This is a genomic window from Vagococcus sp. WN89Y (assembly GCF_052220145.1).
Lineage (GTDB): Bacteria > Pseudomonadota > Gammaproteobacteria > Enterobacterales > Enterobacteriaceae > Kosakonia.
Genome location: NZ_JBQPOM010000011.1, coordinates 172775 through 219009 on the forward strand (window position 1 = coordinate 172775; position 46235 = coordinate 219009).

Here is a 46235-nt window from a genome sequence, read left to right on the forward strand (position 1 = left end):
AGAACGCAGTGGCTTATATCCTCAAAAACAACGGTGGTCTGACATAGAGAGGGCCACCTTCTCTTTCGGCTACGGGCTAATGGTAACACCGTTACAGTTAGCGCGAGTCTACGCAACAATTGGCAGCTACGGCATCTACCGACCGCTGTCGATAACCAAGGTCGACCCTCCGGTACCGGGTGAGCGCATCTTCAGCGAGTCCATCGTACGTACCGTTGTACATATGATGGAGAGCGTGGCGCTGCCGGGCGGCGGCGGCGTGAAAGCCGCCATCAAGGGGTATCGTATTGCGATCAAAACCGGTACCGCGAAAAAGGTCGGGCCGGACGGTCGCTATATCAACAAATACATTGCTTATACCGCTGGCGTCGCGCCTGCCAGCCGCCCGCGCTTTGCGCTGGTGGTGGTGATAAACGACCCGCAAGCGGGTAAATACTACGGTGGCGCCGTGTCCGCGCCGGTCTTCGGTGCCATCATGGGCGGCGTACTGCGCACCATGAACATTGAGCCGGATGCGCTGACCACGAGCGAGAAAAGTGAGTTTGTAATTAATCAAGGCGAGGGAACAGGTGGCAGATCGTAATTTGCGCGACCTACTCGCTCCGTGGGTGCCGACGGCCCCTGCGCGAGCACTACGAGAGATGACACTCGACAGCCGTGTGGCTGCGTCGGGCGATCTCTTTGTGGCGGTGGTCGGTCATCAGGCGGACGGGCGTCGTTATATCCCGCAGGCGATTGCGCAAGGTGTTGCTGCCATTATTGCTGAAGCGAAAGACGAAGCAAATGACGGTGAAATTCGTGAAATGCACGGTGTCCCGGTTATCTATCTCAGCCAGTTAACCGAGCGTCTCTCCGCGCTGGCGGGGCGTTTTTATGGCGAGCCTTCAGAACAGCTACGCCTGATAGGCGTAACAGGTACCAACGGTAAAACGACTACCACTCAGCTTCTGGCGCAGTGGAGCCAGCTGCTTGGCGAAACTAGCGCAGTGATGGGCACCGTCGGCAACGGTTTATTGGGGAAAGTTATCCCAACGGAAAATACCACCGGTTCAGCCGTCGATGTGCAGCATGTGATTGCTAACCTGGCCCGGCAGGGCGCGAGCGTCGCGGCGATGGAAGTCTCCTCCCACGGTCTGGTGCAACATCGCGTGGCGGCACTGAAATTTGCCGCGTCGGTGTTTACCAATCTAAGCCGCGATCACCTTGATTATCACGGCGATATGGAGCATTACGAAGCGGCAAAATGGCTGCTGTTCTCTTCTCATCATTATGGTCAGGCGATTGTCAACGCCGATGACGAAGTAGGGCGTCGCTGGCTGGCTAAGCTGCCGGACGGCGTGGCTGTCTCGATGGAAGGGCATATCAACCCTGACTGCCACGGGCGCTGGCTGAAAGCTGTTGACGTGAATTATCACGACAGCGGAGCAACGATTCGTTTTGACTCATCCTGGGGCGAAGGCGAAATTGAAAGCCGCCTGATGGGGGCATTTAACGTCAGCAACCTGCTGCTGGCGCTGGCGACGCTGCTGGCGCTGGGCTATCCGCTGAGCGCGCTATTGCAAACCGCGTCTCGCCTGCAACCGGTATGCGGTCGTATGGAAGTGTTCAAAGCGCCGGGCAAACCGACAGTGGTCGTGGATTATGCGCACACGCCGGATGCGCTGGAAAAAGCGTTACAGGCGGCGCGCCTGCACTGTACCGGCACGCTGTGGTGTGTGTTCGGCTGCGGCGGCGATCGCGACAAAGGAAAACGTCCGTTAATGGGCGCAATTGCCGAGCAGTTTGCCGACATTCCAGTGGTGACGGACGATAACCCGCGCACCGAAGAGCCACGCGCCATTATCAACGATATTCTTGCCGGTATGCTGGACGCGGGCCGCGCGCGCGTCGTGGAAGGGCGTGCCGAAGCGGTGACCAATACGATTATGCAGGCGAAAGAGAACGACGTGGTGCTGGTGGCCGGTAAAGGCCATGAAGATTATCAAATCGTCGGCACGCGCCGTCTGGACTACTCAGATCGCGTCACCGTCGCGCGCTTGTTGGGGGCTATCGCATGATTAGTGTAACCCTCAGCCAGCTCGCCGGGATTTTGCACGGTGAACTCCATGGTCAGGATGCCACTATTGAAGACGTCACGACCGATACCCGCAAGCTGACGGCGGGCTGTCTGTTTGTTGCGCTGAAAGGCGAGCGCTTCGATGCGCACGACTTTGCCGAGCAAGCGCAAGCGGGCGGGGCTGGCGCGCTGCTGGTTAGCCGTAAGCTGGCGTGCGATTTGCCACAGCTGGTGGTAAAAGACACGCGCCTGGCCTTTGGCGAACTGGGCGCATGGGTGCGCCAGCAGGTGCCGACGCGCGTCGTGGCGCTCACGGGTTCTTCAGGTAAAACATCGGTCAAAGAGATGACCGCCGCCATTTTGAGCGAGTGCGGCAACACGCTTTATACCGCGGGCAATCTAAACAATGACATTGGCGTGCCGATGACATTGCTGCGTTTAACCAAAGCCCATGAGTACGCAGTGATTGAACTGGGTGCAAACCATCAGGGCGAGATAGCCTGGACCGTGGGGCTGACGCGCCCGGAAGCGGCGCTGGTCAACAACCTGGCGGCGGCGCATCTGGAAGGGTTCGGTTCGCTGGCGGGAGTGGCAAAAGCGAAAGGCGAAATCTATACCGGCCTGCCGCAAAATGGTGTGGCCATTATGAACGCGGATAATAACGACTGGCTGAACTGGCAGAGCATTATCGGCGAGCGCAAAGTGTGGCGTTTTTCACCGAATGCGGCAAACAGTGATTTTACCGCGACCGATGTGCATGTGACCTCACATGGCACGGAGTTCACTTTGCAGACGCCGACCGGCGACATCGCGGTCACGCTGCCACTGCCTGGGCGGCATAATATCGCCAATGCGCTGGCGGCGACGGCGCTGGCAATGGCAGTCGGTGCCGGGCTGGACGCGGTGAAAAAAGGCCTCGCGCGCCTGAAAGCGGTGCCGGGGCGTTTGTTCCCGGTGCAGCTTAGCGAAAATCAGCTGTTGCTGGATGACACCTATAACGCCAACGTCGGCTCGATGACCGCCGCCGCGCAGGTGTTATCTGAAATGCCGGGCTTTCGCGTGATGGTCGTTGGCGATATGGCCGAGCTTGGCGATGAAAGCGAGGCCTGCCACATTCAGGTGGGCGAAGCGGCGAAAGCGGCAGGTATCGACAAAGTATTGAGCGTTGGAAAACTGAGCAAAGCGCTGAGCGATGCCAGCGGCGTGGGCGAGCATTTTAGCGATAAAAAAGCCGCGGTCGCGAGACTTAACGCGCTGCTTGCTGAACATAAAATAATGACCATTTTAGTGAAAGGTTCACGTAGTTCCGCCATGGAAGAGGTGGTTCGCGAATTACAGGAGAAAGGAACATGTTAGTGTGGCTGGCCGAACATCTGGTCAAATATTATTCCGGCTTTAACGTCTTCTCTTATTTGACGTTTCGCGCCATCGTCAGCCTGCTGACCGCGCTGTTTATCTCATTGTGGATGGGGCCGCGCATGATTGCGCGTCTGCAAAAACTCTCTTTTGGCCAGGTTGTGCGTAACGATGGCCCGGAGTCGCACTTTAGCAAGCGCGGCACGCCGACGATGGGCGGGATCATGATCCTTACCGCTATCGTGGTTTCCGTACTGCTGTGGGCTTACCCCTCTAACCCGTACGTCTGGTGCGTGCTGACGGTGCTGGTGGGCTATGGCGTGATTGGTTTTGTGGATGATTACCGCAAGGTGGTGCGTAAAGACACCAAAGGCCTGATCGCGCGCTGGAAGTATTTCTGGATGTCGGTGATTGCGCTGGGCGTAGCGTTTGCGCTCTACCTGGCGGGCAAAGACACGCCGGCGACCGAGCTGGTGGTACCGTTCTTTAAAGATGTGATGCCGCAGCTGGGCATTTTCTACATTCTGCTGGCGTATTTTGTGATTGTTGGTACCGGCAACGCGGTCAACCTGACCGATGGCCTTGATGGCCTGGCAATTATGCCAACGGTATTTGTTGCGGGCGGTTTTGCGCTGGTGGCCTGGGCGACCGGGAATATGAATTTCGCCAACTACCTGCATATTCCCTACCTGCGCCATGCCGGGGAGCTGGTGATTGTCTGTACGGCGATTGTTGGCGCGGGGCTGGGTTTTTTATGGTTTAACACCTATCCGGCTCAGGTATTTATGGGCGATGTTGGTTCTCTGGCGCTTGGCGGCGCGCTGGGCATTATTGCCGTGCTGCTGCGCCAGGAGTTTTTGCTGGTGATTATGGGCGGGGTGTTTGTGGTGGAAACCCTGTCGGTGATTTTGCAGGTCGGGTCGTTTAAGTTACGCGGCCAGCGGATTTTCCGCATGGCGCCGATTCATCACCACTATGAACTGAAAGGCTGGCCGGAGCCGCGCGTGATTGTGCGCTTCTGGATTATTTCGCTGATGCTGGTGCTGATTGGCCTGGCAACGCTGAAGGTACGTTAATCATGGTTGATTACCAGGACAAAAAAGTCGTCATTATTGGATTAGGCCTGACCGGCCTTTCCTGCGTGGACTTTTTCCTTGCGCGCGGCGTAACGCCGCGCGTGATGGATACGCGCATTTCACCGCCGGGGCTGGATAAGCTGCCGGAAGAAGTGGAGCGTCATCTTGGTAGTCTTAACGATGACTGGCTGCTGGCGGCCGATCTTATCGTGGCAAGCCCCGGCGTCGCGCTCGCGCATCCTTCACTGAGCGCTGCCGCTGACGCAGGGGTCGAAATCGTTGGCGATATCGAACTCTTTTGCCGCGAAGCCAAAGCGCCGATCGTCGCGATTACCGGCTCGAACGGTAAAAGCACCGTCACCAAACTGGTCGGCGAAATGGCTCAGGCTGCCGGGATGAATGTTGGCGTTGGCGGCAATATTGGCCTGCCTGCGCTGATGTTGCTTGATGATGAGCGCGAGCTGTATGTGCTGGAGCTTTCCAGCTTCCAACTGGAAACCACCTCCAGTCTGCGGGCGGTGGCGGCCACTATCCTGAACGTAACGGAAGATCATATGGATCGCTATCCGTTCGGGTTACAGCAGTATCGCGCGGCGAAATTACGCATTTACGAAAACGCCAAAACCTGCGTGGTCAACGCCGATGATGCGCTGACTATGCCGGTACGCGGTGCCGATGAGCGCTGCGTCAGTTTTGGCGTCGATGTTGGCGACTATCACCTGAACCGCCAGCTGGGTGAAATCTGGCTGCGTGTTAAAGGCGAAAAAGTGCTGAACGTCAAAGAGATGAAGCTGACCGGCCAGCACAACTACACCAATGCTCTCGCGGCGCTGGCGCTGGCCGATGCCGCTGGCATACCGCGCTCCAGCAGCCTGACGGCGCTGACCACGTTTACCGGTTTGCCGCACCGTTTCCAGTTAGCGCTGGAAAACAACGGCGTGCGCTGGATAAACGATTCAAAAGCGACCAACGTTGGCAGCACCGAAGCGGCGCTGAACGGGTTGCAGCTTGATGGCACCCTGCACCTTTTGCTCGGCGGCGATGGCAAGTCTGCCGACTTCACCCCGTTAAAACGCTATCTTGCAGGCGATCGTATACGTTTGTACTGCTTTGGTCGCGACGGTGCTGAACTGGCGGCGCTGCGCCCGGAGATCGCCACGCAAACAGAGACGATGGAGCAGGCGATGCAGCTTATTGCAACGCGCGTGCAGCCGGGAGATATGGTGCTGCTTTCGCCTGCGTGCGCCAGCCTCGATCAGTTTAAGAATTTTGAACAACGGGGCGATGTCTTCACCCGTCTGGCGCAGGAGTTAGGCTGATGCGTTTGACTCTTCCCCGCCTTCACATGCCGCGCCTGCCAGGATTTAGCATCCTGGCGTGGCTGTTTTCGGCGCTCAAAGGGTGGGTGATGGGCTCCAGGCAGAAAGATACCGACAGCCTGGTCATGTATGACCGTATGCTGCTGTGGTTAACGCTGGGGCTGGCGGCAATTGGTTTTATTATGGTCACCTCGGCTTCGATGCCGGTCGGCCAGCGCCTGACCGAAGATCCGTTCTTCTTCGCTAAACGCCATGCGCTGTATCTGTTTCTTGCCTTTTGCCTGGCGATAATCACGCTGCGCCTGCCGATGGATTTCTGGCAGAAATACAGCTCAGCGATGCTTATCGCGGCGATTATTATGCTGCTGCTGGTTTTAGTCGTGGGCAGCTCCATCAACGGGGCATCGCGCTGGATAGACCTGGGCGTGATGCGCTTTCAGCCTGCGGAGTTCACCAAGCTGTCGCTGTTCTGTTATCTGGCGAACTATCTGGTGCGCAAGGTGGACGAAGTGCGTAACAACCTGCGCGGCTTCCTTAAACCGATGGGCGTGATTCTGGTACTGGCCGTGCTGCTGCTGGCGCAGCCTGACCTCGGTACGGTTGTGGTGCTATTTATCACAACGCTTGCGATGCTGTTTCTTGCGGGTGCCAAGCTCTGGCAGTTCATTGCCATCATCGGCATGGGCATCTCGGCGGTGGTGTTGCTGATCCTTGCCGAGCCGTACCGTATCCGCCGCGTGACGTCTTTCTGGAACCCCTGGGAAGATCCGTTCGGCAGCGGTTACCAGTTAACCCAGTCGCTGATGGCCTTTGGGCGCGGTGAATTGTGGGGGCAGGGTCTGGGCAATTCGATACAGAAACTGGAGTATCTGCCGGAGGCGCACACTGACTTCATTTTCTCCATTATCGGGGAAGAACTCGGTTATATCGGTGTGGTACTGGCACTTTTAATGGTATTCTTCGTCGCTTTTCGCGCCATGTCTATCGGGCGAAAAGCGCTGCAAATCGACCACCGTTTCTCCGGTTTTCTGGCCTGCTCAATTGGTATCTGGTTCAGTTTCCAGGCGCTGGTAAACGTCGGCGCGGCGGCAGGTATGTTGCCGACCAAGGGGCTGACGCTGCCGCTTATCAGCTACGGTGGGTCGAGTTTATTGATTATGTCGACGGCGATTACGCTGTTGCTACGAATAGATTATGAGACGCGTCTGAAAACAGCGCAGGCGTTCACACGAGGTGTGCGATGAGTGAGGCAAAGCGGTTGATGGTGATGGCAGGCGGCACCGGCGGGCATGTGTTCCCCGGTTTGGCCGTTGCGCACCATTTGATGGATCAGGGCTGGCAAGTGCGCTGGCTCGGAACCGCCGATCGCATGGAAGCCGATTTGGTGCCAAAGCACGGTATTGAGATTGATTTTATCCGTATCTCCGGCCTGCGCGGTAAAGGTCTTAAAGCATTGCTGTTAGCGCCGCTGCATATTTTTAACGCCTGGCGTCAGGCGCGCGCCATTATGCAGCGCTTTAAGCCTGACGTTGTGCTGGGGATGGGCGGCTATGTTTCCGGTCCTGGCGGCCTGGCGGCCTGGTCGCTTGGTATCCCGGTAGTGCTGCACGAGCAGAATGGTATCGCCGGGCTGACGAACAAATGGCTGGCGAAAATCGCCACCAAAGTGATGCAGGCTTTTCCCGGCGCGTTCCCGAAGGCGGACGTCGTAGGGAACCCGGTGCGTGTCGATGTGCTGGAGCTGGCGCTGCCGCAAACCCGCTTGTCGGGGCGTAGCGGGCCGGTAAGAGTGCTGGTGGTCGGCGGGTCGCAGGGCGCGCGCATCCTCAACCAGACGATGCCGCACGTCGCCGCAAAACTGGGCGATGCCATCACCATCTGGCATCAGAGCGGTAAAGGCGCGCAGCAGACGGTGGAGCAAGATTATCTCGCTGCGGGCGCGCCGGGGCATAAAGTTACGGAATTTATTGACGATATGGCTCAGGCCTATGCGTGGGCCGATGTGGTGGTTTGCCGCTCGGGCGCGCTGACGGTCAGTGAAATTGCTGCGGCAGGTTTACCGGCGCTGTTTGTGCCGTTTCAGCATAAAGACCGCCAGCAGTACTGGAACGCGTTGCCGCTGGAAAAGGCGGGGGCTGCGAAGATCCTTGAGCAGCCGCAGTTTACGGTGGATGCCGTGGCCGCAACGCTTGCGGGCTGGGATCGCGAAACTCTGCTGGAGATGGCGCAACGCGCGCGCGCGACGTCCATCCCGGATGCTACCGAACGGGTAGCCCATGAAGTCAGCCTTGCAGCACAGGCATAAATACTGGCGGCGCCTTTTGCGTCGCATGAATTTTTGAAGTAGTTGATGGTGTTGAGAGAATGAATACACAAGAACTGGCGAAACTGCGTTTAATTGTGCCCGAGATGCGACGCGTCCGGCACATCCACTTCGTTGGCATTGGCGGTGCTGGCATGGGCGGTATTGCCGAAGTGCTGGCCAACGAAGGCTACCAGATAAGCGGTTCCGATCTGGCACCGAACGCGGTTACGCAACAGCTGGCTTCACTTGGCGCCACCATCTATTTCAACCATCGCCCGGAGAACGTCAGCGATGCAAGCGTCGTGGTGGTTTCAAGCGCCATCACCGCCGACAACCCGGAAATCGTCGCCGCGCATGAAGCACGCATTCCGGTGATCCGCCGCGCAGAGATGCTGGCAGAGCTGATGCGTTTTCGCCACGGTATCGCTATCGCCGGTACGCACGGCAAAACGACCACCACCGCGATGGTGGCCAGCATCTACGCCGAGGCCGGTCTGGACCCGACGTTTGTCAACGGCGGGCTGGTGAAAGCCGCGGGCGTGCATGCGCGCCTGGGCCACAGCCGCTATTTGATTGCTGAAGCGGATGAGAGCGATGCCTCTTTCCTGCATCTGCAACCGATGGTGGCGATTGTGACCAATATCGAAGCCGATCATATGGATACGTACCAGGGCGACTTCGAAAATTTAAAGACCACCTTTATCAATTTCCTGCACAACCTGCCGTTTTATGGCCGTGCGGTGATGTGTGTTGACGACCCGGTTATTCGCGAGCTGCTGCCGCGCGTTGGGCGTCAGACCACGACTTATGGTTTTAGCGCAGACGCTGATGTGCGCGTTGAGGATTACCAGCAGATAGGCCCGCAGGGGCATTTTACGCTGGTGCGCCAGGATAAACCGGCGCTGCGCGTCACGCTCAATGCGCCGGGTCGTCATAATGCGTTAAACGCGGCGGCGGCGGTGTCCGTGGCGACCGAAGAGGGCATTGAAGACGAGGCTATTTTGCGTGCGCTGGCAAGCTTCCAGGGCACCGGTCGACGTTTTGATTTTCTCGGCGAGTTCCCGCTGGCTGAGGTCAACGGGAAGTCCGGCACCGCGATGCTGGTGGATGACTATGGCCACCACCCGACAGAAGTCGATGCCACCATTAAAGCTGCGCGTGCAGGCTGGCCGGATAAAAACCTGGTGATGGTCTTTCAGCCGCACCGTTATACCCGCACGCGAGATTTATATGATGATTTCGCCAACGTGCTGACGCAGGTGGACGCCTTACTGATGCTGGAAGTTTATCCGGCAGGTGAAGCGCCGATCCCGGGCGCGGACAGCCGCTCGCTGTGCCGTACTATTCGCGGGCGCGGCAAAATCGATCCGATCCTTGTGCCTGATGCCGCACAGGTTGCGGAAATGCTGGCACCGGTGCTGACCGGCAACGATCTGGTGCTTATCCAGGGCGCCGGTAATGTGGGCAAGGTTGCGCGCAATCTGGCAGAGATAAAACTGAAGCCGCAGACGCCGGAGGAGAACCATGGCTGAGAAAGTTGCCGTTCTGCTCGGCGGCACGTCCGCCGAGCGCGAAGTGTCGCTCAACTCTGGCGCCGCCGTGCTGGCTGGTCTGCGCGAGGGCGGCGTCGATGCCCACGGTATTGACCCGCGCGATACTGATATTACGCGTCTCAAAGAGATGGGTTTCAGTAAGGTTTTTATTGCATTACATGGTCGCGGCGGTGAAGACGGAACCTTGCAAGGATTGCTGGAAACCATTGATCTGCCTTATACCGGCAGCGGCGTGATGGCCTCGGCTATTTCAATGGATAAACTGCGCAGCAAGCTGCTTTGGCAAGGCGCAGGCTTGCCTGTTGCTCCTTCGGTGGCGGTCACGCGCAGCGAATTTGAATTAGGCCTGAAAACTGATGATATTCAGCGCATTGATAATCTGGGTTTACCCGTTATTGTCAAGCCCAGCCGTGAAGGCTCAAGTGTTGGGATGTCAAAGGTAGACAATCGTGACGATTTGCACTCGGCATTAGCACTTGCGTTTCAACACGATGATGAAGTTTTAATTGAAAAATGGCTAAGTGGGCCAGAATTTACCGTAGCGATACTTGGAAACGAAATTTTACCGTCTATTCGCATCCAACCTGCGGGAATCTTCTATGATTATGAGGCGAAGTATCTCTCTGATGAGACGAAATATTTCTGTCCATCTGGCTTAGAAGAGGAGCGTGAGGCGAATTTACGCTCCCTGGTGATGAAAGCATGGGATCTTTTAGGTTGCCGTGGCTGGGGGCGGGTAGACGCCATGCTGGACAGCGACGGTCAGTTCTATCTGCTGGAGGCGAATACGTCGCCAGGCATGACCAGCCACAGTCTGGTGCCGATGGCGGCACGGCAGGCAGGGATGAGCTTCTCGCAGCTGGTTGTGCGCATTCTGGCGCTGGCGGAGTGATATGTCTCAGGCTGCGCTGAACACGCGAAACCGCGACGCAGAGGCCGTTACGACCTCGCGGCGGAATAATGGAACGCGTCTTGCAGGCATTATCTTCCTGCTGACGGTGCTGTGCACCGTGTTGGCCAGCGGTTGGGTGGTTCTGGGCTGGATGGACGATGCGCAGCGTTTGCCATTGTCGAAACTGGTGGTGACCGGCGAGCGTCATTACACACGTAACGACGATATACGCCAGTCAATCCTGGCGCTGGGCGCGCCCGGCACCTTTATGACGCAGGATGTGAATATCATCCAGAGCCAGATTGAACGCCTGCCCTGGATAAAGCAGGCAAGCGTAAGAAAACAATGGCCGGACGAATTGAAGATTCATCTGGTTGAATATGTGCCCATTGCAAGGTGGAATGATCAGCACATGGTCGATATCGACGGAAATGCGTTCAGCATACCGGCCGAACGAACCAGTAAACAGATTTTACCGATGCTGTACGGCCCGGAAGGCAGTGAAAGCGAAGTTTTGCAGGGTTACCGGGATATGGGGCAAGTGCTGGCAAAAGACAGGTTCACGTTAAAAGAGGCGGCCATGACCGCGCGGCGTTCATGGCAGATAACGTTAAGCAATGATATCAAGCTTAACCTGGGCCGTGGCGACACGATGAAACGTCTGGCGCGCTTTGTCGAACTCTACCCGGTGTTGCAGCAGCAAGCGCAGGCGGATGGCAAAGAGATAAGCTACGTGGATTTACGCTATGACTCAGGCGCGGCTGTTGGCTGGAAAGCGGCCCCTGTTCAGGAACCGAATCAGCAGCAAAATCAGGCACAACAGAATCAGGCACAGGCAGAGCAACAATGATCAAGGCGACGGACAGAAAACTGGTAGTTGGACTGGAGATTGGCACCGCGAAGGTGGCTGCTTTAGTAGGGGAAGTTCTGCCCGACGGCATTGTGAATATTATTGGCGTGGGCAGTTGCCCCTCCCGCGGGATGGATAAAGGCGGCGTAAACGATCTGGAATCGGTGGTGAAGTGCGTGCAACGCGCCATCGATCAGGCCGAACTGATGGCCGATTGCCAGATCTCGTCGGTCTACCTTGCCCTGTCGGGGAAACATATTAGCTGTCAGAACGAAATAGGTATGGTGCCTATTTCCGAAGAAGAAGTGACGCAGGAAGACGTGGAAAACGTCGTGCATACCGCCAAATCGGTGCGCGTGCGTGACGAACACCGTGTGTTGCACGTTATTCCGCAGGAGTACGCCATCGACTACCAGGAAGGGATCAAGAATCCGGTTGGTTTGTCGGGCGTGCGTATGCAGGCGAAAGTGCACCTGATAACCTGCCACAACGATATGGCGAAAAACATTGTTAAAGCGGTTGAACGATGTGGATTGAAAGTTGACCAACTCATTTTCGCCGGACTGGCGTCCAGCTACTCCGTGTTAACGGAAGATGAGCGCGAACTGGGCGTCTGTGTGGTCGATATCGGCGGTGGCACCATGGATATGGCGGTGTATACCGGCGGCGCTTTACGCCACACGCGCGTGATCCCCTACGCGGGGAACGTGGTGACCAGCGACATCGCTTACGCTTTCGGCACGCCGCCAAGCGACGCCGAGGCGATTAAAGTTCGCCACGGCTGCGCGCTGGGCTCGCTGGTTGGCAAAGACGAAAGCGTCGAAGTACCGAGCGTTGGCGGGCGTCCGCCGCGCAGTTTGCAGCGCCAGACGCTGGCAGATGTGATTGAGCCGCGCTATACCGAGCTGCTCAATCTGGTGAACGATGAGATTTTGCAGTTGCAGGAGCAGCTTCGCCAGCAGGGTGTGAAACATCATCTGGCGGCGGGGATTGTGTTGACCGGCGGCGCGGCGCAAATCGAAGGCCTGGCGGCCTGCGCGCAGCGCGTGTTCCATACGCAGGTGCGTATTGGTGCGCCGCTTAATATTACAGGTTTGACGGACTATGCCCAGGAGCCTTATTACTCAACGGCTGTCGGGCTGCTTCACTACGGGAAAGAAACCCATTTAAGTGGTGAGGCTGAGGTGGAAAAACGGGTGTCAGTTGGCTCATGGTTTAAGCGAATCAATAGCTGGCTGCGTAAAGAGTTTTAATTTTTTCAGAGACTGTAGAAAATTAACGGTCTCAGGCGACAGGCACAAAACGGAGAGAAATTATGTTTGAACCGATGGAATTAACCAACGACGCGGTGATTAAAGTCATCGGCGTCGGTGGCGGCGGCGGTAACGCCGTAGAGCATATGGTGCGCGAACGCATCGAAGGTGTTGAATTCTTCGCGGTGAATACCGATGCGCAAGCATTGCGTAAAACGGCGGTAGGTCAAACCATTCAGATCGGTGGCGGTATCACCAAAGGTCTGGGCGCTGGCGCTAATCCGGAAGTTGGGCGTAACGCGGCAGAAGAAGATCGCGAAGCTCTGCGCGCTGCGCTTGAAGGTGCTGACATGGTCTTTATCGCGGCCGGCATGGGCGGCGGTACGGGTACCGGCGCTGCGCCTGTCGTGGCTGAAGTCGCGAAAGATTTGGGTATCCTGACGGTTGCTGTGGTGACGAAGCCTTTCAATTTCGAAGGCAAAAAGCGCATGGCGTTTGCCGAGCAGGGTATCACTGAGCTGTCCAAGCATGTGGACTCGCTTATCACTATCCCGAACGATAAGCTGTTAAAAGTATTGGGTCGCGGTATCTCGTTGCTGGATGCTTTCGGCGCAGCAAATGACGTACTGAAAGGGGCGGTTCAGGGTATCGCCGAGCTGATTACCCGTCCGGGTCTGATGAACGTTGACTTCGCCGACGTGCGCACCGTGATGTCCGAAATGGGCTACGCGATGATGGGCTCCGGCGTGGCAAGCGGTGAAGATCGCGCCGAAGAAGCCGCAGAGATGGCGATTTCCAGCCCGCTGCTCGAAGATATCGATCTTTCCGGCGCACGTGGCGTACTGGTTAACATCACGGCGGGCTTTGACCTGCGTCTGGATGAGTTTGAAACGGTGGGGAACACCATCCGTGCCTTTGCGTCGGATAACGCAACCGTGGTTATCGGTACTTCCCTTGACCCGGATATGAACGACGAGCTGCGCGTCACCGTTGTTGCCACCGGTATTGGTATGGACAAGCGTCCTGAAATCACCCTGGTGACCAACAAGCAGGCGCAGCAGCCGGCAATGGATCGCTTCCAGCAGCATGGCATGCAGCCGATGCAGCAAGAGCAAAAACCGGTTTCAAAAGTGGTTAACGACAACACGCCGCAGACCGCTAAAGAGCCGGATTACCTGGATATTCCAGCGTTTTTGCGCAAACAGGCTGATTAAGAATAAGCTGGAAGTTGGGCTTCTTCGCTCTTTGTGCTAAACTGGCCGTCCGATTGTGTTATACAATTTGGATGGATTGGTAAACAGGCGAGATTATACGATGATCAAACAAAGGACACTTAAACGTATCGTTCAGGCGACGGGTGTCGGTTTGCATACCGGCAAGAAAGTCACACTGACGTTGCGCCCTGCGCCGGCAAACACCGGGGTCATCTATCGTCGCACCGACTTAAATCCACCGGTAGATTTCCCGGCCGATGCTAAATCTGTGCGTGATACAATGCTCTGTACATGTCTGGTCAATGAGCATGACGTGCGGATTTCCACTGTCGAGCACTTAAATGCTGCGCTGGCAGGGCTGGGCATCGACAACATTATTGTTGAAGTCGATGCGCCGGAAATTCCAATTATGGATGGCAGCGCTGCGCCTTTTGTTTACCTGCTGCTTGACGCAGGCATTGAAGAGCTGAACAGCGCCAAGAAATTTGTTCGCATCAAAGAGACGGTGCGTGTTGAAGACGGTGACAAGTGGGCAGAGTTCAAACCGCACAACGGTTTCTCTCTCGACTTTACCATCGACTTTAATCACCCGGCGATTGACGCCAGCACGCAGCGCTACGCGATGAATTTTTCTGCCGACGCATTTATGCGCCAGATCAGTCGTGCGCGTACCTTCGGTTTTATGCGCGATATCGAATACCTCCAGTCACGTGGATTGTGCCTGGGCGGTAGCTTCGATTGTGCCATCGTAGTTGATGATTATCGCGTACTTAACGAAGACGGTCTGCGTTTCGAAGATGAATTTGTTCGCCACAAAATGCTGGATGCAATTGGCGACCTGTTCATGTGCGGTCACAATATTATCGGTGCCTTTACCGCGTATAAATCCGGTCATGCGCTGAACAACAAACTGTTGCAGGCTGTTCTGGCAAAACAGGAAGCCTGGGAATATGTGACGTTCGAAGACGAAGCCGAACTGCCGCTGGCCTTCAAAGCACCTACTATGGTTCTGGCGTAACGTCAGAGCCTGAAAAGCGACTGGTTAACCTGGCACTCTCTCCGGTCAGGGAAGCCAGTCGTTTTTATTTGTGCGTTTTGCAACGCTCCTCCTTTATTCCTCTTTTATGCTTCATTTGTGCTGATAGTGGCGCGATCGCTGCTTTCATAACCACTTTAACCGCGTAATATCTGAATACTGCTGCGATGCAGGCTGCTTTAATGATAAGATTCTTGCGCAAAACGCGATAGACAATAAATTGTTACTCTTCTGGTGGGGCAAGTGAGCGGAATACTGACGCGCTGGCGACAATTTGGCAGACGCTATTTTTGGCCGCATCTCTTATTAGGGATGGTCGCGGCGAGCCTCGGCCTGCCTGCGCTTGCCAACAATTCCGAACCCACACAGCCCGCGCGGGAAAGCTCGCGTAATCATGACAGTAGCAGCACGGCTAAATTTACCAGTCTGGCCTTGCTGGAAGCCAATCGCCGCCCCAACTTCACCGTTGATTACTGGCACCAGCACGCTATCCGTACCGTTATTCGCCACCTTTCGTTCGCCATGGCGCCGCAAGCGCTACCGGTGGCAACGGAAGAGGCCTTGCCTGTCGAGGCGCACCATCTCGTTTTACTGGATACGCTCAGCGCGCTGCTGACCCAGGAAAGCAAGCCGCCGGCTATCGTCCGTCTGGCGACGACGACACCTTTCACTCCCCATAGCGCATTTCGTGTTGCTGCCTGGATTAGCCAGGTGCAAGGCATTCGCGCCGGGCCACAACGCCTTAGCTAGAAAAAGAACCGTATTTTCCTTTTTTAGCTCCGCAAAGCGGGGCGTTTGAGATATTGAATATGCTAATCAAATTATTGACCAAAGTTTTCGGCAGTCGTAACGACCGCACACTGCGCCGCATGCGTAAAACCGTCACCCAGATTAACGCCATGGAACCGGCAATGGAAAAGCTCACCGATGATGAGCTGAAAGCCAAAACCGCAGAATTTCGCGCGCGCCTGGAAAAAGGTGAAACCGTAGAAAGCCTGATCCCGGAGGCATTCGCCGTTGTTCGCGAAGCGAGTAAGCGCGTGTTTGGCATGCGTCACTTCGATGTACAGCTGCTGGGCGGTATGGTGCTCAACGAGCGATGCATTGCCGAAATGCGTACCGGTGAAGGTAAAACTCTGACCGCAACGCTGCCAGCCTACCTCAATGCGCTGAGCGGTAAAGGCGTGCATGTAGTGACCGTCAACGACTATCTGGCCCAGCGTGACGCCGAAAATAACCGCCCGCTGTTTGAATTCCTCGGTATGACCGTGGGTATCAACCTGCCGGGCATGCCGTCTGTTGCCAAACGCGAAGCCTACGCTGCCGATATTACTTACGGCACCAACAACGAATACGGCTTCGACTACCTGCGCGATAACATGGCCTTCAGCCCGGAAGAGCGCGTCCAGCGTAAGCTGCACTATGCGTTAGTGGATGAGGTGGACTCCATCCTTATCGATGAAGCGCGTACGCCGCTGATTATCTCCGGCCCGGCGGAAGACAGCTCCGAGCTGTACAAGAAAGTTAACAAAATCATTCCTTACCTGGTTCGTCAGGAAAAAGACGACTCTGACACCTTCCAGGGTGAAGGCCACTTCTCTGTCGATGAAAAAGCGCGCCAGGTGACGCTGACCGAACGCGGTCTGGTGCTGATTGAAGAGCTGCTGGTGAAAGAAGGCATTATGGAAGAAGGCGAGTCGCTGTACTCCCCGACGAACATCATGCTGATGCATCACGTTACCGCTGCGCTGCGTGCGCATGCGCTGTTTACCCGTGATGTGGATTACATCGTTAAAGACGGCGAAGTCATTATCGTCGATGAGCATACCGGTCGTACCATGCAGGGCCGCCGCTGGTCTGATGGTCTGCACCAGGCCGTGGAAGCGAAAGAGGGCGTTGAGATCCAGAACGAGAACCAGACGCTGGCCTCTATCACTTTCCAGAACTATTTCCGCCTGTACGAAAAACTGGCCGGGATGACCGGTACGGCAGATACCGAAGCATTTGAGTTCAGCTCTATTTATAAACTCGATACGGTTGTGGTGCCGACTAACCGCCCGATGATCCGTAAAGACATGGCGGATCTGGTTTATATGACCGAAGCGGAAAAAATTCAGGCCATTATTGAAGATATCAAAGAGCGTACCGCGAATGGCCAGCCGGTGCTGGTGGGGACAATCTCCATCGAAAAATCAGAAGTTGTGTCTAATGAGCTGACAAAAGCTGGTATCAAGCACAATGTTCTCAACGCGAAGTTCCACGCCAAAGAAGCGGATATCGTCGCGCAGGCCGGTTACCCAGGCGCAGTTACCATCGCCACCAACATGGCGGGCCGTGGTACCGATATCGTGCTGGGCGGTAGCTGGCAGACTGAACTGGCGGCGCTTGAAAACCCAACCGAAGAGCAAATTGCCAAAATCAAAGCGGACTGGCAGGAACGCCACGATGCGGTGCTGGCGTCCGGTGGTCTGCATATTATCGGTACCGAGCGCCATGAATCGCGTCGTATCGATAACCAGTTGCGCGGTCGTTCCGGTCGTCAGGGCGATCCGGGTTCCTCTCGTTTCTATCTGTCGATGGAAGATGCGCTGATGCGTATCTTTGCCTCCGATCGTGTCTCTGGCATGATGCGCAAGCTTGGCATGAAACCGGGCGAAGCGATCGAGCACCCGTGGGTCACAAAAGCGATTGCGAATGCGCAGCGTAAAGTGGAAAGCCGCAACTTCGACATTCGTAAGCAACTGCTTGAATATGATGATGTGGCAAACGATCAGCGTCGCGCTATTTATACTCAGCGTAATGAGCTACTGGATGTTTCAGACGTTAGTGAAACCATTAACAGCATCCGGGAAGATGTCTTCAAAGCGACGATCGATGCACATATTCCGCCGCAGTCGCTGGAAGAGATGTGGGATATTCCTGGTCTGCAGGAACGCCTGAAAAATGATTTCGATCTGGATCTGCCGATCGCCGAATGGCTGGATAAAGAACCGGATCTGCACGAAGAGACCCTGCGTGAACGTATTTTGCAAAATGCGATAGAGTCTTATCAGCGCAAAGAGGACGTGGTGGGCGCAGAGATGATGCGCCACTTCGAAAAAGGCGTGATGCTGCAAACGCTGGATTCCCTGTGGAAAGAGCACCTTGCGGCGATGGATTATCTGCGCCAGGGCATCCACCTGCGTGGCTATGCGCAAAAAGATCCGAAACAGGAGTACAAGCGCGAGTCCTTCTCTATGTTCGCGGCGATGCTGGAATCACTGAAATATGAAGTGATCAGCACCCTGAGCAAAGTGCAGGTACGTATGCCGGAAGAAGTCGAAGCCATGGAGCAGCAACGCCGTCAGGACGCTGAGCGTCTGGCGCAGATGCAGCAGTTGAGCCACATGGACGATCAGTCGGAAGCGGCCGCCGCGCTTGCTGCGCAAACCGGCGAGCGTAAAGTCGGGCGTAACGACCCGTGCCCGTGCGGTTCCGGTAAGAAATACAAACAGTGCCACGGTCGCCTTAGCTAAGCGCGCGGCACAATCAGGATACGCGAAATGCGATGCCTGTTCTTTGCCCGCAAATAAAAGCGTGCAATGAAAGCGCTTCGCGACCAGCGGTCTGAATAATTACAAAGGCGCAGATATCTGCGCCTTTTTTACGGAGCCTGCATGAAAATTTTAAACATCGCTGTTGGCATCATTCGTAACCCGCAAGGGGAAATCTTTATCACCCGTCGCGCTGCCGATGCGCACATGGCCAATAAGTGGGAATTCCCCGGCGGGAAAATAGAAGCGGGCGAAACGCCGGAACAGGCGATGATCCGCGAGCTACAGGAAGAGGTGGGTATTACGCCGCAAGGTGCCGTGCTTTTCGATAAGCTGGAATATGCGTTCGTGGATCGTCACATCACGCTGTGGTTCTGGCTGGTGGAAAACTGGCAGGGCGAGCCGTGGGGAAAAGAGGGCCAGCCTGGCTGGTGGGTTGCGCAGAGCGCGCTGGTTGCTGAGAACTTCCCGCCAGCCAACGAGCCGGTGATCGCCCGGCTGTTAACAGACCGCTGCGCGCCCGGCGAGGCCTGAGTTTAGTACTGCTCTTCGCTCCAGTCATCGCTGTCTGACTGATCGCCCGCGCTGGGAATGCGTTTTTCTTCAGCAGCCCACTCTCCCAAATCAATAAGCTGGCAGCGTTTTGAACAAAATGGGCGATACGGGCTGTGCTCGTTCCACGTCACGCTCTTGCCGCAGGTTGGGCAGCTTACAATGGTTTCTTCAGACATCTTTACTCCTTAACAGCAGGCCAGTTCAAAATCGAGACGCTCGGGTACGACACCGTTTTCGCTATCCAGCGGAAGAAAACGAATGGCAAAGCGGCTCTTATGGCCAGAAATTTGCGGGTATAACTGGTCTTCCAGCGGCAATTTGAGACGCAGCAGGTCGGCGTCTTCGCCATTATCCTGGTAAAAACCATTCAGGCTGGTCTGGCGACGAAATGGCGCGGCGTTACGAATAAGATCAAGGATCAAGGTAAGCGTTGCCGTCAGCGGTTTCAGGCTCTCCAGCCAGACGCTAACCTGCGTGTCGCGCTGCGCTTGCGGCAAATGCAGCCACATATGCAGGGTCGGCAGATCAAAGCTACAGCAACCGCCAGGAATGCTCAAACGCTGGCGCACCAGCGCTATCAGGCGATCTTCGCGCAGCAACTGACCGATGCGTGGCGCGCTCATCAGCGTGGCGCCGCTCTCTTTTAACTGCTGGCGAATCGCTTCGATACGGTTGAGATCGACGCCGGGCACATCGCTCCAGGCGCGTAGTTTACGCTGCTGGCGCTCCAGCTCTTTCAATAATTCAGTGCGGGTATCGCCGCGTTCAAACACATCCAGCAACTCGCCAACATTGCGGAAAAAATGCAACGCATCCGCATGACTGCTTAACGGGAGGCGGACTGTGAGCTGTTGCATTAAAAACTCGACACGCAGCCAGGTGCGCATTTTCTCGTTAAGCGGGTGTTCAAAAAGGATGTGGGTGTGCATTACGGGTTTTCCTTTGATACGGCCTGCGAAGCGTACTGCAAATACGCGGCGTGCAGGCGGGCGACATCCGATGCGATTTCATCCGGTGTGCCGTTATTGTCAATAATATCATCCGCGACGGCCAGTCGCGCTTCTCGTGTGGCCTGCGCCTCGATAATTTTTTCAGCATGTTCGCGACTAACCCCGTCACGCTGCATGGTGCGGGAAATTTGTGTCTCAACGCTGACATCCACCACCAGCACGCGATCGGCTTTATCTGCAAGCTGGTTTTCAACAAGCAGCGGAACCACCCATAGCACCCAGGGTGAGGTAGCCTGCGCAATCTCGCGCTGTGTCTGCTGATGAATAAGTGGGTGAAGCAAACCGTTAAGCCAGGATTTATCAACCGGAGAAGCAAAGATGCGTTCACGTAAAAGGCGGCGATTGAGTGAACCGTCCTGAAGGATCATATCAGGACCAAAATGTTCGGCGATGGCACGTAATGCAGACGAGCCGGGTTCCACAATCTGGCGGGCGATGATATCAGCGTCGATAACGTTAACACCCAACGCCGCAAAAGCATTCGCTACGGTACTTTTACCGCTGCCAATGCCTCCTGTTAACGCGACCGTATAACTCATAACAATAAATCCTGGAAATAATGTGCCGTAAATTGCCGCTCGTGAATAAATCAACCGCAAAATTCAAACTTTATTTGCAATGTTAATCAACGAGTTACAATTTCAATTATCAGCAAAAAAATGAATTAAACCGAACTTGCCTGTTCATCAGGTAAATTTATAGGATTGTAGCGTAAAAAAAGAGATTTTCGCAGTCTTGTGCGGCCCTTATTAGTGCGTATGATAACGTCACTGGAGTTGTGAGTTTGTCCTTTTGCTAATCACCCCAGGAATCCGCACATGCGTATTGAAGAAGATTTGAAGTTAGGTTTTAAAGACGTTCTTATCCGTCCTAAACGTTCCACCCTCAAAAGCCGTTCCGATGTTGAACTGGAGCGCGAATTCACCTTCAAGCATTCAGGGATGCGCTGGTCAGGTGTACCGGTTATTGCCGCCAATATGGATACCGTCGGTACCTTTGCGATGGCAAAAGCGTTAGCGTCATTCGACATTCTTACAGCCGTACATAAACACTATTCCGTCGACGACTGGAAAGCTTTCGCTGCGCGTGAAACTGAAGACGTGCTGCGCCATGTCATGGTGTCGACCGGAACTTCTGATGCGGATTTCGAGAAGACCAAACAGATCCTGGCTTTGCATCCTTCGCTGAATTTTGTCTGCATTGATGTGGCAAATGGCTATTCCGAGCACTTCGTACAGTTCGTTGCCAAAGCGCGCGACGCCTGGCCGAACAAAACTATCTGTGCCGGTAACGTCGTTACCGGCGAAATGTGCGAAGAGTTAATCTTGTCCGGCGCTGATATCGTTAAAGTCGGCATTGGCCCCGGTTCCGTATGCACAACGCGTGTGAAAACCGGCGTGGGTTACCCGCAGCTCTCCGCCGTTATTGAATGCGCGGATGCCGCTCACGGCCTCGGCGGGCAGATTGTCAGCGATGGCGGTTGCACCGTGCCGGGCGATGTGGCGAAAGCTTTCGGCGGCGGCGCGGACTTCGTGATGCTCGGCGGTATGCTGGCAGGCCATGAAGAGAGTGGCGGCACCGTCGTGGAAGAAAACGGTGAAAAATTTATGCTGTTCTACGGTATGAGCTCCGAATCTGCCATGAACCGCCACGTAGGCGGTGTCGCGGGCTACCGCGCGGCAGAAGGGAAAACCGTGAAGCTCCCCCTGCGTGGCCCGGTCGAGAACACCGCGCGTGATATCCTCGGCGGTTTACGTTCAGCCTGCACATACGTTGGCGCTTCCCGCCTGAAAGAGCTGACAAAACGCACGACTTTTATCCGTGTTCAGGAACAAGAGAACCGCGTTTTCAATAGCCTGTGATCTCCTCAGGCAGCCATGCGCTGACTGCTCTAGCCTGTACCGCCCATCGCATCACCCAGATGAAAGATGGGCAGGTACATGGCAACCACTAGCACCCCAATGATAAGCCCCGTCACCACCAGCAGCAGCGGCTCTAACACGCTGGCCAGCCCGTCTGCCTGCTGCATCGTTTGCTCGCTGTGATACTCCGCCAGATTGTTCAGCATGGTATCCAGCGCGCCGGACATCTCCCCGGTATGAATAAGCTGAATGCATAGAGGTGAAAATGCCCCGCTGCACGCAAGAGCAGTGGAGATCCCGGTGCCTTCGGTTATCTGCTGATGCGCCTGTTGCAAAATATCCCGCCACCAGGGGCAGGTGATGGTTTCCCTGATGCTTTCCAGGCCTGCAAGAAACGTGATACCTGCGCGCTGCGTGAGCGACAGCACGGTAAATATCTGGCTTAGCCGTTGGCCGCGCACCAGCTGGCCAATCATCGGGCAAGAAAGCAGCACGCGCTGTTGATAGCGTAACCACCCTTCATGCTTACGAAGCAGGGAAGCCGCAATACCGACCAGCAAAGCAATCGCCAGCAAAGGCAGCGCGCACTGCTGCATCAGCGCGGCACCGGCAATCACGCCACGCGTTAGCACTGGCAGCGGGGTGTTAAACGTCCGGTAGATGGCAGAAAACTCCGGCAGAACCAGGTACACCATAGCCAGCACAACCGCTGCGGTCAGCGTGAGGATTATTAATGGATAGCGCAGCGCTTTTTTCACTTTGAGCGCCAGCGCCTGCTGTGCTTTTTGCTGTTGGGCAAGCTTAAAACAGCACTCATCCAGCTTACCCGTTAACTCCCCGGTACGGATCATCGCAAGCCACAGAGGAGGAAACACCTCCGGCCACGGGGCGAGGGCTGCTGAGAATGTTTCTCCCTGCTCCAGCGCCTGCGCGAGGTGGCTCAATAAAGCCTGCCACTGGCTGGCGGAATGCTGTGCTGCCAGCAATTGCAGGCCATCCGGCAGCGACAGCCCGGCCTGCAGTAATGTTGCCAACTGGTGCAAAAGTGTGCAGCTGTGTTCAACACGCCACAGCGCCCGACGCACCGGGCGGCGTTTTAAGCTGAGCAGATGGATCTGTTGCTGCTGCATAAGATCGACAACAGCGGCACGGCTCTCGCTCCAGTGTGCTCCCGCCTGCAATGCTCCCGTTTTATCAATGCCGCGCCATTGCCAGAGTTGTTTACTCGCCATCCGGAAAACCCAGTATCCGTACCAGCTCTTCAAGTGTGGTCAGCCCTTGTTCGACTGCAAGGCAGCCGTTCTGAAACAAGGGGAGCATCCCACTACGTCGTGCGCACTGCTCTATTTCGTGCACGCTTTGATTGCTGGCTATCGCCTGGCGTAACTCGGTGTTGATGGCGAGGAGTTCAAACAGCGCTACCCGCCCATAAAAGCCGTGGTAGCAATGTTCACAGCCTTCTGCATGCCAGCGCGGTAGCGGGCGCGGCCACACTTCGCCTGGCAGATGCACGTCTTCCTCCTGGCGCATGCGGCAATGTGGGCAAAGTTTGCGCACCAGCCGTTGGGCAACGACCAGCGACAGCGCAGAGGCAATCATCCAGCGTGCAACGCCCATTTGCTCAATGCGAACCAGCGTTTCACAGGTTGAATTGGTGTGCAGGGTAGACAGTACCAGATGGCCCGTTTGCGAGGCTTTTATGGCTATCTCCGCCGTTTCGCCGTCGCGGATCTCACCTACCATAATGACGTCCGGATCCTGACGTAGCAGAGCGCGAAGCACGCTCTGAAATGATAACCCGCTGCGCGGATTAATCTGTGTTTGATTCAGCCCCGCCAGGGGGATTTCGACAGGATCTTCCACGCTGCACAGGTTTGCGTCGGGCCTGTTGCGCGCCTGTAATGCGCTGTAAAGGGTCACAGTTTTACCGCTGCCGGTGGGGCCGGTAACCAGTATGAGTCCCTGAGGCTGTGCCAGCGCGCTTTTAAAATGCGCCAGCTGTGACTCGCTCATCCCCAGCGCGTCCAGCTCAAGGGCCTGGTTGACCTGATGCAACAGGCGTAGAACCACTTTTTCGCCGTGGCGGCACGCAAGCGTGGCGATACGAAAAGAGATCTGCTCACCCGAGAGTTCAACGCTAAATTGCCCATCCTGCGGCAGCCGCCGTTCGGCGATATCCAGATTGCCAAGGACTTTTAGCCTGGCCGTCAGTGAACTGGCGATGCCAACAGGTAGCGAGGGCAGAGGATGAAGCACGCCATCAACCCGCAGCCGGATGCTGTAGTGATGCTCTGCTGGCTCGAAATGAATATCCGACGCACGTAGCCGTAACGCCTGCTGGAGTGTTTGATTGAGCAGCTCCACCGCAGACGCCGCATCATCCGTGACGGCTGGCAGGTGCGTTTGCGCCGCCATTTGATGGTGTTTGTCCATCTGCTCCGGTGTCCAGCAGCGGATATCGACACGTTTTTGCGCCGCAAAGCTGAGTGATTCCATCAGCGCCGGTGTTGGCGTTTCCACCACGGCGATGGTGAGCAAATCTGCATCGCTGTTTAATAGCACCGCGTTGTGTCGCTCGCAAAGCGCAACCAGTTTGTCATTTCTCATCGCGCCTCCTTACGGTTTTGTTGCGTGAAAGACATCTTCACACGCCTGTTGCAGGGCGCTATCCGCAGCGGTGTTACAGACCCGCTGCCAGCCTTGCATGCCGCCCGCGTTGCTCCATAGCGGCGTCATCACCACATTTAGCCCGCTGAGGCTTTCCTGGCCGCTCAACGAGACAATACCTTTCGCCACGCTCAGCGAGGATACATAGCGCGACGTTACCGGTGCCGGGATACCGTTACTGCCCGCATCGCAACCCTCTATGCCGCCGCGCTCAAGCGCGCATAGCTCTACCGCCGTTCGGTAGGGAATAAAGGTTTGCAACATATCGGTCAGCGCGGCTTTGCGCAGGTAGTTCTGGTAGGCAGGAATGCCGACGGCGCTCAGAATTGCGATAATGCCGATGACGACCATTAACTCGATGAGCGTAAATCCTTTTTGTTTATCCATGATGGGCTCCTTATGCAGAGCCGCTACTTTGTCAGCAGAATTTTTTTCCGGCGAGAGGCAAAAAAAGGTTCAGGAAGGCAGCTTCAGGATTATTTTATGGCTTACAGCCTGATGCAAAGAATATGGGAGAGAGTACGCAAAACGGGCCGTAGCCCGTTAGGTTTAGCGGCGGATTTAGCGAAACCGCATCGACAGATCGAGGGCGCGAACATGCTTGGTCAGCGCGCCCACCGAGATATAATCAACGCCGGTTTGCGCGTATTCACGCAGCGTTGCTTCTGTGACATTGCCTGAGACTTCAAGCTGCGCCTGGCCGTTAGTGCGAACGACGGCTTCGCGCATCTGATCGACCGTAAAATTATCCAGCATAATGATATCCGCGCCCGCTTTGAGCGCTTCGTCGAGCTCATCAAGCGATTCGACTTCGACTTCAACAGGCACGTCAGGATGCAGCCAGAACGCTTTCTCAATGGCCTGGCGCACGGAACCCGCGGCGATGATATGGTTTTCTTTGATAAGAAACGCATCGGACAACCCAAGCCGGTGATTGGCTCCGCCTGCGCAAAGTACCGCGTATTTCAGCGCACTTCGCAGCCCTGGCAAGGTTTTTCGCGTATCGAGCAGCTGCGTTTTCGTGCCTTCCAGCAGCGTGACGTAGTGGCGCACGACGCTGGCAACGCCCGATAATGTCTGCACAAAATTCAGCGCGGTGCGCTCGCCGGTCAGCAACAGTCGCGACGGGCCTTTTAGCTCAAATAATGGCTGGTCAGCGCGAATATCATCACCGTCGGCCACATGCCATAAAAGGGTGACGGCATCGCCCGCCAGCTGGATAAATACCTCTTCAACCCAGCGTTTACCGCAAAATACGCCGTCTTCGCGGGTAATCACCACCGCATGGGCGATGTTCTCCGGTGGTAATAATTGCGCGGTAATATCATTGTTCGCATCAATTTCTCCACCCAGATCTTCGCGCAGCGCGTGAGCAACAGCAGCAGGGATGTCCAGTTCAATACGTTTAAGCAGTGCGTCACGTCGAAGGTCGGGGTTATAGCGGCGAGGCGGCATGATAAACTCCAAAAAGGGTAACGAATCACAATGTTAGGTTCGGGAAGCCATTACGGGGTACAGCATAACATGCTACTCTGAAGCGAGTTTGTGCACCATCCTGGGTAAGGAGTTTCTTATGCATCTCAGCAAGGGCTGGCTGGTGGAGGCGCGGCATGTGCCGTCTCCCCATTTTGATTGCCGCCCGGATAATGAACAGCCGTCGTTGCTGGTCGTTCATAATATTAGCCTACCGCCGGGCCAGTTTGGCGGCCCCTGGATAGATGCGCTCTTTACCGGCACCCTGGATTGTGATGCCGATCCCTTTTTTGCTGAGATTGCCCATCTGCGTGTTTCGGCCCATTGCCTTATCCGCCGCGATGGGGAAATTGTGCAGTATGTGCCTTTTGACAAGCGCGCCTGGCATGCGGGCGTTTCTCATTACCAGGGGCGGGAGCGCTGCAATGATTTCTCCATCGGTATTGAGCTGGAGGGGACGGACACCGAGCCTTATACCGAGGTACAGTACCGCCAGCTGGCCGCCGTGACGCGCACGCTGGTTGAGCTTTATCCGTCGATTGCCGACAATATGACCGGGCATTGCGACATTGCCCCGGAACGTAAGACCGATCCCGGACCGGCCTTTGACTGGGCGAAATTCCGTGCGCTGGTGAGCGGCGCATCAGAAAAGGAGATGCCATGACGTTATTTACCCTGCTGCTGGTGCTTATCGCAGAACGCCTGTTTAAACTGGGCGAGCACTGGCAACTGGACCACCGGCTGGAGACGTTGTTCCGGCGGGTCAACGCCTGGTCCATGTTCAAAACGCTGCTGATGACGGCGCTGGCCATGCTGGTGACGTTTCTGATTTTGCGCGCGCTGTTGGGGCTGTTTTTTAATGTTCCGTTGCTGGTGGCGTGGATCCTGATTGGTCTGCTGTGCATCGGGGCGGGCAAGGTGCGCCTGCACTATCATGCTTATCTGAAAGCGGCGGCGCGTAACGACAGCCACGCCCACGCGGCGATGGCCAGCGAGCTGACGCTTATCCACGGTGTGCCGCCGGGGTGTGATGAGCGCGAGTTTCTGCGCGAGCTGCAAAATGCGCTGCTGTGGATTAACTTTCGCTATTACCTGGCACCCATGTTCTGGTTTATTGTTGGCGGTCCGTGGGGGCCGGTACTGCTGGTCGGTTATGCTTTTTTACGTGGCTGGCAATCCTGGCTGGCGCGCTATCACACGCCGAATGAGCGCCAGCAGTCCGGTATTGATGCCATTCTGCACGTCCTGGACTGGGTACCAGTGCGCCTGGCGGGCGTAGTGTATGCGCTGCTCGGTCACGGTGAAAAAGCGCTGCCAGCGTGGTTTGCCTCACTGGGCGATCGCCACACTTCGCAATATCAGGTGCTGACCAGCCTTGCGCAGTATTCGCTGGCGCGCGAGCCGCACATGGATAAGGTCGAAACGCCGAAAGCCGCCGTGTCGATGGCGAAGAAAACCTCCCTGGTGCTGGTGGTTGTGGTGGCGCTGCTGACGATTTACGGCACGCTGATCTAGCCAGCGTGCCGCCGCTTTACTGATTATCCGCAGGCGGGATACCAAAGTCAGGCATCCCGTTTTCTTGCCAGCGAATGGTTTTCAGGCGGGTGTGGCGATTGGGATCGTAGAGCGGATCGCCTTCGATTTCAGTGTAATTACGCGCATGATAGACCAGCACATCTTCCCCTTGCGGGGTCTGCGTAAAACTATTATGCCCCGGCCCATACTGGCGGTTTTCATTGCTGGTTTTAAAGACCGGCTGCGGCGATTTGTGCCAGTTTTCCGGGCGCTGCGGGTCAGCGTCGGCATCTATCCACAGCAGGCCCATACAGTAGTTTTCATCGGTTGCGCTGGCGGAGTAGCTGATAAAGAGCTTGTCGTTATGAAACAGCACTGCCGGGCCTTCGTTGACCAAAAAGCCCCGACACTCCCAGTCGAACTCAGGCTTACTTAGCAGCACCGGTTTGCCTTTTATTGTCCACGGGTTTTCCATTTCCGCCAGATAGAGGTTGGAGTTGCCCGGAATATCCGGCGCTTTCTGCGCCCACAGATACCAGCGTTTTCCCTGGTGTGCGAAAGTCGTGGCATCGAGAGCAAATGTATCGTAGTGGGTTTTAATCTGCCCTTTTTCTGTCCAGCGCCCGGTTAACGGATCGGCGTCGCTGCACTCCAGCGCAAACATGCGGTGCTGGAACATATTCAGCTCGTCAAGTTCACGTGTCCCGGCGGCGGCGAAATAGAGATACCATTTGCCATCAATATGATGAAGTTCCGGCGCCCAGATAAGTTCGCTCATCGGGCCGCTTTGCGGTTTGCGCCATACCACAACACCTTCGGCTGTGCGCAGCCCCTCAAGCGAGCTGGCGCGGCGAATCTCCAGCCGATCGTATTCCGGCACCGAGGCAACAAAGTAGTAGTCATTTTCATCGCGCAGGATATAAGGGTCTGCGCGTTGTTCGATAAACGGATTTGGCCATTGAGTCATTATGCTTTCCTTACGTTATCGCCTGTCGGAACGTGCTGGTTTTCATTCAGTTCGCGATAATTGACGCGGCGTTTTTCCAGATCCACCTGGATTTGCTTCATCAGTTCACGATCTACTTTCAGCAGGCGAACCACACCTGCGGTTATCAGATAGCCTACGCCTGGGATAACGGTGAACAGCAGCATGATGCCGTGGACAGCGCTGGCGCTTTGCTGTTTCGCTCCGGCGTCATAACCGTACCAGGAGAGCAGGAACCCGACCATCGCACCGGCGATAGCCAGCCCGACTTTCAGGAAGAACAAGTTGCCGGAGAAGCTAATACCGGTGATACGTTTACCGGTTTTCCACTCGCCGTAATCGTCCACATCCGCCATCAGCGACCAGTGCAAGGGCGAGGGGATCTGGTGCAGGATATTGAGCAGGAAGTAGAGCACCACAATCATCATCGTGGCCTGCGGGTCGAAGAAGTAGAACGCGCAGGAGAAGATAGCCAACGCGATATTGGTCCAGAAAAAGACTTTCAGTTTGCACCAGCGGTCGGTCAGCACCTTCGCCAGCATACTGCCTATCATCATGCCGACGACGCCGAGGCTGATAAAAAGGGTTGCAAAGTGCGCACTTTGCCCCATGACCCAGGTGACGTAATACATGGTCGCCGCCATACGGATAAAACCGGGGCAGACGTTGCACAACGTCAGCAGCAGAATGCGCACCCACTGATCGTTCTTCCAGACATCTTTTAAATCTTTTTTCAGATCGTCATTGGTGGGCACCGCCGGGCGGATGCGCTCGCGTACGGTTGCAAAACAGAACAGAAACATACACATGCCGATAAACGCCAGCACCGTCATCGCCATCTGGTAGCCTTTGGCTTTGTCTTCGCCGCCGAACCATTCCGCCATTGGCAGAAGAGTCAGCGACAGGAGCAGGGTGGCAATGCCGACCATCACAAAGCGATACGACTGGCACGCAACGCGCTCTTTCGGATCGTTGGTGATAACGCCCCCCAGTGAACAGTAGGGAATATTGATTGCGGTGTAGGTCAGCGAGAGCAGGAAGTAGGTCACGAAGGCATAGATAACCTTGCTATTGTAGGTCCAGTCCGGGGTGGTAAACATCAGCACGCTAAACACCGCATATGGCAGGGCTATCCATAACAGCCACGGTCGAAAACGCCCGTATTTACTTTGCGTCCGGTCGGCGAGCGCCCCCATTATCGGGTCGGTCACCGCGTCAATAACACGAATCGACAGCAGCAATACCCCGACCAGCGCGGGAGCAAGGCCGAAGATATCCGTATAGAAATAGTTAACAAACAACATGATAGCGCCAAAGATGATATTGCACCCTGCGTCGCCCATGCCATAGCCGATCTTTTCTTTAACAGACAGTTTATTGTTGTCCATTGTCGGTTCTCCCTGTGAGGTATGGGAGAAGTATTCGCCTGATGGATTATTTTTGCGCAGCAGAATTACGCCGCAGAGATGGACAAAATAGCTGTGAAAGAGAAAGTGTGAGGCAGGTAGCACCCTCTCCTGGTGGGGAGAGGGTGGGGAAATTAGTTTGCGCTGGCCGCCTGTGTGCGTTTCTGTTTACAGAAATAGCCAACGGCGAGGACAGCAATCCATACCGGGATCAGCCAGACCGAAATGGCCATGCCTGGCGTCATCAGCATGATGACCAGCACACCCGCCATAAACAGCAGGCAGATCCAGTTACCGAGCGGATAAAACAGCGCCGGGAAGCGCGGCGTTACACCTTGTTGCTGCTTCGCGCGGCGAAAACGCATATGCGCCAGGCTAATCATTGCCCAGTTGATAACCAGGGCAGAAACCACCAGCGCCATCAGCAGGCCAAACGCGGATTCCGGCGCCAGGTAGTTAATCAGCACGCACAGCGCGGTGACACCGGCAGAGACGAGGATAGTGTTTACCGGCACGCCGCGTTTATCGACTTTTTGCAGCATTTTCGGCGCGTTACCCTGCTTAGCCAGACCAAACAGCATACGGCTGTTGCAATAGACGCAGCTGTTATAAACAGAGAGTGCGGCGGTCAGCACCACAATATTTAAGGCGTTGGCCACCAGCGTATCGCCCAGCTCGTGGAAAATCAGCACAAATGGGCTAGTATCTGCGGTGACGCGCGTCCACGGCAGCAAAGAGAGCAGCACCGCCAGCGAACCAACATAGAAGATAAGGATACGGTAGATAACCTGGTTGGTGGCTTTTGGAATGCTTTTCTCCGGGTCATCTGCTTCGGCGGCAGTGATGCCGACCAGCTCCAGACCGCCAAAAGAGAACATAATGATCGCCATCATCATCACCAGCCCGGTCATACCATGCGGCAGAAAACCGCCTTGCTCCCACAGGTTGCGTACCGTCGCTTGTGGGCCTGCGTTGCCGCTAAACAGCAGCCAGCCGCCGAACAGGATCATGGCCACCACGGCCACTACTTTAATAATGGCGAACCAGAACTCCATCTCACCGAACACTTTGACGTTGGTCAGGTTGATGGCGTTGATAAGCACAAAGAAGGCGGCGGCGGAGACCCAGGTCGGGATTTCCGGCCACCAGAACTGAACGTATTTCCCGACGGCGGTCAGTTCGGCCATCGCAACCAGCACATATAATACCCAGTAGTTCCAGCCGGACGCGAAACCGGCAAAACTTCCCCAGTATTTATAGGCAAAGTGGCTAAAGGAACCTGCTACCGGCTCCTCGACCACCATCTCACCGAGCTGGCGCATAATCAGAAAAGCAATAAAACCAGCGATGGCATAACCGAGAATTATCCCCGGCCCTGCGGATTGAATAACGGACGCGCTACCCAGAAACAGGCCAGTCCCGATAGCACCCCCGAGCGCGATAAGCTGTATATGGCGGTTCTTAAGGCCGCGCTTTAGCTGATCGCCGTGCTGTTGACCTTCCATCATGAAACCTCGTGTGTGGTTATTGTTGTCTACGCTGTCGTTTGCGTGTAATGGATAAATTCCATTTTATGTATTTATTTGTTTACGAATAACTTATGTGAATTTCCACACATCCCTTTCGTTAACTTAAGAATAGTGATAAGGGCAGGCGAATGCATCTGATTTATTACGCCGTGGTAACGACCCGGACAAAAAGAAACCAATTGTAAGCAGGGCATCTACCACCAGATTAGGTGTGGTTTTTTCTTTTATGCAGATATATCGAATAAAAAATCATAAATTCATGAACTGAATCGGTTCAGATATCACTTTTTTGCGTTTCAAAGAGGTTAAATCTGCCTCTTTGTGGGTAAACGTCTCTTTTGTGCATCGTTACATTTTTGAAACGCTATTTCTGTAAGATTGTTAAAATGTGCATGCTTTACTGACTTCAATCAAAACCTGTATGGACAGAAGGTGAATACTTTGTTACTTTAGCGTCAAGAACATGAAATTGGTAAGACCAATTTACTCTGGTCGAATGGCAAAGACAGGGAACAATGGCCTATAGCAAAATCCGCCAACCAAAACTCTCCGATGTGATCGAGCAGCAACTGGAGTTTTTGATCCTCGAAGGGACTCTGCGTCCTGGTGAGAAACTGCCTCCGGAGCGCGAGCTGGCAAAACAGTTCGACGTTTCTCGTCCTTCGCTGCGCGAGGCCATTCAGCGCCTCGAAGCAAAAGGGCTGCTTCTGCGTCGCCAGGGTGGCGGGACTTTTGTCCAGAGCAGCCTGTGGCAAAGCTTCAGCGATCCGCTGGTGGAGCTTCTGGCCGAACATCCTGAATCCCAATTTGACCTACTCGAAACTCGCCATGCCCTGGAAGGCATCGCCGCCTACTATGCTGCGTTACGCAGCACGGAAGAAGACAAGGCGCGCATCAAGGAGCTGCATCACGCCATTGAACTGGCGCAAGAATCAGGCGATCTGGACGCGGAGTCCGACGCTGTCCTCCAGTATCAAATCGCCGTAACTGAAGCGGCACATAATGTGGTGTTGCTTCATCTGCTACGCTGCATGGAGCCGATGCTGGCACAAAACGTTCGGCAGAATTTCGAATTACTGTACGCACGCCGGGAAATGCTCCCGCTGGTCAGTAACCATCGTTCGCGGATTTTCGCCGCGATCATGGCCGGGGAACCGGAAGAGGCGCGTGAAGCTTCGCACCGTCACCTGGCATTTATCGAAGAGATTCTGCTGGATCGCAGCCGCGAACAGAGCCGCCGTGAGCGCTCGCTTCGCCGGCTGGAACAACGAAAGAATTAAGATTTTCTGGCGCGTTTTGCGCCGGAAATTTGTAACACAAGCGCCAACAATTTAGAGCGCGGCAACTAACGTAGAACCTGTCTTATTGCGTCTTTAGATGCCCAATAATTCAGCTTGCAGTGTTTTTCGGTATACATCCGGACGCAACGCGGCAAGAGGGCGCAATGGGACAGGTTCCAGACAAATCAACGTATTAGATAGATAAGGAATACCCCATGTCAGAACGTTTACAAAATGACGTGGATCCGATCGAAACTCGCGACTGGTTACAGGCGATCGAATCGGTTATCCGTGAAGAAGGTGTTGAGCGTGCTCAGTATCTGATTGACCAGCTGCTTTCAGAAGCCCGCAAAGGTGGGGTGAAAGTGGCTGCGGGCACCGGAGCAAGCAACTACGTAAACACTATTGCCGTTGAAGATGAGCCGGAATACCCGGGCAATCTGGATCTGGAACGCCGTATTCGTTCAGCTATCCGCTGGAACGCAATCATGACCGTTCTGCGCGCGTCCAAAAAAGATCTTGAACTGGGCGGCCACATGGCGTCCTTCCAGTCTTCCGCAACCATTTACGAAGTGTGCTTCAACCACTTCTTCCGCGCTCGCAACGAGAAAGACGGCGGCGATCTGGTTTACTTCCAGGGTCATATCTCCCCGGGCGTTTATGCGCGTGCGTTTGTTGAAGGCCGCCTGACCGAAGAGCAGATGAACAACTTCCGCCAGGAAGTGCATGGCAACGGTCTCTCCTCTTACCCGCACCCGAAACTGATGCCGGAGTTCTGGCAGTTCCCGACCGTATCCATGGGTCTGGGGCCGATTGGCGCGATCTACCAGGCGAAATTCCTGAAATATCTGGAACACCGTGGCCTGAAAGATACCTCTGAACAAACCGTTTACGCTTTCCTCGGCGATGGCGAAATGGACGAGCCGGAATCCAAAGGCGCGATCACTATCGCGACCCGTGAAAAACTGGATAACCTGTGCTTTATCATTAACTGTAACCTGCAGCGCCTTGATGGCCCGGTTACCGGTAATGGCAAAATCATCAACGAACTGGAAGGCATCTTCGCCGGTGCTGGCTGGAACGTGATTAAAGTAATGTGGGGTTCCCGTTGGGATGAGCTGCTGCGCAAAGACACCAGCGGCAAACTGATTCAGCTGATGAACGAAACCGTTGACGGCGACTATCAGACCTTCAAATCCAAAGACGGCGCGTATGTGCGTGAGCACTTCTTCGGTAAATACCCGGAAACCGCCGCGCTGGTTGCTGACTGGACTGACGATCAGATCTGGGCGCTGAACCGTGGCGGTCACGATCCGAAGAAAATCTATGCTGCACTGAAAAAAGCGCAGGAAACCAAAGGCAAAGCAACCGTCATCCTGGCCCATACCATTAAAGGTTACGGCATGGGCGATACCGCCGAAGGTAAAAACATCGCTCACCAGGTGAAGAAAATGAACATGGACGGCGTGCGTTATATCCGCGACCGTTTCAATGTGCCTGTTACTGATGAGCAAGTTGAAAAACTCTCTTACATCACCTTCCCGGAAGGCTCCGAAGAGCACAAGTATCTGCATGAACGCCGTCAGGCGCTGAAAGGCTACCTGCCGTCTCGTCAGCCGAACTTCACCGAGAAGCTGGATCTGCCGAAGCTTGAGGACTTCTCTCAGTTGCTGGAAGAGCAGAGCAAAGAGATCTCTACCACCATCGCTTTCGTGCGTGCACTGAACGTGATGCTGAAGAACAAATCCATCAAAGATCGCCTGGTGCCAATCATCGCCGACGAAGCGCGTACCTTTGGTATGGAAGGTCTGTTCCGTCAGATTGGTATTTACAGCCCGAACGGTCAGCAGTACACCCCGCAGGACCGCGAGCAGGTTGCGTACTATAAAGAAGACGAGAAAGGTCAAATTCTGCAGGAAGGTATCAACGAGCTGGGCGCAGGCGCATCCTGGCTGGCTGCTGCGACCTCTTACAGCACCAACAACCTGCCGATGATCCCGTTCTACATCTACTACTCCATGTTCGGGTTCCAGCGTATCGGCGACCTGTGCTGGGCGGCAGGCGATCAGCAGGCTCGCGGCTTCCTGATTGGCGGCACGTCAGGCCGTACGACCCTGAACGGTGAAGGTTTGCAGCACGAAGATGGCCACAGCCACATTCAGTCACTGACCATCCCGAACTGTATCTCTTATGACCCGGCTTATGCTTACGAAGTTGCTGTGATTATGCACGACGGCCTGGAGCGTATGTACGGTGAAAAACAAGAAAACGTTTACTATTACATCACCACGCTGAATGAAAACTACCACATGCCTGCGATGCCGCAGGGTGCGGAAGAGGGTATCCGTAAAGGTATCTACAAGCTGGAAACCGTCGAAGGCAGCAAAGGCAAAGTTCAGCTGATGGGCTCCGGTTCTATCCTGCGTCACGTACGTGAAGCAGCACAGATTCTGGCGAAAGACTACGGCGTAGGTTCTGACGTTTATAGCGTCACCTCCTTCACCGAACTGGCGCGTGATGGCCAGGATTGCGAACGCTGGAACATGCTGCACCCGACTGAAGAACCGCGCGTTCCGTACATCGCTCAGGTGATGAACGACGCACCGGCAGTTGCATCGACTGACTATATGAAACTGTTCGCCGAGCAGGTTCGTACTTATGTACCGGCTGATGATTACCGCGTACTGGGTACCGATGGCTTTGGCCGCTCTGACAGCCGTGAAAACCTGCGTCACCACTTCGAAGTGGATGCTTCTTACGTGGTTGTAGCAGCTCTGGGCGAACTGGCTAAACGTGGCGAAATCGACAAGAAAGTGGTGGCGGAAGCAATCACCAAGTTCAACATCGATGCAGAAAAAGTTAACCCGCGTCTGGCGTAAGAGGTAAAGAGATAATGGCTATCGAAATCAAAGTACCGGACATCGGGTCTGATGAAGTAGAGATCACCGAGATTCTGGTCAAAGTGGGCGACAAAGTTGAAGCTGAACAGTCGCTGATCACCGTAGAAGGCGACAAAGCCTCTATGGAAGTTCCGTCACCGCAAGCGGGTATCGTTAAAGAGATCAAAGTCTCTGTTGGCGATAAAACCGAGACGGGCAAACTGATCATGATTTTCGATTCCGCCGACGGTGCAGCTGATGCTGCACCTGCTAAGGCAGAAGAGAAGAAAGAAGCTGCTCCGGCCGCTGCACCAGCAGCCGCAGCAGCCAAAGAAGTGAACGTGCCGGATATCGGTAGCGACGAAGTCGAAGTGACCGAAGTGCTGGTGAAAGTGGGCGACAAAGTCTCCGCTGAGCAGTCGCTGATCACCGTTGAAGGCGACAAAGCCTCGATGGAAGTTCCGGCACCGTTCGCGGGCACCGTGAAAGAAATTAAAATCAACACCGGCGACAAAGTTTCCACCGGCTCGCTGATTATGATTTTTGACGTCGAAGGCGCGGCTCCGGCGGCATCTGAAGCCAAACCGCAGGTCAAAGAAGAAGCGGCTTCCGCTCCGGCTGCAGCTGCGGGCGTGAAAGAAGTGAACGTACCGGATATCGGCGGTGACGAAGTTGAAGTGACCGAAGTGCTGGTCAAAGTGGGCGACAAAGTCTCCGCTGAACAGTCGCTGATCACCGTTGAGGGCGACAAAGCCTCAATGGAAGTTCCGGCATCGTTCGCGGGCACGGTTAAAGAGCTGAAAGTGAACGTGGGCGACAAAGTCTCCACCGGCTCTTTGATCATGGTCTTCGAAGTCGAAGGCGCTGCTCCTGCGGCGGCCCCGGCCGCGAAACAGGAAGCCGCTCCGGCACCTGCTGCGCAGGCGGCTAAACCGGCTGCTCCGGCAAAAGCAGAAGGTAAATCTGACTTCGCTGAAAACGATGCTTACGTACACGCAACGCCGCTGATTCGTCGCCTGGCGCGCGAGTTCGGTGTTAACCTGGCGAAAGTGAAAGGGACAGGCCGTAAAGGTCGTATCCTGCGCGAAGACGTGCAGGCTTACGTGAAAGAAGCGGTGAAACGTGCCGAATCTGCACCGGCTGCTGGCGCGACCGGCGGTGGTCTGCCTGGCATGCTGCCGTGGCCGAAAGTGGACTTCAGCAAGTTCGGCGAAATCGAAGAAGTGGAACTGGGTCGTATCCAGAAAATCTCGGGTGCTAACCTGAGCCGTAACTGGGTGATGATCCCGCACGTTACGCACTTCGACAAAACTGATATCACCGATCTGGAAGCGTTCCGTAAACAGCAGAACGTGGAAGCTGAGAAGCGTAAACTGGACGTGAAAATCACCCCGGTTGTCTTCATCATGAAAGCCGTTGCTGCAGCACTTGAGCAGATGCCGCGCTTTAACAGCTCCCTGTCGGAAGACGGTCAGAAGCTGACGCTGAAGAAATACATCAACATCGGTGTTGCCGTTGATACGCCAAATGGCCTGGTGGTTCCGGTATTCAAAGACGTGAACAAGAAAGGCATCATCGAGCTTTCTCGTGAACTGATGACCATCTCCAAAAAAGCGCGTGACGGTAAGCTGACCGCTGGCGAAATGCAGGGCGGGTGCTTCACCATCTCCAGCATCGGCGGCCTGGGCACCACCCATTTTGCGCCGATTGTTAACGCACCGGAAGTGGCCATCCTCGGCGTGTCCAAATCGTCTATGGAACCGGTCTGGAACGGTAAAGAGTTTGTACCGCGTCTGATGATGCCGATTTCGCTCTCCTTCGACCACCGTGTCATTGACGGTGCCGATGGTGCGCGCTTTATCACCATCATCAATAATACGCTGTCCGACATTCGCCGTCTGGTGATGTAATCGAAAAGCCGGCCCTGACGGCCGGCTTTTTTCTGGTAATCTCATAGAGCCTGTGGGGTTATCAGGGGCAAAGGACAAATCGTTTGCCGTTTGTTGTTTCAAAATTGTTAACAATTTTGTAAAATACGTGCGGATAGAACGTCCCGGTGGATGAAGGGCGACATGAAGTACCCCTGACCGCCGGAAATCAATAAGAGGTCATGATGAGTACTGAAATCAAAACTCAGGTCGTGGTACTTGGGGCAGGCCCGGCAGGTTACTCTGCTGCCTTCCGTTGCGCTGATTTAGGTCTGGAAACCGTCATCGTTGAACGTTACAACGCACTGGGCGGTGTTTGCCTGAACGTGGGTTGTATCCCTTCTAAAGCACTGCTACACGTTGCAAAAGTTATCGAAGAAGCCAAAGCGCTGTCTGAACACGGTATCGTCTTCGGCGAGCCGAAAACCGATATCGATAAAATCCGTACCTGGAAAGAGAAAGTGATCACTCAGCTGACCGGTGGTCTGGCAGGTATGGCGAAAGGCCGTAAAGTGAAAGTGGTTAACGGTCTGGGTAAATTTACCGGGGCGAATACCCTGGAAGTGGAAGGCGAAAACGGCAAAACCGTGATCAACTTCGACAACGCTATTATCGCGGCGGGTTCCCGTCCGATTCAGCTGCCGTTTATTCCTCATGATGACCCGCGCGTATGGGACTCCACCGATGCGCTGGAACTGAAAGAAGTACCGAAGCGTATGCTGGTGATGGGCGGCGGTATCATCGGTCTGGAAATGGGCACCGTTTATCATGCGCTGGGTTCAGAAATTGACGTGGTTGAAATGTTTGACCAGGTTATCCCGGCGGCTGACAAAGATATCGTTAAGGTCTTCACCAAGCGTATCAGCAAGAAATTTAACCTGATGCTGGAAACAAAAGTGACTGCCGTTGAAGCGAAAAAAGACGGCATCTATGTTTCTATGGAAGGCAAAAAGGCCCCGGCCGAGCCGCAGCGCTACGATGCGGTGCTGGTTGCAATTGGTCGCGTACCGAACGGTAAAAACCTTGACGCGGGCAAAGCGGGCGTGGAAGTGGACGACCGTGGCTTTATCCGTGTCGACAAGCAGCTGCGCACCAACGTGCCGCACATCTTCGCTATCGGCGATATCGTCGGTCAGCCGATGCTGGCGCACAAAGGCGTGCATGAAGGCCATGTTGCCGCTGAAGTGATTGCCGGTAAGAAACACTACTTCGATCCGAAAGTTATCCCGTCTATCGCCTATACCGAGCCGGAAGTGGCATGGGTTGGTCTGACTGAGAAAGAAGCGAAAGAGAAAGGCATCAGCTACGAGACCGCCACCTTCCCATGGGCTGCCTCTGGCCGTGCTATCGCTTCCGATTGCGCAGACGGTATGACCAAGCTGATTTTCGACAAAGAGTCGCACCGTGTTATCGGCGGCGCGATTGTCGGCACCAACGGCGGCGAGCTGCTGGGTGAAATCGGCCTGGCGATTGAAATGGGTTGCGACGCAGAAGATATCGCGCTGACCATTCACGCGCACCCAACGCTGCATGAATCCGTTGGCCTGGCCGCGGAAGTGTTCGAAGGTAGCATCACCGACCTGCCGAACCCGAAAGCGAAGAAAAAATAACGCTTCGCTCAGCATAAGCGCCTCTTCGGAGGCGTTTTTTTTGCCCTGAATTTGTGAACGTGGCTGGAAATTCTGCCGCGATGACTAAATATTGCCCGACTTCTGCCGATGTTATGTTACCCACCATTTCTGGCGAGTCAGGGAGATTCTTCGTCATGTTAACTGGTATCAACCGCTTGTCACAGCTCACCGTGGCGCATATGACGCCTTCTGTGAATGCTGCCCCAAGCGCGCGCGTAGGCAGCAACAGTCATACTGCAACACCCCCCGGAGCCGTGGCATCCACAAAAGTTATCTTCGGCAGTCAGTCAGAAGAGATAGCCGCCGTCTACGATCTGTCCGCCAAAAAAGTGGCTCCCGGTCAGGGCAACCCGGAGATCCTGGCGCTGATGAATACGGTGTCTGCCAGCAACTCAGTCTCAGCCCTGAGTGGACTGGGGAGCGCGTTGCTCAGCAACCTGGAAAGCAATCCCGGCGATATTTCTCAGTCAATCAGCGGCACTTCGCTGGCTGCTGGCGTCAGCGGCGCCACGAAATCGGCGGTGACGCTTAATATTGTGACCCAGACTGGCTCCACCGTGCATCTCACCCTGTCACGACAGAATGATGGCCTTGCGGTTGAGGTGAAAACCGAAGGCAAATCGCTTAATAAAGACGAAGCTGAGGCGGTGGCGAATTTAAGCAGGGCGTTTGGTAAAACGCTGGACGGTCTGGGCAGAGAGCCACCGGAGCTGGATATTGGCGATTTAACCCAATTTAACAGCAACCTGCTGAAATCCGTCGATTTGAAAACAGATATGCGCCGTGGCGACACCACGTTGCAATCGCTGAATTTCCACGCGGATGCCAGCGAGCGCTGGGTCGCTTATGAAGACCAGAACTTTTCGCTGAAAATGACCAGCGACATCGCCAGCCAGACGTTACCCACCAGCTATTCGCAGCAGCAGCTGGCGCTAAAAGCCTGGGACAACAAGCTTGATAAAGCGCGTACCGACGGGCACGGTGATCTGGGGCAAATGGCCGCCATGAAATCGGTGTTCCGTGCGCTCAATAGCACCGTCAGCGCGCAAAGCGCCTCGCCGACAGAGGTCGCGACAATTCGCTCCGGCGCTTCGCGTTTGAGCGGGCTGAATGATTTTTCTCTCTCTTTAACGCAGGCGGATAAATCGCTCAACCCGGCGCGCAGCGATGAGAAGCAGAGCTTTGCGTATCAGGCTTCGCAAAATACCCAGGAGATAGCGCGTAATGATGGTTCGAAGAGCATCAGGCAAACGAACCGCAGCCATCTCAGCGCCAGCTGGTATACCGCGCTCGATCCGGCGACGCCGCTGTCGCTGAGCACCACAAAATCGTCGCAGAACTACTATTACCATATGCTGGAGAATGACGAAGAGAGCACCACCACGCTCAATTACAACTCCCAGGGAGCGCTGGCAAGCGTAGGCCAGCACGAGAAGGTGGATAACCGCGAGACGGTGAAAAAGTACGTGCTGGGCGAGCTGGTCGATGAAACCATCACGCCGCTCCAGTATGAGCACAATAAGATTTTGCGGCTTCTTGCTATAAAGTAACAACTTCATAACAACGGCCCTGCGGGGCCGTTTTGCGCCTGTAAAACGATTTTTATCTTCTCGCCAGACCTTCCGCCGCCTGGTTTATTTCTTTCGTAACGATTCAGCTAATATTTAATGTTGCTTTTTTGTAAACGGATTAACAGCCTGTCAAAATCCTGCTATGCTGGCCGACGCGGTTCGCGGATTTACCCTACAAACTGCTGTCTCACAGGAGCGTGAAGAGAAACGCCTGCCGCATTATGACAATGAGAGCGAGGAGAACCGTCGTGCTAGAAGAATACCGTAAGCACGTAGCCGAACGTGCTGCAGAGGGGATTGCGCCAAAACCGCTAGATGCAACCCAAATGGCAGCGCTTGTTGAGCTGCTGAAAAACCCGCCAGCTGGCGAAGAAGAATTCCTGTTAGACCTGCTGACAAACCGTGTTCCGCCGGGCGTTGATGAAGCCGCCTATGTAAAAGCAGGTTTCCTTGCCGCTGTCGCCAAAGGCGAAGCGACCTCTCCGCTGGTAACCCCTGAAAAAGCGATCGAACTGCTGGGCACCATGCAGGGTGGTTATAATATTCACCCGCTGATTGAAGCTCTTGATAGCGACGCGCTGGCACCGATTGCCACCAAAGCGCTGTCCCACACCCTGCTGATGTTCGATAACTTCTACGATGTGGAAGAGAAAGCCAAAGCCGGGAACACCTGGGCCAAACAGGTGATGCAATCCTGGGCCGATGCAGAGTGGTTCCTGAGCCGCCCGGCGCTGGCAGAAAAAATCACCGTGACCGTCTTTAAAGTGACGGGTGAAACCAACACGGACGACCTCTCTCCGGCTCCGGATGCATGGTCGCGCCCGGATATCCCGCTGCACGCACTAGCGATGCTGAAAAACGCCCGTGAAGGGATCGAACCGGATCAGCCTGGCAGCGTCGGCCCAATTAAACAGATAGAACAGCTTGCGCAAAAAGGCTTCCCGCTGGCGTACGTCGGTGATGTGGTCGGTACCGGTTCTTCACGTAAATCGGCAACCAACTCCGTGCTGTGGTTTATGGGCGACGACATTCCGTTCGTGCCTAACAAACGCGGCGGTGGTCTGGTGCTGGGCGGCAAAATTGCGCCAATCTTCTTCAACACCATGGAAGATGCGGGTGCGCTGCCCATCGAAGTGGACGTTAACAATCTGAACATGGGCGACGTGATTGACGTTTACCCGTTCAAAGGAGAAGTGCGCAACCACGAAACCGGCGAACTGCTGGCGAGCTTTGAGCTGAAAACCGATGTGCTTATCGACGAAGTCCGCGCCGGTGGTCGTATTCCGCTGATTATTGGTCGCGGCCTGACCACCAAAGCGCGCGAAGCGCTGGGCCTGCCGCCGAGCGATGTCTTCCGCCAGGCGAAAGATGTGGCGGTAAGCAGCCGTGGCTACTCGCTGGCGCAGAAAATGGTCGGTCGCGCTTGCGGCGTAGAGGGCGTTCGCCCTGGCGCCTACTGTGAGCCGAAAATGACCTCTGTCGGTTCGCAGGATACCACTGGCCCGATGACGCGTGACGAGCTGAAAGACCTGGCATGCCTGGGCTTCTCTGCTGACCTGGTGATGCAGTCGTTCTGCCACACTGCGGCGTATCCGAAACCAGTTGATGTCACCACGCACCACACGCTGCCGGACTTTATTATGAACCGTGGCGGCGTCTCGCTGCGCCCTGGCGACGGTGTTATCCACTCCTGGCTCAACCGTATGCTGCTGCCGGACACCGTCGGTACCGGTGGCGACTCCCACACCCGTTTCCCGATCGGTATTTCCTTCCCTGCCGGGTCAGGCCTGGTGGCGTTTGCCGCCGCAACAGGCGTGATGCCGCTGGATATGCCTGAGTCTGTACTGGTGCGCTTTAAAGGCAAAATGCAGCCGGGCATTACGCTTCGCGATCTGGTTCACGCCATCCCGCTGTATGCTATCAAACAGGGTCTGCTGACCGTTGAGAAGAAAGGCAAGAAAAACATCTTCTCTGGCCGCATTCTGGAAATCGAAGGGCTACCGGACCTGAAAGTCGAGCAGGCTTTTGAGCTGACCGATGCGTCTGCCGAGCGTTCTGCTGCCGGTTGTACTATCAAGCTGAACAAAGAACCGATTATTGAGTACCTGAACTCAAACATCGTGCTGCTGAAGTGGATGATTGCCGAAGGCTATGGCGATCGCCGTACGCTGGAGCGCCGCGTGCAGGGCATGGAGAAATGGCTGGCTGATCCGCAACTGCTGGAAGCAGACGCCGATGCCGAGTACGCAGCGGTTATCGATATCGATCTGGCGGAAATCAAAGAGCCAATCTTGTGTGCGCCAAACGATCCGGACGATGCGCGTCTGCTGTCTGATGTACAGGGCCAGAGCATTGATGAAGTCTTTATCGGTTCCTGTATGACCAACATCGGTCACTTCCGCGCCGCCGGTAAGCTGCTGGACAGCCACAAAGGCCAGCTGCCGACCCGCCTGTGGGTTGCGCCGCCAACGCGTATGGACGCAGCGCAGCTGACCGAAGAGGGTTACTACAGCGTGTTTGGTAAGAGCGGCGCGCGTATCGAGATCCCTGGCTGTTCGCTGTGCATGGGTAACCAGGCGCGCGTGGCGGATGGCGCAACGGTGGTCTCCACCTCAACGCGTAACTTCCCGAACCGTTTAGGTACCGGCGCGAACGTCTTCCTGGCTTCTGCGGAGCTGGCGGCGGTTGCGGCGCTAATCGGTAAACTGCCGACGCCGGACGAGTATCAAAACTTTATGGCGCAGGTGGATAAAACCGCCGTGGATACCTACCGTTACCTGAACTTTGATAAGCTCGAACAGTATACGGATAAAGCCGAAGGCGTGATTTTCCAGACCGCTGTCTGATAATCCGCGCTCTACGTAATAAACCCCCAGCAGTCAAACGACTGATGGGGGTTTTTTATTGCTCAGTTATCGCTTAGTTACACGGGCCACCGCCTGCCATGTAATTAAGCGAACGGGCGGAGGTCGTCACCAGCGGCAGTTTCTTATTTCCCAAACTGATATTTACCGATCCATTCCCTGAGACTCCAAAGCTGCCGATATTGAAGGTTGAACTGTCAAAATTCAGCAACACCTTAATGTTACCGAGCGTGGTGTTGCGCGTCAGGGTGTAGGTTCCCCCGGACACCCACTGCGCAGCGGTGATTTTGTCCAACGGATAGTTCTGCGGATCGTTCGTTTTGACGTTAGAGTAGGCCAGGCTCACCGAACTTGCGGCAGGTTTGCCCTGGAAAGGGGAGAACTGAGCAATGCCCTGATAAACAGAACGCAGTTTTCTCCCGCCTTCAATCAGCACCACCTTCTGAGCATATTTTCGCGTACCCGATGGGCAGGTCGCGGTGAGATCCTGGCCCAACGTCACTTCCTGGGTAAGCGAACCTTGCGAAGAAGCGGTCAATTTATTCGCCACCACATTCGACACTATCATGCTGAACTGGTATGAGGCGGTACTGAAATCCCTCTGCGCTACCGCCAGGGTGTAAGCCGTCGGACTAAAGGTGATGCTTAGCGTCTGGCTGGTACCATTGATGGTCGCTGTGACGTTGCTCTGGCCCGTGTTGTAACTGGTTAGCGTGGCCGTGGTAGCGCCGCTGCTGTCGGTCGCTCCGCCTGATGTAATACGCGCGCCGTTATTCGCGCTGAAACTGACGTTCAGGCCGGGCAGGGGCGTACCGCTTGCATCCGTTACCGTCGCTTTTACGCTATTGGTAGCACGACCATCCGCACCCGCATTGTTCGTGACGATTGTCAGACTTGCGAGCAGCGCTTTGCTGCCGTCACCCGAAAAGATGACCGCAATGGTCTGACTGCTGCCGTTGATCGTCGCGGTCACTTTGCTTTGCCCGGCTTTTTTGCTGGTCAGTTTCAGCGTGACCGAACCGTCGCTCCCGGTGGTGCCGCTGGCGGCGATGATCGCGCTGTTGTCCGCGGTGAAACTGACTTTCTGACCTGGCAGAATATTGCCGTGCTCGTCGCGCACCGTGGCTTTGACGCTGTTGGCAGCGCTGCCGTTGGCGAGGGCGTTATTGCTGACCACGGCCAGATCGCCGCTGATAATCCGCGCGGTACCGGCGTTGGCAACAAAGGTCAGCGTCTGGCTCTGGCTGCTGCCGTTGATCGTTGCCGTCACCTTGCTTTGCCCGGCTTTCTTGCTGGTCAGCGTCACGGTGACCGAACCGTCGCTGCCGGTGGTGCCGCTGGCGGCGATGGTTGCGCTGTTGTCCGCGGTAAAACTCACCTTCTGACCTGACAGAATATTGCCGTGCTCGTCGCGCACCGTGGCTTTCACGCTGTTGCTGGCGCTGCCGTTGGCGAGTGCATTATTGCTGACCACCAGCAGATCGCCGCTGATAATCCGCGCGGTACCGGCGTTGGCGACAAAGGTCAGCGTCTGGCTCTGGCTGCTGCCGTTGATCGTTGCCGTCACCCTGCTGGCTCCGGCTTTCTTGCTGGTCAGTTTCACAGTCACGCTGCCATCGCTGCCCGTGGTGCCGCTGGCGGCGATGGTCGCGCTGTTGTCCGCGGTAAAACTCACCTTCTGACCTGGCAGAATATTGCCGTGCTCGTCGCGCACCGTGGCTTTCACGCTGTTGCTGGCGCTGCCGTTGGCGAGTGCATTATTGCTGACCACCAGCAGATCGCCGCTGATAATCCGCGCGGTACCGGCGTTGGCGACAAAGGTCAGCGTCTGGCTCTGGCTGCTGCCGTTGATCGTTGCGGTGACTTTGCTGGCTCCGGCTTTTTTACTGGTCAGCGTCACGATGACCGAACCGTCGCTGCCGGTGGTGCCGCTGGCGGCGATGGTTGCGCTGTTGTCAGCGGTGAAACTCACCTTCTGACCGGACAGAATGTTACCGTGCTCGTCGCGCACCGTGGCTTTCACGCTGTTGCTGGCGCTGCCGTTGGCCAGCGCGTTATTGGCTGTGATGACCAGATCGCCGCTGATAATCCGCGCGGTACCGGCGTTAGCGACAAAGGTCAGCGTCTGGCTCTGGCTGCTGCCGTTGATCGTTGCCGTCACCCTGCTGGTTCCGGCTTTTTTGCTGGTCAGCGTCACGATGACCGAACCGTCGCTCCCGGTGGTGCCGCTGGCGGCGATGGTCGCGCTGTTGTCCGCGGTGAAGCTGACCTTCTGACCGGACAGAATGTTACCGTGCTCGTCGCGCACCGTGGCTTTCACGCTGTTGCTGGCGCTGCCGTTGGCCAGCGCGTTATTGCTGACCACGACCAGATCGCCGCTGATAATCCGCGCGGTACCGGCGTTGGCGACAAAGCTCAGCGTCTGGCTCTGACTGCTGCCGTTGATCGTTGCGGTCACCCTGCTGGCTCCGGCTTTTTTGCTGGTCAGCGTCACGGTGACCGAACCGTCACTGCCGGTGGTGCCGCTGGCGGCAATGGTCGCGCTGTTGTCTGCGGTGAAGCTCACCTTCTGGCCTGACAGAATGTTGCCGTGCTCGTCGCGCACCGTGGCCTTCACGCTGTTGCTGGCGCTGCCGT

The 46235-nt window shown here is 55.5% G+C and carries 36 protein-coding genes (1 of these 36 cut by a window edge); 25 read left to right on the top strand and 11 right to left on the bottom strand.

What is annotated here, in order from left to right; translation table 11 throughout:
• The 16 genes from ACTU3N_RS02640 to mutT all read left to right on the top strand — a co-directional run.
• Window positions 1–583, top strand: the 3' portion of a protein-coding gene (locus tag ACTU3N_RS02640; protein ID WP_443084576.1) for a peptidoglycan glycosyltransferase FtsI. The gene continues 1184 nt to the left of window position 1, outside the view; the window shows 583 of its 1767 coding nt (coding positions 1185–1767); its start codon lies off the left edge, out of view; it ends in the stop codon at window positions 581–583.
• The gene (gene murE, locus ACTU3N_RS02645) at window positions 570–2057 is read left to right on the top strand and encodes a UDP-N-acetylmuramoyl-L-alanyl-D-glutamate--2,6-diaminopimelate ligase (protein ID WP_443084577.1); all 1488 of its coding nucleotides are present in this window, start codon (window positions 570–572) and stop codon (window positions 2055–2057) included. Before ACTU3N_RS02640 ends, murE begins: the two co-directional genes overlap by 14 nt.
• Window positions 2054–3412: a UDP-N-acetylmuramoyl-tripeptide--D-alanyl-D-alanine ligase gene (murF, locus tag ACTU3N_RS02650; protein ID WP_443084578.1), complete on the top strand. Its 1359-nt coding sequence runs from the start codon at window positions 2054–2056 to the stop codon at window positions 3410–3412. Before murE ends, murF begins: the two co-directional genes overlap by 4 nt.
• Window positions 3406–4488, top strand: coding sequence for a phospho-N-acetylmuramoyl-pentapeptide-transferase (gene mraY / locus ACTU3N_RS02655; protein WP_443084579.1), 1083 nt, complete (start codon window positions 3406–3408; stop codon window positions 4486–4488). Before murF ends, mraY begins: the two co-directional genes overlap by 7 nt.
• 2 nt (window positions 4489–4490) lie before the next feature.
• Complete coding sequence (gene murD, locus ACTU3N_RS02660; protein ID WP_443084580.1) at window positions 4491–5807, top strand: UDP-N-acetylmuramoyl-L-alanine--D-glutamate ligase; 1317 nt, start codon at window positions 4491–4493, stop codon at window positions 5805–5807.
• Complete coding sequence (gene ftsW, locus ACTU3N_RS02665; RefSeq protein ID WP_443084581.1) at window positions 5807–7051, top strand: cell division protein FtsW; 1245 nt, start codon at window positions 5807–5809, stop codon at window positions 7049–7051. Before murD ends, ftsW begins: the two co-directional genes overlap by 1 nt.
• The gene (murG, locus tag ACTU3N_RS02670; protein WP_443084582.1) at window positions 7048–8112 is read left to right on the top strand and encodes an undecaprenyldiphospho-muramoylpentapeptide beta-N-acetylglucosaminyltransferase; all 1065 of its coding nucleotides are present in this window, start codon (window positions 7048–7050) and stop codon (window positions 8110–8112) included. The genes ftsW and murG overlap by 4 nt, the downstream gene beginning before the upstream one ends.
• A 59-nt stretch (window positions 8113–8171) precedes the next feature.
• Window positions 8172–9644 carry a UDP-N-acetylmuramate--L-alanine ligase gene (gene murC / locus ACTU3N_RS02675; protein WP_443084583.1) on the top strand — a complete coding sequence of 491 codons (1473 nt, stop codon included), beginning with the start codon at window positions 8172–8174 and terminating at the stop codon, window positions 9642–9644.
• The gene (locus ACTU3N_RS02680; RefSeq protein WP_443084584.1) at window positions 9637–10557 is read left to right on the top strand and encodes a D-alanine--D-alanine ligase; all 921 of its coding nucleotides are present in this window, start codon (window positions 9637–9639) and stop codon (window positions 10555–10557) included. The genes murC and ACTU3N_RS02680 overlap by 8 nt, the downstream gene beginning before the upstream one ends.
• Before the next feature lies 1 nt (window position 10558).
• Entirely contained in the window at window positions 10559–11407 is an 849-nt protein-coding gene (gene ftsQ / locus ACTU3N_RS02685) for a cell division protein FtsQ (RefSeq protein ID WP_443084585.1), read from the top strand.
• Window positions 11404–12660, top strand: coding sequence for a cell division protein FtsA (gene ftsA / locus ACTU3N_RS02690; RefSeq protein ID WP_443084586.1), 1257 nt, complete (start codon window positions 11404–11406; stop codon window positions 12658–12660). The genes ftsQ and ftsA overlap by 4 nt, the downstream gene beginning before the upstream one ends.
• A 62-nt stretch (window positions 12661–12722) precedes the next feature.
• Window positions 12723–13874 carry a cell division protein FtsZ gene (gene ftsZ / locus ACTU3N_RS02695; protein ID WP_443084587.1) on the top strand — a complete coding sequence of 384 codons (1152 nt, stop codon included), beginning with the start codon at window positions 12723–12725 and terminating at the stop codon, window positions 13872–13874.
• 100 nt (window positions 13875–13974) lie between these two features.
• Window positions 13975–14892, top strand: a complete 918-nt coding sequence (gene lpxC, locus ACTU3N_RS02700) for a UDP-3-O-acyl-N-acetylglucosamine deacetylase (RefSeq protein ID WP_443084588.1) — start codon at window positions 13975–13977, stop codon at window positions 14890–14892.
• A gap of 261 nt (window positions 14893–15153) precedes the next feature.
• Window positions 15154–15660 carry a secA translation cis-regulator SecM gene (gene secM, locus ACTU3N_RS02705; protein ID WP_443084589.1) on the top strand — a complete coding sequence of 169 codons (507 nt, stop codon included), beginning with the start codon at window positions 15154–15156 and terminating at the stop codon, window positions 15658–15660.
• Between the two features lie 50 nt (window positions 15661–15710).
• A complete protein-coding gene (gene secA / locus ACTU3N_RS02710; protein WP_443084617.1) occupies window positions 15711–18425 on the top strand; it encodes a preprotein translocase subunit SecA in 2715 nt (904 codons plus the stop codon).
• 141 nt (window positions 18426–18566) lie between these two features.
• On the top strand, window positions 18567–18977 hold the full coding sequence (gene mutT, locus ACTU3N_RS02715) for an 8-oxo-dGTP diphosphatase MutT (RefSeq protein ID WP_443084590.1): 411 nt from the start codon (window positions 18567–18569) through the stop codon (window positions 18975–18977).
• 2 nt (window positions 18978–18979) lie between these two features.
• Here mutT and yacG read toward each other — a convergent pair whose 3' ends face one another.
• The 3 genes from yacG to coaE are packed head-to-tail and all read right to left on the bottom strand — an operon-like array spanning window position 18980 to window position 20547.
• Complete coding sequence (yacG, locus tag ACTU3N_RS02720; protein WP_443084591.1) at window positions 18980–19174, bottom strand: DNA gyrase inhibitor YacG; 195 nt, start codon at window positions 19172–19174, stop codon at window positions 18980–18982.
• Between the two features lie 9 nt (window positions 19175–19183).
• Window positions 19184–19927 carry a cell division protein ZapD gene (zapD, locus tag ACTU3N_RS02725; protein WP_443084592.1) on the bottom strand — a complete coding sequence of 248 codons (744 nt, stop codon included), beginning with the start codon at window positions 19925–19927 and terminating at the stop codon, window positions 19184–19186.
• The gene (gene coaE / locus ACTU3N_RS02730; protein WP_443084593.1) at window positions 19927–20547 is read right to left on the bottom strand and encodes a dephospho-CoA kinase; all 621 of its coding nucleotides are present in this window, start codon (window positions 20545–20547) and stop codon (window positions 19927–19929) included. The genes zapD and coaE overlap by 1 nt, the downstream gene beginning before the upstream one ends.
• Before the next feature lie 279 nt (window positions 20548–20826).
• Here coaE and ACTU3N_RS02735 point away from each other — a divergent pair, with 279 nt between their 5' ends.
• Window positions 20827–21870 carry a GMP reductase gene (locus tag ACTU3N_RS02735; protein WP_443084594.1) on the top strand — a complete coding sequence of 348 codons (1044 nt, stop codon included), beginning with the start codon at window positions 20827–20829 and terminating at the stop codon, window positions 21868–21870.
• A 29-nt stretch (window positions 21871–21899) separates the two neighbouring features.
• Here ACTU3N_RS02735 and hofC read toward each other — a convergent pair whose 3' ends face one another.
• The 4 genes from hofC to nadC all read right to left on the bottom strand — a co-directional run bounded on the left by hofC (window position 21900) and on the right by nadC (window position 25992).
• Complete coding sequence (hofC, locus tag ACTU3N_RS02740) at window positions 21900–23102, bottom strand: protein transport protein HofC (RefSeq protein ID WP_443084595.1); 1203 nt, start codon at window positions 23100–23102, stop codon at window positions 21900–21902.
• Window positions 23092–24477, bottom strand: coding sequence for a type II secretion system protein GspE (gene gspE / locus ACTU3N_RS02745; RefSeq protein ID WP_443084596.1), 1386 nt, complete (start codon window positions 24475–24477; stop codon window positions 23092–23094). The genes hofC and gspE overlap by 11 nt, the downstream gene beginning before the upstream one ends.
• A gap of 9 nt (window positions 24478–24486) precedes the next feature.
• Complete coding sequence (gene ppdD / locus ACTU3N_RS02750; protein ID WP_443084597.1) at window positions 24487–24924, bottom strand: prepilin peptidase-dependent pilin; 438 nt, start codon at window positions 24922–24924, stop codon at window positions 24487–24489.
• A gap of 174 nt (window positions 24925–25098) precedes the next feature.
• Window positions 25099–25992, bottom strand: coding sequence for a carboxylating nicotinate-nucleotide diphosphorylase (nadC, locus tag ACTU3N_RS02755; RefSeq protein WP_443084598.1), 894 nt, complete (start codon window positions 25990–25992; stop codon window positions 25099–25101).
• Between the two features lie 118 nt (window positions 25993–26110).
• On the opposite strand from nadC, the gene ampD reads away from it, so the two are divergent.
• Window positions 26111–26674 (top strand): 1,6-anhydro-N-acetylmuramyl-L-alanine amidase AmpD, encoded by a 564-nt coding sequence (ampD, locus tag ACTU3N_RS02760; RefSeq protein WP_443084599.1) that lies wholly within the window; start codon window positions 26111–26113, stop codon window positions 26672–26674.
• Window positions 26671–27525, top strand: coding sequence for a beta-lactamase regulator AmpE (gene ampE / locus ACTU3N_RS02765; protein ID WP_443084600.1), 855 nt, complete (start codon window positions 26671–26673; stop codon window positions 27523–27525). The genes ampD and ampE overlap by 4 nt, the downstream gene beginning before the upstream one ends.
• Before the next feature lie 16 nt (window positions 27526–27541).
• On the opposite strand, the gene ACTU3N_RS02770 is transcribed toward ampE, so the two are convergent.
• From ACTU3N_RS02770 to aroP, 3 genes are all read right to left on the bottom strand, one after another.
• Entirely contained in the window at window positions 27542–28492 is a 951-nt protein-coding gene (locus ACTU3N_RS02770; protein ID WP_443084601.1) for a glycoside hydrolase family 43 protein, read from the bottom strand.
• The gene (locus ACTU3N_RS02775; protein ID WP_443084602.1) at window positions 28492–29898 is read right to left on the bottom strand and encodes a glycoside-pentoside-hexuronide (GPH):cation symporter; all 1407 of its coding nucleotides are present in this window, start codon (window positions 29896–29898) and stop codon (window positions 28492–28494) included. The genes ACTU3N_RS02770 and ACTU3N_RS02775 overlap by 1 nt, the downstream gene beginning before the upstream one ends.
• A gap of 152 nt (window positions 29899–30050) precedes the next feature.
• Entirely contained in the window at window positions 30051–31424 is a 1374-nt protein-coding gene (gene aroP / locus ACTU3N_RS02780; RefSeq protein WP_443084603.1) for an aromatic amino acid transporter AroP, read from the bottom strand.
• A gap of 536 nt (window positions 31425–31960) precedes the next feature.
• Between aroP and pdhR the strand changes: the two genes are divergently transcribed.
• From pdhR to acnB, 6 genes are all read left to right on the top strand, one after another.
• Window positions 31961–32725, top strand: coding sequence for a pyruvate dehydrogenase complex transcriptional repressor PdhR (gene pdhR, locus ACTU3N_RS02785; RefSeq protein ID WP_443084604.1), 765 nt, complete (start codon window positions 31961–31963; stop codon window positions 32723–32725).
• A 215-nt stretch (window positions 32726–32940) separates the two neighbouring features.
• Window positions 32941–35604 carry a pyruvate dehydrogenase (acetyl-transferring), homodimeric type gene (gene aceE / locus ACTU3N_RS02790; protein ID WP_443084605.1) on the top strand — a complete coding sequence of 888 codons (2664 nt, stop codon included), beginning with the start codon at window positions 32941–32943 and terminating at the stop codon, window positions 35602–35604.
• A 14-nt stretch (window positions 35605–35618) separates the two neighbouring features.
• Window positions 35619–37514: a pyruvate dehydrogenase complex dihydrolipoyllysine-residue acetyltransferase gene (gene aceF, locus ACTU3N_RS02795; protein ID WP_443084606.1), complete on the top strand. Its 1896-nt coding sequence runs from the start codon at window positions 35619–35621 to the stop codon at window positions 37512–37514.
• A 200-nt stretch (window positions 37515–37714) separates the two neighbouring features.
• Complete coding sequence (lpdA, locus tag ACTU3N_RS02800) at window positions 37715–39142, top strand: dihydrolipoyl dehydrogenase (protein WP_443084607.1); 1428 nt, start codon at window positions 37715–37717, stop codon at window positions 39140–39142.
• Between the two features lie 155 nt (window positions 39143–39297).
• Window positions 39298–40713, top strand: a complete 1416-nt coding sequence (locus tag ACTU3N_RS02805) for a hypothetical protein (protein ID WP_443084608.1) — start codon at window positions 39298–39300, stop codon at window positions 40711–40713.
• A 269-nt stretch (window positions 40714–40982) separates the two neighbouring features.
• On the top strand, window positions 40983–43580 hold the full coding sequence (acnB, locus tag ACTU3N_RS02810; protein ID WP_443084609.1) for a bifunctional aconitate hydratase 2/2-methylisocitrate dehydratase: 2598 nt from the start codon (window positions 40983–40985) through the stop codon (window positions 43578–43580).
• Window positions 43581–43653: 73 nt separating this feature from the next.
• Here the strand turns inward: acnB and ACTU3N_RS02815 are convergent.
• A partial coding sequence (locus tag ACTU3N_RS02815) for an Ig-like domain-containing protein (RefSeq protein ID WP_443084610.1) occupies window positions 43654–46235 on the bottom strand: 2582 nt, incomplete at its 5' end.

Excerpts from the sequence above, each read along its gene's own strand:
- murF (WP_443084578.1), top strand. The coding sequence starts at position 2,054 with ATGATTAGTGTAACCCTCAGCCAGCTCGCCGGGATTTTGCACGGTGAA.
- mraY (WP_443084579.1), top strand. The coding sequence starts at position 3,406 with ATGTTAGTGTGGCTGGCCGAACATCTGGTCAAATATTATTCCGGCTTT.
- murD (WP_443084580.1), top strand. The coding sequence starts at position 4,491 with ATGGTTGATTACCAGGACAAAAAAGTCGTCATTATTGGATTAGGCCTG.
- ftsW (WP_443084581.1), top strand. The coding sequence starts at position 5,807 with ATGCGTTTGACTCTTCCCCGCCTTCACATGCCGCGCCTGCCAGGATTT.
- murG (WP_443084582.1), top strand. The coding sequence starts at position 7,048 with ATGAGTGAGGCAAAGCGGTTGATGGTGATGGCAGGCGGCACCGGCGGG.
- murC (WP_443084583.1), top strand. The coding sequence starts at position 8,172 with ATGAATACACAAGAACTGGCGAAACTGCGTTTAATTGTGCCCGAGATG.
- ACTU3N_RS02680 (WP_443084584.1), top strand. The coding sequence starts at position 9,637 with ATGGCTGAGAAAGTTGCCGTTCTGCTCGGCGGCACGTCCGCCGAGCGC.
- ftsQ (WP_443084585.1), top strand. The coding sequence starts at position 10,559 with ATGTCTCAGGCTGCGCTGAACACGCGAAACCGCGACGCAGAGGCCGTT.
- ftsA (WP_443084586.1), top strand. The coding sequence starts at position 11,404 with ATGATCAAGGCGACGGACAGAAAACTGGTAGTTGGACTGGAGATTGGC.
- ftsZ (WP_443084587.1), top strand. The coding sequence starts at position 12,723 with ATGTTTGAACCGATGGAATTAACCAACGACGCGGTGATTAAAGTCATC.
- lpxC (WP_443084588.1), top strand. The coding sequence starts at position 13,975 with ATGATCAAACAAAGGACACTTAAACGTATCGTTCAGGCGACGGGTGTC.
- mutT (WP_443084590.1), top strand. The coding sequence starts at position 18,567 with ATGAAAATTTTAAACATCGCTGTTGGCATCATTCGTAACCCGCAAGGG.
- yacG (WP_443084591.1), bottom strand. The coding sequence starts at position 19,174 with ATGTCTGAAGAAACCATTGTAAGCTGCCCAACCTGCGGCAAGAGCGTG.
- zapD (WP_443084592.1), bottom strand. The coding sequence starts at position 19,927 with ATGCACACCCACATCCTTTTTGAACACCCGCTTAACGAGAAAATGCGC.
- coaE (WP_443084593.1), bottom strand. The coding sequence starts at position 20,547 with ATGAGTTATACGGTCGCGTTAACAGGAGGCATTGGCAGCGGTAAAAGT.
- ACTU3N_RS02735 (WP_443084594.1), top strand. The coding sequence starts at position 20,827 with ATGCGTATTGAAGAAGATTTGAAGTTAGGTTTTAAAGACGTTCTTATC.
- hofC (WP_443084595.1), bottom strand. The coding sequence starts at position 23,102 with ATGGCGAGTAAACAACTCTGGCAATGGCGCGGCATTGATAAAACGGGA.
- gspE (WP_443084596.1), bottom strand. The coding sequence starts at position 24,477 with ATGAGAAATGACAAACTGGTTGCGCTTTGCGAGCGACACAACGCGGTG.
- ppdD (WP_443084597.1), bottom strand. The coding sequence starts at position 24,924 with ATGGATAAACAAAAAGGATTTACGCTCATCGAGTTAATGGTCGTCATC.
- nadC (WP_443084598.1), bottom strand. The coding sequence starts at position 25,992 with ATGCCGCCTCGCCGCTATAACCCCGACCTTCGACGTGACGCACTGCTT.
- ampD (WP_443084599.1), top strand. The coding sequence starts at position 26,111 with ATGCATCTCAGCAAGGGCTGGCTGGTGGAGGCGCGGCATGTGCCGTCT.
- ampE (WP_443084600.1), top strand. The coding sequence starts at position 26,671 with ATGACGTTATTTACCCTGCTGCTGGTGCTTATCGCAGAACGCCTGTTT.
- ACTU3N_RS02770 (WP_443084601.1), bottom strand. The coding sequence starts at position 28,492 with ATGACTCAATGGCCAAATCCGTTTATCGAACAACGCGCAGACCCTTAT.
- ACTU3N_RS02775 (WP_443084602.1), bottom strand. The coding sequence starts at position 29,898 with ATGGACAACAATAAACTGTCTGTTAAAGAAAAGATCGGCTATGGCATG.
- aroP (WP_443084603.1), bottom strand. The coding sequence starts at position 31,424 with ATGATGGAAGGTCAACAGCACGGCGATCAGCTAAAGCGCGGCCTTAAG.
- pdhR (WP_443084604.1), top strand. The coding sequence starts at position 31,961 with ATGGCCTATAGCAAAATCCGCCAACCAAAACTCTCCGATGTGATCGAG.
- aceE (WP_443084605.1), top strand. The coding sequence starts at position 32,941 with ATGTCAGAACGTTTACAAAATGACGTGGATCCGATCGAAACTCGCGAC.
- aceF (WP_443084606.1), top strand. The coding sequence starts at position 35,619 with ATGGCTATCGAAATCAAAGTACCGGACATCGGGTCTGATGAAGTAGAG.
- lpdA (WP_443084607.1), top strand. The coding sequence starts at position 37,715 with ATGATGAGTACTGAAATCAAAACTCAGGTCGTGGTACTTGGGGCAGGC.
- ACTU3N_RS02805 (WP_443084608.1), top strand. The coding sequence starts at position 39,298 with ATGTTAACTGGTATCAACCGCTTGTCACAGCTCACCGTGGCGCATATG.